Annotated in this window: 55 protein-coding genes, 1 tRNA gene and 2 pseudogenes (2 of these 58 running past the window's edge); 28 read left to right on the top strand and 30 right to left on the bottom strand. The window is 68.7% G+C overall.

Annotated features, from left to right (window positions below; translation table 11 throughout):
* On the top strand, positions 1-85 hold the 3' end of the coding sequence (gene fabG / locus IFU11_RS00820) for a 3-oxoacyl-ACP reductase FabG (protein ID WP_079705970.1). The gene continues 626 nt to the left of window position 1, outside the view; only the last 85 of its 711 coding nucleotides appear in the window; the start codon falls outside the window, past its left edge; its stop codon occupies positions 83-85.
* 58 nt (positions 86-143) lie between these two features.
* Here the strand turns inward: fabG and serB are convergent, their stop codons facing one another.
* Positions 144-839, bottom strand: a complete 696-nt coding sequence (serB, locus tag IFU11_RS00815; protein WP_192017927.1) for a phosphoserine phosphatase SerB — start codon at positions 837-839, stop codon at positions 144-146.
* On the bottom strand, positions 836-2,080 hold the full coding sequence (locus IFU11_RS00810) for a glucose-1-phosphate adenylyltransferase (RefSeq protein WP_064296946.1): 1,245 nt from the start codon (positions 2,078-2,080) through the stop codon (positions 836-838). The genes serB and IFU11_RS00810 overlap by 4 nt, the downstream gene beginning before the upstream one ends.
* Positions 2,081-2,125: 45 nt before the next feature.
* Between IFU11_RS00810 and glgA the strand changes: the two genes are divergently transcribed.
* From glgA to IFU11_RS00795, 3 genes are all read left to right on the top strand, one after another.
* Positions 2,126-3,307: a glycogen synthase gene (gene glgA, locus IFU11_RS00805; RefSeq protein WP_192017926.1), complete on the top strand. Its 1,182-nt coding sequence runs from the start codon at positions 2,126-2,128 to the stop codon at positions 3,305-3,307.
* 63 nt (positions 3,308-3,370) lie between these two features.
* The gene (locus tag IFU11_RS00800) at positions 3,371-4,183 is read left to right on the top strand and encodes an ABC transporter ATP-binding protein (protein ID WP_159878845.1); all 813 of its coding nucleotides are present in this window, start codon (positions 3,371-3,373) and stop codon (positions 4,181-4,183) included.
* 156 nt (positions 4,184-4,339) lie between these two features.
* On the top strand, positions 4,340-4,588 hold the full coding sequence (locus tag IFU11_RS00795; protein ID WP_056005588.1) for a type B 50S ribosomal protein L31: 249 nt from the start codon (positions 4,340-4,342) through the stop codon (positions 4,586-4,588).
* A gap of 72 nt (positions 4,589-4,660) precedes the next feature.
* Here IFU11_RS00795 and IFU11_RS00790 read toward each other — a convergent pair whose 3' ends face one another.
* Positions 4,661-5,434 (bottom strand): 3'-5' exonuclease, encoded by a 774-nt coding sequence (locus IFU11_RS00790; RefSeq protein ID WP_137241651.1) that lies wholly within the window; start codon positions 5,432-5,434, stop codon positions 4,661-4,663.
* A 104-nt stretch (positions 5,435-5,538) separates the two neighbouring features.
* Here IFU11_RS00790 and IFU11_RS00785 point away from each other — a divergent pair, with 104 nt between their 5' ends.
* Positions 5,539-6,441 carry an alpha/beta fold hydrolase gene (locus IFU11_RS00785; protein ID WP_137241650.1) on the top strand — a complete coding sequence of 301 codons (903 nt, stop codon included), beginning with the start codon at positions 5,539-5,541 and terminating at the stop codon, positions 6,439-6,441.
* A 4-nt stretch (positions 6,442-6,445) separates the two neighbouring features.
* Here the strand turns inward: IFU11_RS00785 and IFU11_RS00780 are convergent, their stop codons facing one another.
* Positions 6,446-7,348, bottom strand: a complete 903-nt coding sequence (locus tag IFU11_RS00780; RefSeq protein WP_085510927.1) for a Sir2 family NAD-dependent protein deacetylase — start codon at positions 7,346-7,348, stop codon at positions 6,446-6,448.
* Positions 7,349-7,486: 138 nt separating this feature from the next.
* Between IFU11_RS00780 and IFU11_RS00775 the strand changes: the two genes are divergently transcribed.
* Together IFU11_RS00775 and IFU11_RS00770 are read left to right on the top strand one after the other, a co-directional pair.
* Complete coding sequence (locus IFU11_RS00775; protein WP_137241649.1) at positions 7,487-8,290, top strand: TrmH family RNA methyltransferase; 804 nt, start codon at positions 7,487-7,489, stop codon at positions 8,288-8,290.
* 85 nt (positions 8,291-8,375) lie between these two features.
* A complete protein-coding gene (locus IFU11_RS00770; protein WP_192017925.1) occupies positions 8,376-9,620 on the top strand; it encodes a D-alanyl-D-alanine carboxypeptidase family protein in 1,245 nt (414 codons plus the stop codon).
* A gap of 39 nt (positions 9,621-9,659) precedes the next feature.
* On the opposite strand, the gene IFU11_RS00765 is transcribed toward IFU11_RS00770, so the two are convergent.
* Positions 9,660-10,469, bottom strand: a complete 810-nt coding sequence (locus IFU11_RS00765) for an SGNH/GDSL hydrolase family protein (protein WP_079705978.1) — start codon at positions 10,467-10,469, stop codon at positions 9,660-9,662.
* A 148-nt stretch (positions 10,470-10,617) separates the two neighbouring features.
* Between IFU11_RS00765 and IFU11_RS00760 the strand changes: the two genes are divergently transcribed.
* A complete protein-coding gene (locus IFU11_RS00760) occupies positions 10,618-12,435 on the top strand; it encodes a DEAD/DEAH box helicase (protein ID WP_240043850.1) in 1,818 nt (605 codons plus the stop codon).
* Positions 12,436-12,663: 228 nt separating this feature from the next.
* On the opposite strand, the gene IFU11_RS00755 is transcribed toward IFU11_RS00760, so the two are convergent.
* Positions 12,664-12,747, bottom strand: a tRNA-Leu gene (locus IFU11_RS00755).
* A gap of 175 nt (positions 12,748-12,922) precedes the next feature.
* Between IFU11_RS00755 and IFU11_RS00750 the strand changes: the two genes are divergently transcribed.
* The 3 genes from IFU11_RS00750 to mshC all read left to right on the top strand — a co-directional run bounded on the left by IFU11_RS00750 (position 12,923) and on the right by mshC (position 16,416).
* Entirely contained in the window at positions 12,923-14,242 is a 1,320-nt protein-coding gene (locus tag IFU11_RS00750; RefSeq protein WP_124769377.1) for a M20/M25/M40 family metallo-hydrolase, read from the top strand.
* Positions 14,243-14,356: 114 nt separating this feature from the next.
* On the top strand, positions 14,357-15,181 hold the full coding sequence (locus tag IFU11_RS00745; RefSeq protein ID WP_079705981.1) for an undecaprenyl-diphosphate phosphatase: 825 nt from the start codon (positions 14,357-14,359) through the stop codon (positions 15,179-15,181).
* A complete protein-coding gene (gene mshC, locus IFU11_RS00740; protein WP_192017924.1) occupies positions 15,178-16,416 on the top strand; it encodes a cysteine--1-D-myo-inosityl 2-amino-2-deoxy-alpha-D-glucopyranoside ligase in 1,239 nt (412 codons plus the stop codon). Before IFU11_RS00745 ends, mshC begins: the two co-directional genes overlap by 4 nt.
* A 46-nt stretch (positions 16,417-16,462) precedes the next feature.
* On the opposite strand, the gene IFU11_RS00735 is transcribed toward mshC, so the two are convergent.
* On the bottom strand, positions 16,463-17,389 hold the full coding sequence (locus tag IFU11_RS00735) for a PAC2 family protein (protein ID WP_064296958.1): 927 nt from the start codon (positions 17,387-17,389) through the stop codon (positions 16,463-16,465).
* A gap of 81 nt (positions 17,390-17,470) precedes the next feature.
* On the opposite strand from IFU11_RS00735, the gene IFU11_RS00730 reads away from it, so the two are divergent.
* The 9 genes from IFU11_RS00730 (at position 17,471) to lnt (ending at position 27,634) form a co-directional block, all read left to right on the top strand.
* A complete protein-coding gene (locus IFU11_RS00730) occupies positions 17,471-18,175 on the top strand; it encodes an HAD family hydrolase (RefSeq protein WP_274499963.1) in 705 nt (234 codons plus the stop codon).
* Entirely contained in the window at positions 18,172-19,236 is a 1,065-nt protein-coding gene (locus IFU11_RS00725) for a tRNA (adenine-N1)-methyltransferase (RefSeq protein WP_192017923.1), read from the top strand. The genes IFU11_RS00730 and IFU11_RS00725 overlap by 4 nt, the downstream gene beginning before the upstream one ends.
* Positions 19,237-19,307: 71 nt before the next feature.
* Positions 19,308-20,264 carry an FKBP-type peptidyl-prolyl cis-trans isomerase gene (locus tag IFU11_RS00720; RefSeq protein ID WP_192017922.1) on the top strand — a complete coding sequence of 319 codons (957 nt, stop codon included), beginning with the start codon at positions 19,308-19,310 and terminating at the stop codon, positions 20,262-20,264.
* Between the two features lie 78 nt (positions 20,265-20,342).
* The gene (locus IFU11_RS00715; RefSeq protein WP_192017921.1) at positions 20,343-21,383 is read left to right on the top strand and encodes a helix-turn-helix transcriptional regulator; all 1,041 of its coding nucleotides are present in this window, start codon (positions 20,343-20,345) and stop codon (positions 21,381-21,383) included.
* On the top strand, positions 21,376-22,386 hold the full coding sequence (locus IFU11_RS00710; protein WP_192004881.1) for a WYL domain-containing protein: 1,011 nt from the start codon (positions 21,376-21,378) through the stop codon (positions 22,384-22,386). Before IFU11_RS00715 ends, IFU11_RS00710 begins: the two co-directional genes overlap by 8 nt.
* 81 nt (positions 22,387-22,467) lie before the next feature.
* A complete protein-coding gene (gene tatA / locus IFU11_RS00705; protein WP_079705987.1) occupies positions 22,468-22,737 on the top strand; it encodes a Sec-independent protein translocase subunit TatA in 270 nt (89 codons plus the stop codon).
* A gap of 138 nt (positions 22,738-22,875) precedes the next feature.
* Positions 22,876-23,637, top strand: a complete 762-nt coding sequence (gene tatC, locus IFU11_RS00700; RefSeq protein ID WP_071260381.1) for a twin-arginine translocase subunit TatC — start codon at positions 22,876-22,878, stop codon at positions 23,635-23,637.
* Positions 23,634-26,054, top strand: a complete 2,421-nt coding sequence (locus IFU11_RS00695) for a DEAD/DEAH box helicase (protein ID WP_079705988.1) — start codon at positions 23,634-23,636, stop codon at positions 26,052-26,054. The genes tatC and IFU11_RS00695 overlap by 4 nt, the downstream gene beginning before the upstream one ends.
* A complete protein-coding gene (gene lnt, locus IFU11_RS00690; protein WP_371742678.1) occupies positions 26,051-27,634 on the top strand; it encodes an apolipoprotein N-acyltransferase in 1,584 nt (527 codons plus the stop codon). The genes IFU11_RS00695 and lnt overlap by 4 nt, the downstream gene beginning before the upstream one ends.
* Positions 27,635-27,694: 60 nt before the next feature.
* Here the strand turns inward: lnt and IFU11_RS00685 are convergent, their stop codons facing one another.
* The 4 genes from IFU11_RS00685 to IFU11_RS00670 all read right to left on the bottom strand — a co-directional run bounded on the left by IFU11_RS00685 (position 27,695) and on the right by IFU11_RS00670 (position 30,482).
* Positions 27,695-28,057: an RNA polymerase-binding protein RbpA gene (locus tag IFU11_RS00685; RefSeq protein WP_064296965.1), complete on the bottom strand. Its 363-nt coding sequence runs from the start codon at positions 28,055-28,057 to the stop codon at positions 27,695-27,697.
* A 127-nt stretch (positions 28,058-28,184) separates the two neighbouring features.
* Positions 28,185-28,961, bottom strand: coding sequence for a glycerophosphodiester phosphodiesterase family protein (locus tag IFU11_RS00680; protein ID WP_370582628.1), 777 nt, complete (start codon positions 28,959-28,961; stop codon positions 28,185-28,187).
* 7 nt (positions 28,962-28,968) lie between these two features.
* Positions 28,969-29,988 carry an SPFH domain-containing protein gene (locus tag IFU11_RS00675; protein ID WP_192017920.1) on the bottom strand — a complete coding sequence of 340 codons (1,020 nt, stop codon included), beginning with the start codon at positions 29,986-29,988 and terminating at the stop codon, positions 28,969-28,971.
* A gap of 2 nt (positions 29,989-29,990) precedes the next feature.
* The gene (locus IFU11_RS00670; RefSeq protein WP_192017919.1) at positions 29,991-30,482 is read right to left on the bottom strand and encodes an NfeD family protein; all 492 of its coding nucleotides are present in this window, start codon (positions 30,480-30,482) and stop codon (positions 29,991-29,993) included.
* Positions 30,483-30,676: 194 nt separating this feature from the next.
* On the opposite strand from IFU11_RS00670, the gene IFU11_RS00665 reads away from it, so the two are divergent.
* Positions 30,677-31,441, top strand: coding sequence for an SDR family oxidoreductase (locus IFU11_RS00665; protein ID WP_138947113.1), 765 nt, complete (start codon positions 30,677-30,679; stop codon positions 31,439-31,441).
* A 69-nt stretch (positions 31,442-31,510) separates the two neighbouring features.
* Here IFU11_RS00665 and IFU11_RS00660 read toward each other — a convergent pair whose 3' ends face one another.
* Positions 31,511-32,104, bottom strand: a complete 594-nt coding sequence (locus IFU11_RS00660; RefSeq protein WP_192017918.1) for an HdeD family acid-resistance protein — start codon at positions 32,102-32,104, stop codon at positions 31,511-31,513.
* Between the two features lie 167 nt (positions 32,105-32,271).
* Between IFU11_RS00660 and IFU11_RS00655 the strand changes: the two genes are divergently transcribed.
* Complete coding sequence (locus IFU11_RS00655) at positions 32,272-34,644, top strand: ATP-binding cassette domain-containing protein (protein ID WP_192017917.1); 2,373 nt, start codon at positions 32,272-32,274, stop codon at positions 34,642-34,644.
* A 120-nt stretch (positions 34,645-34,764) separates the two neighbouring features.
* Here IFU11_RS00655 and IFU11_RS00650 read toward each other — a convergent pair whose 3' ends face one another.
* The 4 genes from IFU11_RS00650 to IFU11_RS00635 all read right to left on the bottom strand — a co-directional run bounded on the left by IFU11_RS00650 (position 34,765) and on the right by IFU11_RS00635 (position 38,488).
* On the bottom strand, positions 34,765-35,460 hold the full coding sequence (locus IFU11_RS00650; RefSeq protein WP_229938910.1) for a response regulator transcription factor: 696 nt from the start codon (positions 35,458-35,460) through the stop codon (positions 34,765-34,767).
* Positions 35,457-36,668, bottom strand: coding sequence for a sensor histidine kinase (locus IFU11_RS00645; protein ID WP_192017916.1), 1,212 nt, complete (start codon positions 36,666-36,668; stop codon positions 35,457-35,459). Before IFU11_RS00645 ends, IFU11_RS00650 begins: the two co-directional genes overlap by 4 nt.
* A gap of 63 nt (positions 36,669-36,731) precedes the next feature.
* Complete coding sequence (locus IFU11_RS00640; RefSeq protein ID WP_191941126.1) at positions 36,732-37,553, bottom strand: ABC transporter permease; 822 nt, start codon at positions 37,551-37,553, stop codon at positions 36,732-36,734.
* A 32-nt stretch (positions 37,554-37,585) separates the two neighbouring features.
* A complete protein-coding gene (locus tag IFU11_RS00635) occupies positions 37,586-38,488 on the bottom strand; it encodes an ABC transporter ATP-binding protein (RefSeq protein ID WP_192018336.1) in 903 nt (300 codons plus the stop codon).
* A gap of 262 nt (positions 38,489-38,750) precedes the next feature.
* Between IFU11_RS00635 and IFU11_RS19975 the strand changes: the two genes are divergently transcribed.
* Entirely contained in the window at positions 38,751-39,329 is a 579-nt protein-coding gene (locus IFU11_RS19975; RefSeq protein WP_198425042.1) for a TetR/AcrR family transcriptional regulator, read from the top strand.
* Positions 39,330-39,349: 20 nt separating this feature from the next.
* Here IFU11_RS19975 and IFU11_RS00625 read toward each other — a convergent pair whose 3' ends face one another.
* The 5 genes from IFU11_RS00625 to trpD form a co-directional block, all read right to left on the bottom strand.
* A complete protein-coding gene (locus IFU11_RS00625) occupies positions 39,350-39,574 on the bottom strand; it encodes a hypothetical protein (protein WP_133059937.1) in 225 nt (74 codons plus the stop codon).
* Between the two features lie 84 nt (positions 39,575-39,658).
* Entirely contained in the window at positions 39,659-40,369 is a 711-nt protein-coding gene (dhaM, locus tag IFU11_RS00620; protein ID WP_192017915.1) for a dihydroxyacetone kinase phosphoryl donor subunit DhaM, read from the bottom strand.
* Positions 40,366-41,013, bottom strand: coding sequence for a dihydroxyacetone kinase subunit DhaL (gene dhaL / locus IFU11_RS00615; RefSeq protein ID WP_192017914.1), 648 nt, complete (start codon positions 41,011-41,013; stop codon positions 40,366-40,368). Before dhaL ends, dhaM begins: the two co-directional genes overlap by 4 nt.
* A gap of 4 nt (positions 41,014-41,017) precedes the next feature.
* A complete protein-coding gene (gene dhaK / locus IFU11_RS00610; RefSeq protein WP_192017913.1) occupies positions 41,018-42,019 on the bottom strand; it encodes a dihydroxyacetone kinase subunit DhaK in 1,002 nt (333 codons plus the stop codon).
* A gap of 116 nt (positions 42,020-42,135) precedes the next feature.
* The gene (trpD, locus tag IFU11_RS00605; protein WP_192017912.1) at positions 42,136-43,197 is read right to left on the bottom strand and encodes an anthranilate phosphoribosyltransferase; all 1,062 of its coding nucleotides are present in this window, start codon (positions 43,195-43,197) and stop codon (positions 42,136-42,138) included.
* Between the two features lie 183 nt (positions 43,198-43,380).
* Between trpD and ctaE the strand changes: the two genes are divergently transcribed.
* The 4 genes and pseudogenes from ctaE to qcrB all read left to right on the top strand — a co-directional run.
* A complete protein-coding gene (gene ctaE, locus IFU11_RS00600) occupies positions 43,381-44,010 on the top strand; it encodes an aa3-type cytochrome oxidase subunit III (RefSeq protein WP_428844491.1) in 630 nt (209 codons plus the stop codon).
* An 18-nt stretch (positions 44,011-44,028) separates the two neighbouring features.
* Entirely contained in the window at positions 44,029-44,874 is an 846-nt protein-coding gene (qcrC, locus tag IFU11_RS00595; RefSeq protein WP_064296976.1) for a cytochrome bc1 complex diheme cytochrome c subunit, read from the top strand.
* A 35-nt stretch (positions 44,875-44,909) separates the two neighbouring features.
* Complete coding sequence (gene qcrA, locus IFU11_RS00590) at positions 44,910-45,995, top strand: cytochrome bc1 complex Rieske iron-sulfur subunit (RefSeq protein WP_085510950.1); 1,086 nt, start codon at positions 44,910-44,912, stop codon at positions 45,993-45,995.
* Positions 45,992-47,622, top strand: a pseudogene (gene qcrB / locus IFU11_RS00585) (cytochrome bc1 complex cytochrome b subunit); the annotation flags it as partial. The gene qcrA and the pseudogene qcrB, both read left to right, overlap by 4 nt.
* A 670-nt stretch (positions 47,623-48,292) precedes the next feature.
* On the opposite strand, the gene IFU11_RS00580 reads toward qcrB, so the two are convergent.
* The 6 genes from IFU11_RS00580 to IFU11_RS00555 form a co-directional block, all read right to left on the bottom strand.
* Complete coding sequence (locus tag IFU11_RS00580) at positions 48,293-48,745, bottom strand: GNAT family N-acetyltransferase (protein ID WP_192017911.1); 453 nt, start codon at positions 48,743-48,745, stop codon at positions 48,293-48,295.
* Entirely contained in the window at positions 48,745-49,167 is a 423-nt protein-coding gene (locus IFU11_RS00575) for a cytochrome c oxidase subunit 4 (RefSeq protein ID WP_064296980.1), read from the bottom strand. Before IFU11_RS00575 ends, IFU11_RS00580 begins: the two co-directional genes overlap by 1 nt.
* Positions 49,168-49,172: 5 nt before the next feature.
* Complete coding sequence (gene ctaD, locus IFU11_RS00570) at positions 49,173-50,900, bottom strand: aa3-type cytochrome oxidase subunit I (RefSeq protein ID WP_085510953.1); 1,728 nt, start codon at positions 50,898-50,900, stop codon at positions 49,173-49,175.
* Positions 50,897-51,799 carry an aa3-type cytochrome oxidase subunit II gene (gene ctaC, locus IFU11_RS00565; RefSeq protein WP_079706003.1) on the bottom strand — a complete coding sequence of 301 codons (903 nt, stop codon included), beginning with the start codon at positions 51,797-51,799 and terminating at the stop codon, positions 50,897-50,899. Before ctaC ends, ctaD begins: the two co-directional genes overlap by 4 nt.
* 162 nt (positions 51,800-51,961) lie before the next feature.
* Positions 51,962-52,327 (bottom strand): iron-sulfur cluster insertion protein ErpA, encoded by a 366-nt coding sequence (gene erpA, locus IFU11_RS00560; RefSeq protein ID WP_064296983.1) that lies wholly within the window; start codon positions 52,325-52,327, stop codon positions 51,962-51,964.
* A 106-nt stretch (positions 52,328-52,433) separates the two neighbouring features.
* The gene (locus IFU11_RS00555; protein WP_079706004.1) at positions 52,434-53,879 is read right to left on the bottom strand and encodes a dipeptidase; all 1,446 of its coding nucleotides are present in this window, start codon (positions 53,877-53,879) and stop codon (positions 52,434-52,436) included.
* On the opposite strand from IFU11_RS00555, the pseudogene IFU11_RS00550 reads away from it, so the two are divergent.
* Positions 53,878-54,501 (top strand): annotated as a pseudogene (locus IFU11_RS00550) (DUF3043 domain-containing protein); the annotation flags it as partial. The gene IFU11_RS00555 and the pseudogene IFU11_RS00550 overlap by 2 nt on opposite strands.
* Before the next feature lie 20 nt (positions 54,502-54,521).
* Here IFU11_RS00550 and IFU11_RS00545 read toward each other — a convergent pair.
* The 3 genes in view from IFU11_RS00545 to hisD are tightly spaced (at most 3 nt apart) and all read right to left on the bottom strand, a layout consistent with a single transcriptional unit that may run on beyond the window.
* Positions 54,522-55,559: a quinone-dependent dihydroorotate dehydrogenase gene (locus IFU11_RS00545; protein ID WP_192017910.1), complete on the bottom strand. Its 1,038-nt coding sequence runs from the start codon at positions 55,557-55,559 to the stop codon at positions 54,522-54,524.
* A 3-nt stretch (positions 55,560-55,562) separates the two neighbouring features.
* A complete protein-coding gene (nrdR, locus tag IFU11_RS00540; protein WP_064296987.1) occupies positions 55,563-56,045 on the bottom strand; it encodes a transcriptional regulator NrdR in 483 nt (160 codons plus the stop codon).
* Positions 56,045-56,153 carry the 3' end of a histidinol dehydrogenase gene (gene hisD / locus IFU11_RS00535; RefSeq protein ID WP_192017909.1) on the bottom strand. The gene runs 1,262 nt beyond the window's last position, so 109 of the gene's 1,371 nt are visible here — the last part of the coding sequence; its start codon lies beyond the right edge, outside the window; its stop codon occupies positions 56,045-56,047. The genes nrdR and hisD overlap by 1 nt, the downstream gene beginning before the upstream one ends.

The following is a 56,153-nucleotide window of genomic DNA, read 5'->3' as shown; positions in this document are numbered from 1 at the left end:
CGTCACGTGGATCGCCGGTGACGACGCGGGCTACATCTCCGGCGCCGTGATCCCGGTCGACGGCGGCCTCGGCATGGGTCACTGACCCGGGCAGCACCCCACAGAGCAGAACCCGACCTCGGGCGCTGACCCCGACGCGCGGATCAGAGCCCGAGGAGCGGGAGGACGCCGGCGAGGTCGACCCGCCCGGCGACGAGGTCGGCCTGGCGGCGGACGATCGGCTTCGCGTTGAACGCGACCGAGAGCCCGGCGACGGCCATCATCTCGAGGTCGTTGGCTCCGTCGCCGATCGCGATCGTCCGTGCCAACGGCACGCCGTCCTCGTCGGCCCACTCCTGCAGTGCGGCCGCCTTCGCCGCCGCGTCGATGATGGGACCGCTGAGGCCTCCCGTCAACCGACCGTCGGCGGTCTCGAGGCGGTTCGCCCGCACATGGTCGAGGCCGAGTGCCTCGGCGAGCGGGTCGAGTAGTTCATGGAACCCGCCCGACACGACACCGATCCGCGACCCGTGCGCATGCAGCCGGCCGATCAGCGTCTCCAGGCCGGCCGTCGTCCGGATCCGTTCGGCGATCACCGGGATCCGGTCGACGGGCAGGCCCGCGAGCGTCGCGACCCGGGCCCGGAGGCTGTCGGCGAAGTCGAGGTCACCGCGCATGGCGCGCTCGGTGATGGCGGCGACCTCCGGGAGGCTGCCGACCTCCTCGGCGAGCAGCTCGATCACCTCGTTCTCGATGAGCGTCGAGTCGGCGTCGAGGACCGCGAGGAACCGGACGCCTCGTCCGGCCTGTGGGGGGAGTGCTGCTTCGGGATCCGCCACTGCCGAACGCTCGGTACTCATGGAACGACGCGTACTCCCTTGCCAACCACGGTGAGACCGGATTCGGTGACGGTGAAGCCGCGAGCGCGGTCACGGTCGTGGTCGACACCGACGCTCGCGCCGGAGGTGACCACCACATCCTTGTCCAGGATAGCCCGCTTGACGACGGCGTCCGGTTCGATGTGGACCTTGTCGAACACGACCGAGTCGGAGACGTGGGCGCCGGATTCCACGAGCGCCCACGGCCCGAGGACACTGCGCTCGATGTGGGCACCGGACAGCAGCGAACCGAGCGAGACGATCGAGTCGATGGTCTGGCCGAGGTTGCCCTTCGCGTCCCGCACGAACTTCGCCGGCGGCGAGTTCAGCTGAGAACTGAAGATCGGCCAGTCGCGGTTGTACAGGTTGAAGATCGGGAGCGTCGAGATGAGGTCCTGGTGGGCCTCATAGAACGACTCGATCGTCCCCACGTCGCGCCAGTAGTAGCGATCGCGATCCGTCGATCCGGGTACATCGTTCCGCTGGAGGTCGTAGACGCCGGCCTCGCCGCGATCGACGAAGTACGGGACGATGTCGCCACCCATGTCATGGTTCGAGCTCGTCACCTCGCCGTCGTCGATGACCGCCTGCATGAGTGCGTCGGCGTCGAAGACGTAGTTGCCCATCGAGGCGAGCACTTCACCGGGGGAGTCGGGCAGGCCCGGCGCGTCGAGCGGCTTCTCGAGGAAGCGGGCGATGGTCGTCGGGTCGTCCGCGTCGACGTCGATGACGCCGAACTGGTCGGCGAGGGAGATGGGCTGACGGATCGCGGCGACCGTCGCCTTCTTGCCCGAGGCGATGTGCGCCTCGATCATCTGCGCGAAGTCCATGCGGTAGACGTGGTCGGCGCCGACGACCACGACGATGTCGGGCTTCTCGTCGCGGATCAGGTTGAGGCTCTGCAGGATCGCGTCGGCGGATCCGCTGAACCAGCGCTTCCCGAGACGCTGCTGCGCCGGCACGGACGCGACATAGGAGTCGAGCAGGCCGGACAACCGCCAGGTCTGCGAGACGTGGCGGTCGAGGCTGTGGGACTTGTACTGGGTGAGGACGACGATCTGGGTGAGTCCGGAGTTGATGAGGTTCGACAGCGCGAAATCGATCAGGCGGTACTGCCCGCCGAACGGTACGGCCGGTTTCGCGCGGTCTGCGGTCAGCGGCATCAACCGCTTCCCTTCCCCACCAGCGAGGACGATTCCGAAGATCTTCTTTGAGGCGGCCATGGCTTCACAATAGATGCCGGACGAGACCTGTACTAGCGTCTAGACATGCGAGTTGATCTTGTGACAAAGGAGTACCCGCCGGAGATCTACGGCGGCGCAGGCGTCCACGTGTCGGAGCTGGTGAAATCCCTCCGCAGCGACATCGACGTGACCGTGCGCTGCTTCGGCGCGCCACGCGACGAGGCCGACACCGTCGCGTACGGTGTCCCGGCCGAGCTCCAGGGGGCGAACGGCGCCCTCACGACACTCGGGACGGACCTCCTGATCGCCCAGGACGTCGCCGGGGCCGACCTCGTGCACTCGCACACCTGGTACGCGAACGGCGCCGGTCACCTCGCGTCACTGCTGCACGGCATCCCGCACGTCGTGACCGCGCACAGTCTGGAACCGCTCCGCCCGTGGAAGGCCGAGCAGCTGGGCGGTGGGTACCGCGTGTCCAGCTGGATCGAGCAGTCCGCCTACGAAGGCGCCGCGGCCGTCGTGGCGGTCAGCGACGGCATGCGTCGCGACATCCTGCGGTCGTACCCGAGCCTCGACCCGGCCAAGGTGCAGGTCATCTATAACGGCATCGACCTGACCGACTGGCAACCACGCGTGGACGACGAGCTGCTGCGGTCCCTCGGTATCGACCCGTCCCGTCCCTCCGTCGTCTTCGTCGGTCGGATCACCCGTCAGAAGGGGCTGCCGTACCTGCTCCGCGCGGCCCGATTGCTGCCACCCGACGTGCAGCTCATCCTGTGCGCCGGCGCTCCCGACACCCCCGAGATCCTCGCCGAGGTCAAGGGGCTCGTCGAGGAGCTGCAGCGCGAGCGCACCGGGGTCGTGTGGATCGAACGACTCCTCCCGCGTCACGAGCTGTGCACCGTCCTCACCGCCGCCACGACCTTCGTGTGCCCATCGATCTACGAGCCGCTCGGCATCGTCAACCTCGAGGCGATGGCCTGCGGTGCCGCCGTGGTCGGGACGGGTACCGGCGGCATCCCGGAGGTCGTGCAGGACGCTGTGACCGGCAGGATCGTCCCGCTCGCGCAGGCGTCCGACGGCACCGGCACCCCGCTCGACCCGGAGCGTTTCGTCGCCGACCTCGCCGCCACCCTCACCGAGGTCGTCCAGGATCCCGCCCAGGCGAGGGCCTACGGGGCCGCTGGTCGCCGACGCGCGGAGTCCGACTTCAGCTGGTCGCGCATCGCCACCCAGACGGCGGAGCTCTACCGCAGCCTGGTCTGAACCACCTGCGGACACCTCGGAGGACGGCGACGCGCGACGAGTCTTGGCGGATAGGCTAGGACCATGCCGAGCGTGTTGCAGTTCTCCGATGTGTCCGTCGTCCGTAATCTCAACCCCATCCTCGATGGCGTCGACTGGACGGTGACGGGCGACCAGCGATGGATCGTCCTCGGCCCGAACGGCGCCGGCAAGACGACGCTCCTGCAGCTCGCGGCCACGCTCATCCACCCCTCGAAGGGCACGGTCTCCGTGCTCGACGAGACGCTCGGCCGGGTCGACGTCTTCGAACTGCGCCCACGCATCGGCTTCGCGTCCTCCGCCCTCGCGAAGCGGGTGCCGCCGGAGGAGACCGTCCTGGACGTCGTGCTCACGGCGGCCTACTCGGTCACCGGGCGCTGGGTCGAGCAGTACGAGGACATCGACGTGAAGCGCGCGTCGCGGGTCCTCGCCGAATGGAAGCTCGACCACCTCGCCGACCGCCGCTTCGGCACACTGAGCGACGGCGAGCAGAAGCGCGTGCAGATCGCGCGGGCCATCATGACCGACCCCGAACTCCTCCTGCTCGACGAGCCGGCCGCGAGCCTCGACCTCGGCACACGCGAGGAGCTCGTCGAGCTGCTCGGCGGCTACGCGAGCGCCGACGACTCACCGGCGATCATCATGGTGACCCACCACGTCGAGGAGATCCCCGTCGGCTTCACCCACGTCCTGCTCGTTCGCGACGGCGGCATCGTCGCCGCCGGCCCGATCGCCGAGACACTCACGGCCGAGCACCTCAGCGAGACCTTCGACCTCCCGATCGAACTGACCGAGGAGGACGGCCGGTTCCACGCCCGCTCGGCCCGCGCCGGACGCTCGGCCGTCGCTCCCTCCTGACCGCCATGCTCGGCGAGTCGTCCTCGGCTGGCGAGCAGACGCGCGCCGAGTCTGGTAAAGTCGACCTTTGGCTCGCGGAGCCAAGAGCTTTCTGCCTCGTGCCTGGAGTTCCGAGCGCGGGTACTACCCACACCATCCACTCAACAAGGACTGCTGATGAAATCTGACATCCACCCCACGTACGAAGCCGTCGTCTTCCGCGACCTCGCCTCCGGCGCGACGTTCCTCACGCGCTCGACGGTCTCGTCGGGCAAGACGATCGACCTCGACGGCGTCACCTACCCGGTGATCGACGTGGAGATCTCGTCCGAGTCGCACCCGTTCTACACGGGCAAGCAGCGCATCATGGACTCCGCCGGTCGCGTCGAGAAGTTCAACCAGCGCTTCAAGGGCTTCGGCAAGTAGTCCTTCAGCTGGAATACACGAACGCCCCGATCCTCGGATCGGGGCGTTCGTCGTCGTGCCGAGCCGTACAGCTCAGATGCCGATGGGCAGCTGGTCCGCTGGGACGATGATCGGCGCCTCGGGTCGGGCGGCAGGGCGTCCGGTGCGGATGGGCCAAGCACCGTCGGCGACGAACTCGGGATCGCGCACGCGGCGCATGTAGGACTGGAAGCTCTCCGCCTGCTCGAGCGACCAGGTCCGCTGGGCCTCGTGCAACTCGTCGACGCTCGTCGGCAGGGCGTCGGCATGAAGCCGACCGATGGCTTGAGCGACGCGTCCGGCGGCGACGGCGTCCACCCCCGCGTCATGCGCACCCTCGAGCGGAACGCCGTGTAGGGCGGCGACGACCTCGAGCGTCCGCTTGCCGCGCCGGAAGGTGTCGAGCCGCCGGTCGAGGATCAGCGGGTCGACGACGGGGGACGGGTCGGTGATCGACGTCACCCCGTGTCGCTCCGCCTCGAAGTGCAGGAGGGAGAAATCGTACGGAGCGTTGTAGGCGACCACCGGGGTCCGCGCGGCGAACAGCTCGGTGAGGACGGCGACGATCTCTCCGACGACGGCCGGCGCCGGACGCCCCTCCGCCCGGGCCCGCTCCGTCGTGACGCCGTGGATCTCGGCGGCGCGAGCGGGGATCTCGACCCCGGGATCGGCCATCCACGACCACGAACGTTCGACCGAACCGTCCGCGGTGATGACACCGACGAAGGCGGTCACGATGCGACTCGTCTCCACCTCGATGCCCGTCGTCTCGAGATCGAAGACCGCCAGGCGGTCCGTCCAGTGGGGATTCGCATCGACCGTGTTCACGCCTTCACCCTATGACGCACCTCCGACAGGGTCCTGTGCCACGCCGGGGCGGCACGGTCCGCGTCGTCGGGTGAACGCGGAGCCGGACTGCCTAGACTGAGTGGATGCCCGTCGAATCACCGTACGCCGACCAGCTCGACCGCATCCCCGTCCGGGAGCGCTCGCTCATCGTGGACGGAGCCGAGACCCGGTTCTGGGACTACGGCGACCACGAGGCGTCGACGACGATCGTCATGGTGCACGGGTTCCGGGGCGACCACCACGGCCTCGAACCGGTCGTCGCGCAGCTCTCCGGGTTCCGGATCATCGCTCCGGACCTCCCCGGCTTCGGCAGCTCGGCTCCCTTCCCCGAGGCCACCCACTCCGTCGAGGGGTACGCCGCCTGGCTGGGACGGTTCATCGAGGAACTGCACCTGACCGGCCGTGTCGTCCTGCTCGGGCACTCGTTCGGCTCGATCGTGTCGAGCGCCGCCGTCGCCGGGGGACTCCGACCGGACGACCTCATCCTCGTGAACCCGATCGCCGCCCCGGCGCTCCAGGGCCCTCGAGGTGTCCTGACGAGGCTCGCGGTCTTCTACTACTGGTCGTCCGCGAAGCTCCCGAAACGCCTGGGATTCGCCTTCCTCCGGAACAAGGGTGTCGTGCGCATCATGAGCGTCGCGATGTCGAAGACGAAGGACCCGACGCTCCGTCGGTGGATCCACGCCCAGCACGACCAGTACTTCAGCGCCTTCGCCGACCGGGAGGTCGTCCTCGAGTCATTCACTGCCTCGGTCAGCCACGACGTCAGCGAGTACGCCGACCGGATCCCGAGCCGCACGCTGCTCATCGCCGCCGAGCGTGACGACATCACGCCCGTGGCCGCGCAGTACGCGCTCGCGAAGCGGTTCGCCGACGCGCAGCTGCACGTCATCCCGGGCGTCGGACACCTCATCCACTACGAGGAGCCGCACGACGCGGCGCAGCGCCTCACCGCGTTCCTCGCGGACGACCGCACCGACGCCTGAGGCGTCAGGCGTCGGTCGCCTCCTGCGAGACGACGCTCGTGAAGGCGGACGGGACCAGGCGAGCGGCGATCCCGGTGAGCGTCTCACTGGCACCAGCGTCGAGCTTCACGTCCGCGCGGCCGTCCGCCTTCGTGACGCCGCGGTTGATGACGACGATCGGCAACCGCTTCCGGCGGGCGAGTTCGAGGAGCCGGATCCCCGAGTTGACCACGAGGGAGGAGCCGGCGATCACGAGTGCGTCGGCGCCGCGCACGAGTGCTGCCGCCTCGGCGTACTTCTCCGTCGGGATGAATTCGCCGAAGAAGACCACGTCCGGCTTCAACATGCCACCGCAGACCGTGCACACGGGGACGACGATCTCGTCGACCCGTCCGACCTCGGCATCGCCGTCCGGGTTGATCGTGACGTCCGTCTCGGTGTCGAGCCAGGGGTTCAGGGCCGTCATGCGCTCCGCGATGCTCGACCTGGCGTAACTCTGCCCGCAGGAGAGACAGCTGACGCGGTCCATCGACCCGTGCAGGTCGACGACGCGGCGCGAGCCGGCCCTGACGTGGAGGCCGTCGACGTTCTGCGTGATGACGCCGTCGGCGATGCCGGCCTCTTCGAGGAGTGCGATCGCCCGGTGGCCGGCGTTCGGGCGAGCGCCGTCGAACCGCTTCCACCCGAGGTGACTGCCGGCCCAGTAGCGTTTGCGCGCGGCGTCGTCGTTGGACAGGAACTGGTCGACCGTCATGGGGGTCCGCACCGGAGCGCCCTGGCCCCGGTAGTCGGGGATGCCGGAGTCCGTGCTCACGCCGGCCCCGGTGAGGAAGGCGACACGGCGATCCGCGAGCAGCTCGATCGCCCGTTCGAGCCCGGCCTCGGCCGTCTCGTCAGCGGGATCCCCTGCTGCGATCAGCGTGCTCATGCCTGCTCCGTCCATCCGTCCGCGATGACCGGAGTGCTCCGGGCCATCACTTCCCCTGAGTCTAAACGGCCTCGTTTTCGATCGTGTTCCCACTCTGGCAAGGTGGAGGTCGAACATCGCGTCGAGAGGACGTCTCACATGCAGGTCATCCGGATCACCGATCTCGACGACGGACGACTCGACGACTACGCGCGACTGACGGACGTCGCCCTCCGCCGGGTGTCCGAACCCGCCGGTGGCCTGTACATCGCCGAGTCCACGAAGGTCATGGAACGTGCGCTGCGCGCCGGGCACCGACCGCGATCGGTCCTGCTGCAGGAGAAGTGGCTCGAGGACGTCTCGCCACTCCTCGAGGACCACGACGTCCCGGTCTTCGTCGGCGAGCCCGCACTCCTCGAGCAGCTGACGGGCTTCCACCTGCACCGGGGAGCCCTCGCGGCGATGCACCGCCCACCGCTCGCCGACCCCGCCGAACTCCTCGCCGACGCCCGCCGGGTGGTCATCCTCGAGGACATCGTCGACCACACCAACGTCGGCGCCATCTTCCGCTCCGTCGCCGGCCTCGGTGCCGACGCGGTCCTCATCACCCCGCGCTGCGCCGACCCGCTATACCGCCGAAGCGTCCGCGTCAGCATGGGCACGGTCCTGCAGGTGCCGTGGACCCGCCTGCCGGAATGGGACGTCGCTTCCGGCGTCCTGTGGGATGCCGGCTTCGAGACGGCCGCCTTGGCCTTGGCCGACGATGCCGTGGACCTCGACACCTATGCTCGGACCGCGCCGGAACGACTCGCCATCGTGCTCGGCGCCGAGGGTGACGGTCTGAGCGCCTCGGCCCTCGCCGCCGCCGACACGATCGTGACCATCCCGATGCTCCACGGCGTCGACTCGCTGAACGTCGCGTCGGCCAGTGCCGTCGCCCTCTGGGAGCTCCGGGTCCGCTGACCACGGTCCCACGCTGCCCGAGGACCACCCGGTCGGCGGCACGTCGCGACAGGGTACGCGCAGGAGCGCCGGGTAGCATGACCGGGTGCCACTCACGAGACGACAGATCTACCGCCGCCGCCGTCTCGCCGTCTTCGGTGTCCTCGCCCTCCTCATCGGGGTGTTCGGGTACAGCGCAGGCGCGCTGCTCCGACCGGTGCCGGCCGCGGCTGCGACGCTCGATTCCAGCGACACCCTCACGACCTCGCTCGTCCAGCAGACGACACCGGTCGCCTGGCCCGGATTCGGGCGAGGGGCCATCGGTGCCGTCGGGTTCGACGGCGTCCTGAGTTCGAGTGGCGAGCAGACGCCGTTCCCCATCGCGAGCATCACGAAGACGATCACCTCCCTCGTCGTGCTGGAGGCCAAGCCGCTCGCCGCGGGGGATCAGGGCCCGTCCATCACGCTGACCGACGCCGACGTCGGGTTCTACTACGACACCATCGCGGAGAACGGTTCAGCGGCACCCGTCGTCGCCGGGTCGGTGTTCACCCAGCGGCAGATGCTCGAAGCACTGCTCCTCCCGTCGGCGAACAACTACAGCATCTCCCTCGCCGTCTGGGCCTTCGGTTCGGTCGACGCGTACCTCGACGCGGCGCGCGCCTGGCTCGATGCACGTGGGCTGACGGGCACGACCGTCACGAACACGAGCGGCCTGGGCGAGACGAACGTCAGCACCCCGAGCGACCTCGTGACCATCGGCAAGCTCGTGCTCGCCGACCCGGTGCTCTCGTCGATCGTCAAGGAGCCCACGGCGGTGCTGCCCGCCATCGGCGAGGTCGAGAACACGAACGCCCTCCTCGGCCAGTACGGGGTGACCGGCATGAAGACGGGGACCGACGACGCCTCGGGCGCCTGCCTGCTGTTCTCCGCCGACCTCCAGGTGGCGGGGCGGACGGTGACCGTCGTCGGCGTCATCCTCGGTGCCGACGACCACACCGTGCTCAACGAGGCCGTGGTCTCCCTGTTGCAGAGCGTGCCGGCCGGATTCCACCAGGTCCAGCTCGCCACCGCCGGGCAGTCGGTCGGCTCCTACTCGACCGCGTGGGACCAGGCCGCGAAGGTCGTCGTGGCCTCCGACGCCTCCGTGCTCGTCTGGCAGGACACCCCGATCACGGTCGAGAGCCGCGCCAGAGCCATCGACGCGGGTGCCGCCGGTTCGACGGTCGGGAAGCTCAGCTACACCGTGGGGGCGGGCGCGGAGGGCGGCGCGGCGACGATCGACGTCCCGCTGGCCCTCGACGCGGACGTCGCGCCGGTCACGCCCTGGTGGCGCCTGACCAACCCGTGACCGCAGCAGACGCCGGAGCCCGGGTGATCGGCCGGACGGTCAGACGTCGAGTTCCTGGTCCTGCGCTGCGACCGTGAGGAACGGGCCGGCGAGCGGTCGCTTGGCGGTGATGTGGTCGCCGGACGACTGGTGCCGCACCCGACGGAGCACCCACGGCACGAGGTACTCGCGCGCCCAGGCGAAGTCCTCGGTCCGGGCCTGACGCCAACGCCTGACGGGGAGCGGCTCCGGCTGCAGCGGCTTGAGGTCGTTCTCGACGTTCAGCGCGTGCAGGACGAGGCGGGCGACCTCGTGGTGGCCGAGCGCGTTCAGGTGTAGGCGGTCCGGTGCCCACATCCGCGGATCCTGGATCGCCTGGAGGGCCCACTGGTCGGCGATGATGCAGTCGTGTCGGGCGGCGATGGCCCGCAGGTTCTCGTTGTAGATCGCGACCTTGCCGCGGATGCTCCGGAAGACGGGGGAGAAGCCGACGTCCACGCCGGTGAACAGCACGACCGTCGCTCCGTCGCTCCGGAGTCGGATGATCGCCTGCTCGAGTCGTCTGGCGATGTCGTCGGGGTCGGTGCCGGGCCGGATCACGTCGTTGCCGCCCGCCGAGATCGTGATGAGGTCCGGGTGCAGCTCCAGGGCCGGCTCCACCTGGTCGTCGAGGATCTGCTGAGCGAGCTTGCCGCGCACCGCGAGGTTGGCGTAGGCGAAGTCCGAGTTCTGCGCGGCCAGCACCTCGGCGACGCGATCGGCCCATCCGCGGTGCCCGCCCGGCGCCCCCGGCTCAGGATCGCCGATCCCCTCCGTGAACGAGTCGCCGATGGCGACGTACCGCGACCAGGGATGGTGCTGTTCGGTCATGGGTGGTTCCTCCTGCTGTGCATCCGGAACCTCCAGCGTACGCCCGCCCCTCGGCTGGCGGATCAGTCGCGAGTCGGACATCCGGATGGGTGTCGGGGACGCACACGATGGTCGGCGGTGTCGGTGCGGCCGGGTACAGTGGTCTCCAGTGAACGCGGAAATCTCTTCGACCCAGCACCTGGGCGGGTCCGCAGCCGAACACCTCTCACCGGCCTTCCCGGAACGCGCAGCGTGGGGCACGGCGAGCAAACTTCGAGCCTGGCAGGCCGAGGCGCTCGAGCAGTACTTCACGACCGAACCCCGTGACTTCCTCGCGGCGGCGACACCGGGCGCAGGCAAGACGACGTTCGCGCTGCGGCTCGCCTCCGAACTCCTCCATCGCGGAACGATCGACCGCATCACGGTCGTCGCCCCGACCGATCATCTGAAGCGCCAGTGGGCCGAGGCCGCGAGCCGGGTCGGCATCCGCCTCGACCCGAACTTCGCGAACCGCGATCAGGTCTTCGGCCGCCACTACCACGGTGTCGCGGTCACCTACGCCCAGGTCGCGGCGAACCCGCCCGTGCATCAGCGCACGACCGATTCGGGTCGCACCCTCGTCATCCTCGACGAGGTCCACCACGGCGGCGACGCCCTGAGCTGGGGCGACGGCATCCACGAGGCCTTCTCGCGGGCGACTCGTCGCCTGTCCCTGACCGGGACCCCGTTCCGGTCAGACACGGCACCGATCCCGTTCGTGGTCTACCAGCCGGATCACCAGGGCATCCGGACCTCCGTCACCGACTACAACTACGGGTACGGTCGAGCACTCCAGGACGGGGTCGTCCGTCCGGTGCTCTTCATGGTCTACGCCGGCCACATGCGCTGGCGGACCAAGGCCGGCGACGAGATGGAGGCCCGCCTCGGCGAGGGCAACACGAAGGACATCACCTCCGCGGCCTGGCGCACCGCCCTCGACCCCCAGGGTGACTGGATCCCGGCGGTCCTGAAGTCCGCCGACCTCCGGCTGTCCGAGGTCCGTCAAGCGGTCCCCGACGCCGGCGGACTCGTGATCGCCACCGACCAGACGACCGCGCGAGCCTACGCCGCCATCCTGCACGAGCTGACGGGGGAGCAGCCCACGATCGTCCTCTCCGATGAGAAGGAGGCCAGCGACCGGATCGCCGACTTCTCGGGGAACACCAAGCGCTGGATGGTCGCGGTCCGCATGGTGTCGGAAGGCGTGGACGTCCCACGACTCGCCGTCGGCGTCTACGCGACGTCGTCCGCCACGCCGCTGTTCTTCGCGCAGGCGATCGGGCGATTCGTCCGGGCACGTCGACGCGGCGAGATCGCGAGCATCTTCCTCCCGAACGTGCCGAACCTGATGGCCCTCGCTGAGAAACTCGAGCTCGAACGCGACCACGCACTCGACCGCCCGAGCGACCCGGACGCGGAGGGCGACCTCTTCAACCCGGAGGACGCGATGATGGCGGCCGCGGAGCGCGAGGACAAGGCTTCCGACTCACTCCTCGAGGAGTTCACCTGGCAGGCCGTCTCCTCGGACGCGCACTTCGACCGGGTGGTGTTCGACGGCGACGAGTTCGGCGAGCTCGCCCAGCCGGGCACCGAGGAGGAGTTCGACTTCATCGGGTTCCCCGGGCTCCTCGAGCCTGAACAGGTGCACGAGCTGCTCGTGCAGCGCCAGAGCCGCCAGGCCAAGCGCGGGGCGTTCGTCGACAAGAACGCCGCCTCGCCGAGTCCGCAGGCGGACATCCCCGCTCCGCTCTACCGCACCCTCAAGGAGCAGCGCCAGGTGCTCAACACCCTGGTCGGCCTCTACGCCAAGCACACGAAGGAGCCGCACGGACTCGTGCACGCCGAACTGCGACGCGTCTGCGGCGGCCCCGCCGTGGCACAGGCGAGCGTGACGCAGCTGCAGTCGCGCATCGACCTGCTCCGTCGGCGCCTGGGCCACGGGCACTGAGGACAGCGCTTCTTCTCGCGCGCGCGTTCTCCTGCATCGCGGTCAGCCCGCCGGAGCTGCCCTTCGACAGGCTCAGGGACCGGCGGTGCAGGCTCAGGGACCGGGGGAGGTGCGCCGCTTCTCGCTCTGGCCGAAGAGGATCTCGGGTGTCGGCGTCTCGTGGAGTCCGGCGGGAAAACAAGAACGGCCGGAGCTTTCGCTCCGGCCGTTCGCCGTCTCAACACGGTGTGCGCGAAGGGGGACTTGAACCCCCACGCCCGTAAGGGCACTAGCACCTCAAGCTAGCGCGTCTGCCATTTCCGCCACCCGCGCGTGTTGTGATCGTGTCCGGCTTTCGCTGGGCACGAGAAGAAACTCTAGCACGGATTTCGACAGCCGTTCACCACCTCGTACCGTCAGAGGAACTTCCCGCTGCCCTCCGGCCGTGCGTCGACCGTGCAATCGGGGGAGAGGTGCAGCGGTCAGGGCCGACGGGTACCGTGGAGCCATGACCTCCGGCTCAGACGCATCCGACCTCACGCTCGACGAGACCACGCGGATCGCGCGGGACCTCATCCGCATGGACACGACGAACTACGGTGAGGGCCGCTCCAACGGCGAGACGGAGGCGGCCGAGTACGTCGAGGCGTACCTCCGCGACCTCGGACTGGAGCCGGAGCTGATCGACGCCGCTCCGGGCCGGACGAGCGTGGTCGCACGGGTCACCGGCGCGAACCCCGAGAAGCCTGCGCTCGTCGTGCACGGGCACCTCGACGTGGTGCCCGCCGACCCCGCGAACTGGTCGGTGGACCCCTTCGGCGGCGAGATCAAGGACGGCCTGCTGTGGGGACGCGGGGCCGTCGACATGAAGAACATGGACGCGATGATCCTCGCGTCGCTCCGCGAGATCCTCGGCAGCGGCCGTCGCCCGGAACGCGACCTCGTGATCGCGATGTTCTCGGACGAGGAGAACGGCGGCGTGTTCGGCTCGCACCACCTCGTGACGGAACGACCGGAGCTCTTCGCCGGCGCGACCGAGGCGATCAGCGAGGTCGGCGGGTACTCGATCACGTTCGGCGGACGCCGCTCCTACCTCCTCCAGACCTCGGAGAAGGCCCTCGTCTGGATCAAACTGGTCGCGACCGGACGAGCGGCCCACGGATCCCGCTACGTGCAGGACAACGCCGTCACCCGCCTCGCGGAAGCGGTCGCGGCCATCGGACGCACCGAGTGGCCCGTCCGACTCACCGACACCACCGAGCAGCTGCTCCGGGAGATCGCCACCATCCTCGGGACCACGCCCGAACGGCTCGGCCCGGACGAGCTCGCCCTCGCGACGGGTACCGCCTCCGGCTTCATCCAGGCCTCGCTCCGCACGACAAGCAACCCGACCCTGCTGCAGGCCGGATACAAGCACAACGTGATCCCCGATCGCGCCGAGGCGCTCGTCGACATCCGCACCCTGCCCGGCGAGGAGGACGCCGTGCTCGCGCGCGTCGCCGAGATCGTCGGTGAGGACATCGAGATCGTCGTCATGCACCGCGACATCGGCCTCGAGACACCGTTCTCGGGTCCGCTCGTCGACGCGGTCGTCGAGACCCTCGGGCGCCATGACCCCGGCGCCCCGGTGCTCCCGTACATGCTCTCCGGTGGTACCGACAACAAGGCGCTGTCGCTCCTCGGCATCACCGGGTACGGCTTCGCTCCGCTGCGCCTGCCGGAACACCTGGACTTCCCCGCGATGTTCCACGGAGTCGACGAGCGCGTGCCGCTCGACGCGCTAGGGTTTGGCAGGCAGGTCCTCACGGACCTCCTCCTCGACTACTGACTTCCCACGGTCCGTCTCCGCGCCCTCCGAGCCGCGAGACGCTCCAGGAGCCGCCCCGCCGACGACTGCCGGATCCGGCCGAACACCAGCCATCCGGCTGCAGAAAGGTGCCCTGTGGACCTCATCAACGCCATCATCCTCGGACTCGTCCAGGGACTCACCGAGTTCCTGCCGATCTCGTCGAGCGCACACCTGCGCATCCTCGGCGAGTTCCTCCCGGGGGCGAAGGACCCTGGCGCGGCGTTCACCGCGATCACCCAGATCGGTACCGAGGCCGCCGTCGTGGTGTTCTTCTGGCGCGACATCGTCCGCATCATCTCCTCCTGGTGCAAGGCCCTCGTCGGCAAGATCCCGAGGGATGACGCCGACGCCCGGATGGGGTGGCTGATCATCATCGGCAGCGTCCCCATCGTCGTGCTCGGCCTGTTGTTCCAGGACGAGATCGAGACGACCTTCCGCTCACTGTGGATCGTCGCGATCATGCTCATCGTGTTCGGCATCCTGCTCGGTGTCGCCGACGCCGTCGGAGCGAAGAAGCGACGACTGAAGAGCCTGACCTACCGCGACGGCGCGATCTTCGGAGGCGCCCAGGCCCTCGCCCTCATCCCCGGTGTCTCCCGCTCCGGTGGCACGATCACGGCGGGACTGTTCATGGGCTACGAGCGCCGTGCTGCGGCGCGGTACGCCTTCCTGCTCGCGATCCCCGCGGTGTTCGGCAGCGGCTTCTACCAGGTCTTCAAGAGCATCGGCGAGCCGAGCCCGTACGGACCGGTCGAGACGCTCGTGGCCACCGTCATCGCCTTCGTCGTCGGCCTCGCGGTCATCGCCTTCTTCATGAGCTACATCTCGAAGCGCAGCTTCTTGCCCTTCGTCGTCTATCGCATCGTGCTCGGCGTCGTCCTGCTGGTGCTGCTCGGCACGGGCGTGATCAACGCGTGAGGGCCTGGTCCGCCCCGGTCGTCCCGCAGCTGCCCGGCTCCGGCACGGCCCCGTGTCTCTGGGACACCCCGAGCGCCGGGCTCATCGAGGCCTCCGCCGAACGCACGGCGCGGTTGTACGTCTGCGGCATCACGCCGTACGACGCGACCCACCTCGGCCACGCGTCGAGCTACCTCGCCTACGACACCCTGCAGCGCGTCTGGCTGGACGCCGGCTACGAGGTGCACTACGCCCAGAACGTCACCGATGTGGACGACCCGCTGCTCGAGCGGGCCACCGCGACCGGCGTCGACTGGGTCGAACTCGCAGCGAGCCAGGTCGAACTCTTCCGGAGCGACATGGAACGCCTCAGCATCCTTCCCCCCGAGGACTACGTCGCGGTCACCGAGGTCATCGGACCGATCGCCGACGCCGTCGCGCTACTCATCGAGCGCGGTGTCGCCTACACGGTCGCCACCCCGGACAGTGCCGCCGGAGACGACGTCTACTTCGACGTGCGCGCCGCGGCCGACGACGTCTGGCACCTCGGTGCGGAGAGCGGGCTCGACGAGGCGACGATGGCCGCGTTCTTCGCCGAGCGCGGGGGAGACCCCGACCGCGCCGGGAAACGCGACGCCTTCGATCCACTGCTCTGGCGGGCGGCGCGCGACGGCGAGCCGAGCTGGGAGTCACCCGTCGGCCAAGGACGCCCCGGTTGGCACATCGAGTGCTCGGTCATCGCCCTCCAGCACCTCGGATCCGACTTCACGGTCCAGGGTGGCGGCTCCGACCTCGTCTTCCCGCACCACGATCTGAGTGCCGGGCACGCCGCAGCGCTGTCCGGTCGCCCGCTCGCCAAGGTGTTCAGCCACGCCGGCATGGTCGCCTACGAGGGCACGAAGATGTCGAAGTCCCTCGGCAACCTCGTCCTCGTCTCACGCTTGGCCGCCGACGGAGCAGACCCCTCGGCCATCCGACTCGCGATCCTCGCGAACCACTACCGCAACGACTGGGAGTGGCACGACGAGCACCTCGTCCTGGCCGATCGTCGGCTCGGGACCTGGCGTTCGGCCTTCGCGACGGACGCCGCGAGTGGAGCGTCCGCCGTCGAGCTGCTGCAGGCGATGCGGGTCCGACTGGCGGACGACCTCGACACCCCTGGTGCCATCGCACTCGTCGACGCCGCAGCGACGACCGGCGTCGACGACGCCGACCTCGCGCGGTCGGCCGTCGACGCGCTCCTCGGCGTTCGCTGAGCAGGACGGCGGCTCACCGGAGTCGCGCGACAGCGAAGGGACCGGGTTACTCGCGGTCCTTCCGCCAGGGCTCGTCGCCCTTGCCCTCGTCCCGACGGAGGTACCGCTCGAACTCCTTGGCGATGGCCTCGCCGCTCGCCTCGGGCGACTCGACGGTGTCGCGCGCCTGCTCCAGCTGCTGGATGTAGGCGGCCATGTCCTCGTCTTCGGCGGCGAGCGTGTCGATCCCGCTCTGCCACTCGCCGGACTCCTCGACGAGGGCTCCGCGGGGGATGACGACGTCGATGAGCTCCTCGAGCTTGTCGATCAGCGCCAGGACGGCTTTCGGGGAGGGCGCGCTGTGCACGTAGTGGGGGACCGAGGCCCAGACCGACAGACTCTGGACGCCCTGCCGCTCGGCGGCGTCGGCCAGCACACTGAGGATGCCGACCGGCCCCTCGTAGGTGCTGCGCTCGAGCTGCAGGGCCTGCCGCAACTCCGCGTTCTCGCTCGACGCGAAGACCGAGATGGGTCGCGTATGCGGCACGTCGGCGAGCATCGCACCGAGCATCACCATGCCGGTGATGCGCTGCTCGGTGATCACGGCGAGGATCTCGTCGACGAATGCCTTCCAGCCGCGTGAGGGCTCGGCACCGAGCAACACGTAGACGTTGTCGCCGCCGCCCTCGCTGACCCGGAGCGCGGCGTCCTCCGCCAGGGGGGTCGCAGGCTTCGCCGCTTCGGGGTCGGGCCCCGAGATCGTGGTACCGGGCCAGGTCAGGGACCGTTTGCCGTCCTCGTCGACGCCGACCGTCGGCCGGTTGAACTGGTAGTCGTAGTAGGGCTCCGGGTCGATCTCGAGCAGCGGGCGGAGGGCGAGCGAGTCGCGAAGCACGCGCACCGCGCCGCTCGCCGCCTCGCCGGCATCGTTCCAACCCTCGAACGCCACGACGAGCAGGCGACCGCCCAGCGGCTCCTTGGTGTCTTCCGTCACGTCTCACTCCTCGGTGCACGGGGACCTTCCGCGACCATCCATCCAGGATAGGCGCTTCACCACCCGGTAGCATGGCACCCCGTGACCACTCTCCTCCCTGCCGCAGTCCTCTGGGACATGGACGGCACCGTCGTCGACACCGAGCCCTACTGGATGGAGGCCGAGACCGAGCTGGTCGCGGCCCACGGTGGCACCTGGACCCATGAGGACGGCCTCCTGCTCGTCGGGAACGGCCTCTGGGACTCGGCCGCAGTGCTCCAAGGCCGCGGGGTCGCGCTGGACGCGGACACGATCGTCGCCCACCTCACGGACCACGTGCGGCGCCTCATCCAGGAACGCGGCGTCCCGTTCCGTCCCGGCGCCCAGGAGCTGCTCCACGAGCTCCGGGAGGCCGGCGTGCCGACCGCACTCGTCACCATGTCGATCCGGTCCATGGCCGAGGACATCGCGAGCGGCATCCCGTTCGACGCGTTCGACCTCATCGTCGCCGGCGACGAGGTCGAGCAGCCCAAGCCCCACCCGGACCCCTACCTGAGGGCCGCCGAGGCACTCGGTGTCGACCCGCGCGAGTGCATCGCGATCGAGGACTCCGCCACCGGTCTCGCGTCCGCGCTCGCGGCTGGGACCATCGCCGTGTCGGTCCCGCACATCGTGCCGATCCCCGAGGGCCCGCACCACACCACCTGGGACACCCTCGCCGGGCGCTCCGTCGCCGACCTCGCCGAGCTGCGCTCGACCGCGAGCGGCTCCACCCACCACCCCGAGACAGAGGCAGCACAGCGATGAGCGCGAACCACCAGCCGGCGAACAGCGGGCCCTTCCGCGAGGGCGACCGCGTCCAGCTGACCGGACCGAAGGGGCGGAAGAACACCATCACGCTGGAGGCCGGTAAGGTCTTCCACACCCACCGCGGGATGATCGAGCACACCACGATCATCGGCCTGCCGGACGGCAGCGTCGTCGCCAACACCGAGGGCATCGAGCACCTCGCACTCCGGCCGCTGCTGGTCGACTTCGTGATGTCGATGCCTCGCGGTGCCGCCATCATCTACCCGAAGGACGCGGCCGAGATCATCGGCCAGGCGGACATCTTCCCCGGCGCGACGGTCGTCGAGGCCGGTGTCGGTTCCGGCGCGCTCTCCCTCTGGCTCCTCCGGGCCATCGGACCGTCGGGCAGGTTGGCCTCCTTCGAGCGTCGGGACGAGTTCGCCGACGTCGCCCGCGGCAACGTCGCGACCTTCTTCGGCTACGACCCGCAGAACTGGTCGGTCACGGTCGGCGACCTCCAGGAGACCCTGCCCGACACGATGCCCGCCGAATCCGTCGACCGCGTGGTGCTCGACATGCTCGCACCGTGGGAGTGCCTCGACGTCGCCTGGGAGGCGCTGAAGCCCGGCGGCGTGATCCTCTGCTACGTCGCCACCGTCACCCAGCTGTCCCGGGTCGCCGAGGCGATCCGAGGGACGGGCGGCTTCACGAACCCGCAGTCGAACGAGACGATGATGCGCGGGTGGCACGTCGAGGGGCTCGCCGTGCGACCGGACCACCGGATGATCGGACACACGGGCTTCCTCATCACCGCACGGAAGCTCGCGCCCGGTACGGTCCTGCCCGAGCTGAAGCGACGCGCCTCGAAGAGCGACTTCAGCGCCGAGGACGTCGAGCTGTGGACGCCGGGCGCCCTCGGGGAACGCTCCGCGAGCGCGAAGATCCTGCGGAAGCGCGCCAGGAGCGCCGGGGCGAGCGCCGAGCTCTCCCGGGCGCGGGGCCTCGACGGCGAGAATGCGGGGCCCGACGAGTCGATCGAACCGTCCGCCGCTGAGCCGCCTCTCGGCGACGATCGTTGACCCCGGTCCACGTCGACTAAACTGTGCGACGGCGACCTGCCGTCCCACCCGTACCACCGAAACGAGGATCCGTGCGCACTGCACCAGCTCTCATCGCCGCAGCAGGCCTCCTGCTCGTCTCCCTCACCGGGTGCACCGCGCCGGGCTCGTCCTCGTGCGACACCGCGGCGTCCGCCGGCGACGCGACGAAGCTCATCAGCGTGTCGGGTGACTTCGGCGCCACCCCGAAGGTGGAGCTCCCGAAGCCGCTGTACACGAAGACGACGGAGCGCCAGGTCGTGATCCAGGGCGACGGTCAGCAGGTCTCGGCCGACGGCACCGTCAACCTCAACCTGATGCTCCTCAACGGACGCACGGGCGACGTCCTGCAGCAGACGGACTTCAACGGGCCCGCGAGCACCCTCATCGCCCTGTCCGGAAGCCTCCCCGGCTTCGCGAAGGCGTTCGCCTGCACGACGGTCGGATCCCGTGTCGTCGCGGCGATCTCACCCGAGGACGCGTTCGGCCCGAGCGGTGGCAGCGAGGCGAACGGCATCAAGAAGGACGACGCGATCATCCTCGTCGCCGACATCCAGGGTGCGGCGCTGCCCAAGGCCGACGGTGCCGAGCGCCCGATCCCGTCAGGGTTCCCCTCCGTCGTGACCGCTCCGAGTGGTCAGCCCGGCATCACCATCCCGGCGGCCCCAGCACCGACCGAGACGAAGCACACCCTGTCCCGCGTCGGCGACGGTGCCACGGTCAAGGCCGGCGACCAGGTCATCGTCAACTACACCGGCGTGCTGTGGGATCAGAAGAGCGTCTTCGACAGCAGCTGGGAGAAGGGCCAGCCCCTCGTCTTCCAGGCCGACGGCGGTCAGATGATCAAGGCCTTCAACGACGCGGTCGTCGGCCAGCAGGTCGGCTCGCAGATCATCCTCGTGGTGGCGCCGAAGGATGGCTACGGCGAGCAGGGTTCGGGCAGCGTCCCGGCCGGCGCCACGCTCGTGTTCGTCATCGACGTGCTCGGCACGCAGCGCGCGGCGCAGTAACCGACACGCCTCGGATACGGCCCGTCCCACGCCCGCGTCGCGGGTGGGGGACGGGCTGTCCGTCGGTAGACTGGACCGGTGTCCTCAGCCCGCGAGTCCCCGAAGCCGGTCCCGGTGGAGGAGCGACTGTTCAGCCTCGTGCTCGCTCTCCTCGCCACGCAGACCGGCCTGACGAAGAACGAGATCCTGTCGACCGTCCAGGGGTACCGCCAGCAGTATTCGAGTGGCGGTGGCAACGCCAGCCTCGAGCGACAGTTCGAGCGCGACAAGGACAACATCCGCGAACTGGGCGTCCCGCTCGAGACGATCGAGCAGCCGGGTGAACCCGGCAACAACCAGTCGATGCGCTATCGGATCCCGAAAGGCGCCTACGAGCTCCCCACCGACGTCCGGTTCACCCCGGCCGAGCTGTCGCTGCTGTCGCTCGCAGCCACCGTGTGGCGTGAGGGGTCGCTCTCCGGCCAGTCGCAGCGCGCGATGACGAAGTTGCGGTCGCTCGGCATCGAGCCCGACGAACCGATCATCGGATACGCGCCGAGACTCCGCACCCGGGAGGCCTCGTTCGAACCGCTCGACGCGGCGCTCGAACGTCGGTCCGTGGTCGCCTTCCCCTACCTGAAGCCCGGCGAGGCGCGGCCACGCGTCCGCACCGTCGCACCCTTGGCGCTCGTCCAGCACGAGGGTCGCTGGCACCTCTACGCGACCGACCGGACGGTGGACGAGCCCCGGACGTTCCTCCTGTCGCGGATCGTCGGTCCGGTCAAGCCGACGGGGGAGTCGTTCCCCGCCGACGACCGCGACCACGCCGCCGACGCGATCGACGGCCTGCGCCGCGTGTCCTCGTCGCAACGCGCCCTCGTCCGTGTCCGGCCCGGGACCGACGCCGCGGCCCGCCTCGGCAACCGCTACGGCGTCAGCGACACGGAGCGCACGGAACTCACCATCCCGTACCTCGACCACCACATCCTCGCCGACGAGCTCGCCGGGTTCGGCCCGGAGGTCGTCGTCCTCGACCCTCCGGCGCTCGTCGAGGCCGTGGCGTCCAGACTCGAGCTGGTCGTCGCCCGCCACCGCGCGACCGACGACGCACCCCGCCCCGAGGAGACCGCCCGTGGCTAAGCGACCGGCGGCGCCCCGCGCCCAGGACAAGCTGATCTTCCTGCTCTCGCTCGTGCCGTACCTCATCGACCGCGAGCGGGTCACGGTCGACGAGGCCGCGCGGCACTTCGGTCTGTCCCCGCGCCAGATCCGAGAAGCGGTCGAGCTCTTGACGGTGTCCGGCGTGCCGGGCGACACCCGGCAGTACCTCGCCGGCGACCTCTTCGACATCGACTGGGGCAGCTTCGAGGAGGACGACGAGATCGTCCTCACCCACCGGGTCGCCCTCGACGACAGTCCTCGCTTCTCAGCCCGCGAGGCCTCGGCCCTCATCGCCGGCTTGCAGTCGCTCCAGCGCCTTCCCGAGTTCGTCGACAGCGACGTCATCGGCGGCGTGATGGCGAAGCTCGCCCGCGGGGCGTCGTCCGCACCAGGCCAGCTCGCGGTCACCGAGTCCTACTCAGCACACGCGGTCGGCATCATCCGGTCGGCTCTGGCCGCCGGCCACAGCGTCGCGTTCGACTACGTCGACGCGAGTGGGGCGACCGAGGCGAGACTGGTGGACCCGCTGCGTCTCGAGTCCCAGGATCAGGACTGGTATCTCTACGGGTGGTGCCACCTGCGCGAGGCGACGCGTCGCTTCCGTCTCGATCGGATGACCGAGCTGCGGGAGACCGACGCCGAGGTCGTGTTCCGCGAAGCGGACGTCGTCGTCCCGACCGCGTTGTTCGAGCCGAGCGACTCCGACCGCAATGTCACCGTGCTCGTCCGACGCTCGGTCCTGCCGCTCATCGACGACTACGTGGTCGCCGTCGACAGCGCGCCAGGCAGCTCCGCAGCCCGCGAGGACAGCGACGCCGAGGTGACCGCGACCCTACGCCTCGCGCACCATCACGGCCTCAAACGACTGGTCGCCGCACACCCCGGGCTCATCACCGTGCTCGGCCCGGCGGACGCGCGCGACGCGGTCGCCGATTGGGCGGCCGCCGGTCTCGCGCAGTACCGCACGACATCCGCGAGCTGACTCCCGAGACTCCCGGCAGCAGAGCGGGAGATGCAGGGTAGAGTGAGTGGACCTCGACCTCGAAGATCAGGAACGAAGACTATGTTCGGCAACGCATTCACCGGGTGGCACCTCGTCATCATCCTCCTCATCGTCCTGCTGCTGTTCGGAGCACCGAAGCTCCCGGGTCTCGCCCGCAGCGTCGGCCAGTCGATGCGGATCTTCAAGAGCGAGGTCAAGAGCATGCGCGACGACGAGCCCGCCTCGCCCGACGCGACGGGCACGGTTCCGCCCGCGAGTACGACGCCCGCCGACCCGACTCCGGCCGCGACGGCCCCGCAGAAGCCGACCGACCCGCCGGTCAAGCCGTAACCCTGAGGACCACCCGAGCCCGATGACGCCAGCACCTGGCCCCCGACGAGTGCGCCTCGAACACGCTGCTCAGGAACGGACGATGTCGCCGTGGCCCTGACCGAGAAGCGTCCCAAGAAACAGAACCGCGAAGGGCGGATGTCGCTCGGCGAGCACCTCGTCGAGTTGCGGAAGCGGCTGTTCTACTCCGCCATCGGCATCATCGTCGGCATGGTCGCGGGTTTCATCGCCTCCGAGTGGATCATCGAGGCGATGAGCGCCCCCATCCTCGTCATCGCCGACGATCGCGGGCAGGCGTTCCTGAACTTCACCAACGTCACGAGCGCGTTCGACCTGCGGATGAAGATCGCCCTCACCGCCGGCGTCGTCCTGTCCAGCCCGGTGTGGCTCTACCAGATCTGGGCGTTCCTCGTGCCCGGCCTGACGCGCAAGGAGCTGAAGTACGCGATCGGGTTCTTCGCGACCGCCGTGCCGCTGTTCCTCGCGGGCTGCTACGCGGGCTGGTTCGTGTTGCCGCACATCGTCGAGCTCATGCTCGGCTTCACCCCGACGGCGGCGGCCAACTTCCTCGACGCCACCACCTATTACGACTTCGTCCTGAAGCTGGTGCTCGCGGTCGGTGTCGCCTTCGTCCTGCCCGTGTTCCTCGTCCTGTTGAACTTCGTCGGCGTGCTCTCCGCAGCGGCGATCATCAAGGCGTGGCGGGTCGCGATCCTCGTCATCGTGCTCTTCACGGCCATCGCCACGCCTGCCGCCGACATCGTGTCGATGTTCGTCCTGGCGATCCCGATGGTCCTGTTGTACTTCGCGGCCTACGGCGTCGCCGTCCTCCACGACCGCAGTGCGGCCAAGCGGCAGCGACGCATCGACGCCGAACTCGGTAGCGCGGGGCTCGCATGAGCGACACCGCTTCCCCTGCCGAGCGGTATCGGGCAGCAGCGGTCCGGAACGCGACACCGAGGCTCCAGGAGTTCCGCGCGAGGCAGCGTTTCGACCTCGACGCGTTCCAACTCGAGGCGTGCGAGCGGATCGAGAACGGCAGCAGTGTCCTCGTCGCAGCACCGACGGGTGCCGGCAAGACCATCGTCGCCGAGTTCGCGATCGCGCTGGCCATGCACGGCGACCGCGGCAAGGTCTTTTACACCACGCCGATGAAGGCGCTCAGCAACCAGAAGTTCCAGGAGCTCACCGCCGAGTACGGGTCCGAGCACGTCGGCCTGCTCACGGGCGACACGAACGTGAACGGCAACGCCCGCATCGTCGTCATGACGACCGAGGTCCTCCGCAACATGCTGTACGCGGACTCCGACGCGCTGACCGACCTCGCCTTCGTGATCATGGACGAGGTGCACTACCTGGCGGACCGGTTCCGCGGAGCGGTGTGGGAGGAGGTCATCATCCACCTCCCGCAGGCCGTCCGGATGGTGTCGCTGAGCGCGACCGTGTCGAATGCCGAAGAGTTCGGTGACTGGCTGCAGGCCGTCCGCGGCGACACCGCCGTGATCGTGTCCGAGGAGCGCCCGGTGCCCCTCACCCAGCACGTGCTGATGCGCAACAAACTCATCGACCTGTTCGCCGCGCCGAGCCTCGCCGACACCCATCAGGTCAACCCGGAGCTCGTCCGCATGGCGCAGTTCGGCGGCCGTGCGCCGAACAGCCGTCAATACAAGGACGTCAGCCGCTACAACCAGCGCCGAGCCCCGCATCGGGCCGAGAAGCTCGACCGTGGGCATTTCGTCCAGATGCTCGACGACCACCACCTGCTCCCTGCGATCTTCTTCGTCTTCAGCCGTGTCGGGTGCGACCAGGCCGTCAAGCAGGTCCTCCGTTCCGGCATCAGGCTGACCGAGGCGCACGAACGCGACGAGATCCGCCAGATCGTCGACGAGCACTGCCGGACCCTGCTCGACGAGGACCTCGCCGTCCTCGGCTACTGGGAGTGGCTCGACGGTCTGGAGCGGGGCGTCGCCGCCCACCACGCCGGTCTCCTGCCGGCGTTCAAGGAGGTCGTCGAGGAGCTCTTCCGGCGGAAGCTCGTGAAGGTCGTCTTCGCGACCGAGACCCTCGCGCTCGGCATCAACATGCCGGCCAGGACGGTCGTCCTCGAGAAGCTCGAGAAGTTCAACGGTGAGGCACGCGTCCCGATCACCCCGGGGGAGTACACCCAGATCACCGGGCGTGCCGGACGCCGCGGCATCGACGTCGAGGGCCACGCCGTGATCCAGTGGACCGAGGGGCTGCACCCGCAGTCCGTCGCCTCGCTGGCCTCCCGACGCACCTACCCGCTCAACTCCAGCTTCCGCCCGACCTACAACATGGCGGTCAACCTGATCGACCAGTTCGGCCGTCAACGCACCCGTCAGATCCTCGAGTCGTCCTTCGCGCAGTTCCAGGCGGACCGAGCCGTCGTCGGGATCGCCCGGAAGGTACGCGAGCAGGAGTCGTCGCTCGCCGGCTACGAGAAGTCCATGGCCTGCCACCTCGGGAACTTCGTCGAGTACGCGGGCATTCGCCGTGAGCTCACGGACCTCGAACGCAAGGGCGAACCGAACGGCTCGCGCGCGTCGAAGGACCGTCGCCAACGCAAGCTCGCCGAACTCCGCAAGCGGATGCGGGCTCATGCCTGCCACGTCTGCCCGCACCGCGAGGACCACGCTCGCTGGGCGGAACGATGGTTCAAGCTCAAGAAGCAGACCGACCAGCTGCGGCAGCAGATCCAGACGCGGACGGGCGCGGTCGCGCGCGTGTTCGACCGGGTCGTCGACGTGCTGCTCGAGTACGAGTACCTGGCACGCGACGAGCACGGCGCGGTCGTCGTCGCGGCTCCCGGACGCACCTTGAAGCGCATCTACGGAGAACGGGACCTCCTCGTGGCGGAATGCCTGCGAACCGGTGCCTGGAACGACCTCGATGCCGCATCCCTCGCGGCGATGGCCGCCGCGATCGTGTACGAACCACGGCGTGAGGAGCAGAACACTCCGGAGCGTTTCCTGCCCCGCGGCCCGTTCCGCTCCGCGCTCGAACGGACGCAGGACCTCTGGAGCCGGCTCGACGACAGCGAGCGGGAGCACCGCCTCCCGGGGAGCAACCCGATCTCGACCGGCCTCTCCCTCGCGATGCACCAGTGGGCCAAGGGTGCGAACCTCGACACCGTGCTCATCGAGGCGGAACTCGCCGCCGGCGACTTCGTACGGTGGTGCAAGCAGACCATCGACCTGCTCGATCAGCTCCGCGTCGTCGACGGACCGGTGGGTCGTCATTCGCGTGAGGCGCTGGACTCGATCCGACGCGGCATCGTCGCGTACAGCTCGCTGTGAGGTCCCTGCATCATCGGAGCGGCCGGCTCCGACCGGTCGACGCGCTGGTCGACCGTCGTCCGCCGCTCCCGCTCTGGCTCGCGGCCGTCGTGGCCATCGCCGCCGGCCCGGTCCTCGACGCCGGCTTCCCGGACCGCGGGGTCTGGCCCCTGACGTTCGTCGGCATCGCCCTCGTCCTCCTCACCCTCATGGGGCGCAGCATCGGCGGTGCACTCCTCGTCGGCTTCCTGGCGGGGGAGTCGTTCTACCTGATCCACATCGAGTGGGCGACCGCCTACCTGGGTCCCGTCCCGTGGGCGGCACTGTCGACGCTCGAGGCCATCTTCTTCGCGCTCGGAGCCGTGCTCATCACCCTGGCGTACCGCTGGGTGCCGCGTGCCTTCCCCGGAATCGGGGGACACGTCTGGTTGACCGCCGCGGTCGTCGCCGCCCTGTGGACCGCCCGCGAGACGCTCGTGAGCACCTGGCCCTACGGCGGATTCCCGTGGGCGAGGATGGCGCTCAGCCAGTCCGAGAGCCCGTTCGCACCGCTCGTCGCCTGGGTCGGGTTCTCGGGGCTGTCGTTCCTCATGGTGCTGCTCGTGGCACTCGCCCTGCAGCTCGCGGCGACCGCCGAGCTCCCGACGGTCAGCAGGGTCGGGACCGCGGTCCTCGCGGTCATCGCGGTGCTCGTCGTGCCGGCATGGCCGACGGCGACGACCGGGAGCATGCGGGTGGCTGCCATCCAGGGCAACGGCCCCGCCGGCTACTTCGACGCCGCAGCACCCGGCACCGTCATGCAGACCCAGATCGACGAGACGCTGCAGGTGCTCGACGCGGACGTCGACGTCGTGGTCTGGCCCGAGGGCAGCGCAGACCTCGACCCGCAGCGGGTTCCTCAATCGGCTGCAGCCCTCGACGCGTTGAGCCGTCGCATGGACGCACCGTTCGTCGTCGGTGCGATCTCCCAACGCGGCGACCGCTACTACAACTCGTCACTCCTCTGGGACGCCTCGGATGGCGTCCGCGACGTCTACGACAAGAAGCACCCGGTCCCGTTCGGTGAATACGTCCCGGACCGGAAGTTCTGGGAGCCGTTCGCACCCGACCTCATCGGCCTCATCCAGCGCGAGTACACCCCGGGCACGAAGGACAACGTCTTCGACATCGACGGCGTGCTCGCAGGGATCAGCATCTGCTTCGACATCGCCGACGACCAGCTCACCCGCGACGCGGTGGCGGGCGGCGCGCGGATCGTGTTCGCCCAGACCAACAACGCGGACTTCGGGCAGACGGACGAGAATCAACAGCAGCTGGCGATCGCACGGCTCCGGGCGATCGAATCGGCTCGGTCCGTGGTGAACATCTCCACGGTGGGGACCAGCCAGATCATCGGGCCCGACGGCTCGACGATCGACAGCATCCCGGCCTTCCGCCCCGGCTCGATGGTCTCCGAGGTGCCGCTGACGGACACGGTCACGCCGTCGATGGCCTTCGGTCACCAGCTCGAGATGTTCATCGGTGGCATGGGACTCGCCTCGCTGGTCCTCGCCGGTTTCGCTGGCAGGCCCCGGCGCGTCCCGAACCGGCCCCGGACATGACGATCGGCTGATCCGGTACCGGATCAGCCGATCGAGGGGAGGCCTGTCAGGGGCTCGGTGTCACGCGCTCTTCTGCTGGCCGCGACGGGCCCGGAGATACGAGAGGCGCTCTTCGAGCAGCTCCTCGAGCTCATCGCGCGAGCGGCGCTCGAGCAGCATGTCCCAGTGGCTGCGGGGCGTCTTCACATCACCGCGGTCGACGACGACGGGCTTCGAGTCGACGAGGAGAACGGCCTCCGCACCGCAGTGCCGGCACTCCCACAGTTCGGGGACTTCCGCATCGGCGGCGAAGGTCATGGTGGTCTCGCGCTCGCAACTCTGACACCGGTAGATGTGGTTGCTCCGCGCCGAGAATATGACGCCCTCTTCCGTTTGTAGACTCTGGGCGCCCAGGCGCATTCCGCGCAAACTGCGATCTGCCATTGTGTGGTCTCCTCTCGCTCGGCATCCACAGTTATAAACCCACAAGCTGGGTAAACTGTTCCGTTCACCCATCTGGCTATCAGCTCATGCCCAGCTGCAGCCACGCCGGATGCGGAGAGCTGAGCCGTCAGCGCGAGCGGACCACGTCGAGCGCGAGATCACAGCGGTCGGTGACGAGGCCGTCGACACCGAGATCCAGCAGTCGTCGCATGTCGTCGGGGTCGTTGACCGTCCACACGTGCACTTCCACACCGAGCGCGTGCATCTGTGCGAGGAGGCGCTTCGTCACGACGGGTACGCCGCGGAACCGTTCGGGCACCTGGAGCGCCTGGACACCGGTGAGCGACCGACGGAGTGCTCCACGGAGCCCGAGGGCGGCTGCGGGGAGGACGCGGAGCAGGATCCGGGCCGACGCGGATGAGACCACGGAGTCGGCACCGGCCTCCAGCCCCACGGCCTGCACGATCGCGGAACGTCTGCCCTCGTCGAAGGAAGTGACGAGCACCCGATCGGCGGCACCTGCGCCGATGATCGCGGCAGCCGCCGGTGCAGCCGCGGCCGCGGCCTTGATGTCGAGGTTGAAGCGTGCCCCGGGGAGCTCGGCCAGCGCCTCCGACAGCGTCGGGATGCGATCGCCGCCGAGGTCGATCCGCTGGAGTTCCGCGAGTTCGAGGTCGGCGATCGGTCTCGGATCGCCGGTGATGCGTCGCAGGGACGGGTCATGGAAGAGGACGGCGTGTCCGTCGCGCGTGCAGTGCGCGTCGGTCTCGACGTACTCGGCGCCGGCCGCCAGGGCACGGCGGAAGGACGACAGCGTGTTCTCGGGGACCCCCGGCCCGGCCAGCCCTCGATGGGCGAGGACCCGAGGGCGGGCCGGACGGAAGTAGGGGAGGACCACTGTCACCGCGTGCTCAGCCCTCGGGCTGGACGGGAGTCGTCGGCGCCGGTGGCGTCTGGGGTGACGCGGCCGGCGCTGTGGTGAAGGAGGGCGTCTGCGCAGCTGCGGCCGCCGCCCGTGCCGTGGCCGCAGGGTCGCGGGTGTTGCCCGGCCCGAAGGCGGAGCCGATGCCCTTGAGCGCCTCGGTCAGTTCGCTCGGGATGACCCAGAGCTTGTTCGCCTGGCCTTCCGCGAGCTTCGGGAGCATCTGCAGGTACTGGTAGCCCAGGAGCTTCTCGTCGGGGTCGCCGTCGTGGATGGCCTTGAACACCGTCTGGATGGCGGACGCCTCACCCTGAGCACGGAGCACGGCTGCCTGGGCATCACCCTCGGCGCGGAGGATCTCCGCCTGCCGCGCACCCTCGGCTGTCAGGATCGCCGACTGCTTGGTTCCCTCAGCGGTGAGGATGAGGGCTCGACGGTCGCGCTCGGCCCGCATCTGCTTCTCCATGGAGTCCTGGATGGAGAGCGGCGGGTCGATCGCCTTGAGCTCGACGCGTCCGACGCGGATGCCCCACTTACCGGTCGCCTCGTCGAGCACGATGCGGAGCTTGCTGTTGATCTCGTCGCGGCTCGTCAGCGCCTCCTCGAGGTTCAGCCCACCGACGACGTTTCGGAGCGTCGTCGTGGTCAGCTGCTCGACGGCACCCAGGTAGTTCGCGATCTCATACGTCGCGGCTCGGGCGTCGGTCACCTGGAAGTAGACGACCGTGTCGATCGAGACGACGAGGTTGTCCTCGGTGATCACCGGCTGCGGCGGGAAGGAGACGACGGTCTCGCGCAGATCGATGAGCGGCCGCAACCGGTCGATGAAGGGGATGAGCAGGTTCAGACCCGGCAAGAGGGTCTTGTGGTACTTGCCGAGCCGCTCGACCACGCCGGCGCTCGCCTGCGGGATGATGCGGATGGATCGGAACAGCACCACCAGCACGAAGATGACGACGATGGCCGCGATCACCCAGCCGATGATCGCTCCTGATGAGACGTCGTTCACGACTACTCCTTCTGCTCGCCCAGCGGTGCCGGGTGGGTTGGGACGGGGACGACGACGGCGGTGGCACCGTCGACGACGGACAGGACGATGCGCGTGCCGGGCTCGAGGGACGACGAGGGGGAGTCGTGCGGGGTCCTGGCGGTCCAGACCTCGCCGTTGCCGAGCTTCACCTGGCCACCGTGCGGGGTCACCGTCGAGAGCACGAGCCCCGGCATGCCGAGGAGCGCGTCGACGTTGCTCTTCGCCGGGTCCGCGCCGCGTTGCAACGCTCGGAGCAGCGGCGGCCTGACGGCCAACAGGAGCAGGAGGGCGGCAGCGGCTGCGATGAGCAGCTGGAGCCACCACGGAGCGCCGAGGAGGCCGGAGAGCAGCCCGACGGTGCCGCCGAGCGCGAGCATGAGGAAGGTGAACTCGAGCGACAGGATCTCGATGATGACGAACACGAGGATCAGGACCAACCAGGCGATCCAGGCGTACTCGGTGATGACGTCCATGGTGCGGATTCCTCCCGGATCGGCTCTCGCGTCTGCCGCCTCGCAGTCCGGGGGAGCGCGAGACGGTGCGCCGGTCGGGTTCAACGCTATCAGCTGGGCGGACCACCGAACCGGATCCGTCTGCCGGTTGTTGGTAAGGTCGTTGGCTGGAACCAGCCGCCGATGAGCGGCCCCAGATCTGAAGGAGCCCTCACGTGACGAACCCCCTGGCCGCCGGATCCCTCTCCGGGAAGAACGTCCTCGTGACGGGCTCGTCCCGCGGCATCGGTGCCGACACCATCCGGTACTTCGCCGGTGCCGGCGCCAACGTCGTGATCAACTACCGGAACAAGGAGGCTCGCGCCGTCAAGCTCGCCGACGAGGTGCGAGCCCTCGGCGTGCAGGCCCTGGTGGTCGGAGCCGACCTCACCGACCCCGCCTCGGTCGCCGCGATGTTCGCGACGACGAAGGCCGAACTCGGCGACCTCGACGTCCTGGTGCTGAACGCCTCCGGAGGGATGGAGAGCGGCATGGCCGAGGACTACGCCATGCAGCTCAACCGGGACGCACAGGTGAGCGTCGTCGAACACGCCCTCCCCTTGCTCCGCCCCGGCTCGCGGATCGTGTTCGTCACGAGCCACCAGGCGCACTTCATCCGGACCACGCCGACGATGCCCGAGTACGTGCCGGTCGCGACCTCCAAGCGCGCGGGCGAGGATGCGCTCCGCGCCAAGCAGGACCAGTTCGACGCCGCCGGTGTCGAGTTCGTGGTCGTCTCGGGCGACATGATCGAGGGGACCATCACCGCGACCCTCCTCGAACGCGCCAACCCCGGTGCGATCAGCTCCCGCAAGGAGTCGGCCGGTCGTCTCTACAACGTGGGCGAGTTCGCGGCCGAGGTCGCCTCGGCCGCCGTGGACCCGATCCCCGAGGACCACACCCGCTACGTGGGGGACACGAGCGACTTCATCGCCGAGTAGTCGACGATCCTGACACGACGAACGCCCGGTCCCTCGAGGGGCCGGGCGTTCGTCGTCCTGCCACCCGGGTCAGCCGGCGAGACCGGCCCGCTTGACCTGCTTGCCGAAGGTGATCGCCTGGATGATCTCGACGACGCCGGCTGCGATGAGGAAGAACGCGGTGACGAGCAGGAGGGTCACGGCGGCGAGCAGCGGGTTCGCGAGGACGAACACGCCGGCGACGACGCTGATGACGCCGTAGAGGATCGTGATCCACCGCGACACGTCCGGTGCCGAGTCGAACAGCGAGGCCACGCCCTCGACGATCCAGGAGACACCGATCACGAAGACGAGTGCGCCGATGCCGAGCAGCGGATCGATGAAGATGTAGACGCCGGCGGCGAGCAGCAGCACACCGAACACGATCGTGAGGACCCGCCAGAGTCCGCCGTGCTCCCGGGCCACGACGCCACGCGCGATGCGGGCGATCCCGGCGATCAGGAAGTAGACGGCGAAGATCCACGCGACGGCGACCAGTGAGGCCTTCGGCGCGACCAGCAGGAAGACACCCAAAAGGATCGTGAGGATCCCTCCGACGGCGAAGGCCCATCGGACACCGGAGATCTGGCTCGCGGTCAGCTTGGCGGAGTTCAGCGTGTAGGTGGTGGTGGATGATTCGGACATGGTCGGCTCCTGACGGTGGACAGTGCGGCGCTCCCGAGCAGACCGGGTGCGTTCCACCAGTGTGACGCATTCACACAGGTGTTTCACAGCATGACCTTCCATGTCGCGCGGGCCCGGTGCCGATCCAGGCGAGACGCCAGCCGATGACGACGGATACGCTGATCGCCATGACCGAGACGCCGATGCACACCAGGGCCGCCGACAGCCACGACGTCATCCGGGTCAGGGGTGCCCGCGAGCACAATCTGCGCGACGTCGACGTCGACCTCCCGAAGCGCCGCCTCACCGTGTTCACGGGTGTGTCCGGCTCGGGGAAGAGCTCACTCGTCTTCGGGACGATCGCAGCCGAGTCGCAGCGGATGATCAACGAGACCTACAGCGCGTTCGTCCAGGGCTTCATGCCGTCGCAGGCGCGGCCCGACGTCGACGTGCTCGAGGGACTCACCACGGCGATCATCGTCGACCAGGAGCGGATGGGCGCGAACTCGCGTTCGACGGTGGGTACGGCGACGGACGCGAACACCATGTTGCGCATCCTCTTCAGTCGGATCGGAGACCCGTCCATCGGGTCTCCGCAGGCCTTCTCCTTCAACGTCGCCTCGATCAGCGGCGCCGGAGCGGTGACCATCGAGCGCGGGGGACAGAGCACGAAGGAACGGCGGAGCTTCTCGATCACCGGCGGCATGTGCCCGCGGTGTGAGGGGATGGGGACCGTGAACGACATCGACCGTTCCCAGCTCTACGACGCCACGAAGTCGCTCAACCAGGGCGCGCTCACGATCCCCGGCTACACACCCGACGGCTGGGGTGTGCGGATCTTCACCGGATCCGGATTCCTCGACGCGGACAAGCCCATCCAGGACTACACGGAGCGGGAGCTCCACGACTTCCTCCACAAGGAGCCGGTGAAGGTCAAGGTCGGCGACATCAACATGACCTACGAGGGCCTGATCCCGAAGGTGCAGAAGTCGTTCCTCTCGAAGGACCGTGAGGCGATGCAGCCGCACATCCGCGCATTCGTCGACCGCGCCGTCACCTTCACCACGTGTCCGGCGTGTGAGGGGACCCGCCTGAGCGAGGGCGCACGGAGTTCGCGCATCGCCGGTCGGAACATCGCCGAACTGTGCGCGATGCAGATCAGCGACCTCGCGGCGTGGACCCGGGCGCTCGACGAACCGTCGGTGCGCCCGCTCCTGACGGTCCTGCAGGAGACGCTCGACTCCTTCGTCGCCATCGGGCTGGGATACCTCTCACTCGACCGCACGACGGGCACCCTCTCGGGCGGGGAGGCGCAGCGGACGAAGATGATCCGCCATCTGGGGTCGTCGCTCACCGACGTGACCTACGTGTTCGACGAGCCGACCGTCGGACTGCACCCCCATGACATCCAGCGGATGAACGAACTGCTCCTGCGGCTCCGCGACAAGGGGAACACCGTCCTCGTCGTGGAACACAAGCCGGAGACGATCACGATCGCCGACCACGTCGTCGACCTCGGCCCCGGAGCCGGGACCGGCGGGGGACAGGTGACGTTCCAGGGGAGTGTGGAGGGCCTCCGAGCGAGCGACACGCTCACCGGACGCCACTTCGACGACCGCGCCGCGCTCAAGCCGGCGTTGCGTCGGCCGACCGGTGTCATCGAGATCCGCGGCGCCGACCGGCACAACCTGCAGGGCGTCGACGTCGACGTGCCGCTCGGCGTCCTCGTGGTCGTCACGGGTGTGGCCGGCTCGGGCAAGAGCTCGCTCATCCACGGCTCGGTCGCCGGGCGTCCCGGTGTGGTGACGGTCGACCAGAGCCCGATCCGCGGCTCGCGTCGCAGCAACCCGGCGACGTACACGGGTCTGCTCGAGCCCATCCGCAAGGCGTTCGCGAAGGCCAACGGGGTCAAGCCGGCGCTGTTCAGCTCGAACTCGGCGGGAGCCTGCCCGAACTGCAACGGCGCCGGGGTCGTCTTCACCGATCTCGGCGTCATGGCGAGCGTCTCGACCGTCTGCGAGGTGTGCGAGGGCCGCCGGTTCGATGCTTCCGTTCTGGAATATCAGCTGGGGGAGCGGGACATCAGCGAGGTGCTCGCCATGTCGGTGACGGAGGCCGAGGCCTTCTTCGCCGACGGGCCGGCCCGGACGCCCGCAGCGCACGTCATCCTGGCGCGACTCGCCGACGTCGGGCTCGGCTACGTCAGCCTCGGACAGCCGTTGACGACCCTGTCAGGAGGTGAACGACAGCGACTCAAGCTGGCGACACAGATGGCCGATTCGGGCGAGGTCTACATCCTGGACGAGCCGACGACGGGCCTGCACCTCGCCGATGTGGAGAATCTGCTCGGGCTCCTGGACCGGTTGGTGGACTCCGGCAAGTCGGTCATCGTCATCGAGCATCATCAGGCGGTCATGGCGCATGCGGACTGGATCGTCGACCTCGGACCCGGCGCAGGTCATGACGGCGGACGCCTGGTGTTCACCGGGACGCCCGCAGCGCTCGTCGCCGATCGCTCGACGCTGACCGGAGAACATCTCGCTCGGTACATCGGCTCCTGACGCGCCCCGGTCGTCGTCGCGATCCTCAGGTCGGTGATGCAGGCCGACGTGACCCGATCCGACCCCGCTCGCGGCGGGCTTTAAAGAGCTGATAATGCACATTATGTCAACTCACCCGAATCAGCCCCGCCCCGCGGCTCGGGTTCGGATGTCCTGTCCCAGGATCACCGCGTGGACCCGGTCGCGGAGGTGCAACTTGGCGAAGATCCGGTTGACGTGCGTTTTGACCGTGGACGGCGACAGGTGGAGTGCGTCGGAGATCTCACGATTCGACAGCCCGACGACGATGCATCCGAACACGTCGAGCTCGCGCGGGCTGAGCGGGTCCAGCGGGTGGGCTGTCCCACCTGCTCCCCCGTGCTCGCGCGACCGTCCACCGGAGGCATAGTGCTCGATGAGTCGCTTCGTGATCCTGGGTTCGACGACGGCATCGCCGGCATGGATCGTCCGAACAGCCTCCTGCAATTGGTCTGGTGGGGTGCTCTTCAGCAGGAAGGCGCTGGCGCCGGCGTGGAGGCCTCCGAACGCGTACTCGTCGATGTCGAAGGTGGTGAGGATGAGGACGCGTGTGGCCGGGTGGACCGTGGTGATGATCCTGGTCGCTTCGACGCCGCCCATGCCGGGCATCCGCACATCCATGAGGACGACGTCCGGTCGCAGTTCCCGTGCACGCCGAATCGCCTCCTCACCTGTCGCCGCCTCCCCCACGACCTCGATGTCGGGCGCGGAATCCAGGGTCAGCGCGCTGCCCACCCGGACGAGTTCCTGGTCGTCCACCACCAGCACGCTGATGATCGAGGGACTGGTCGTGCTCACGTCGCTGCTCCTCGGTCGATGTGCAGCGTCACGCTCGTCGACCAGCCCCCGCCCGCGCACGGACCTGCTTCGCTCGTGCCGCCGTACGCCGCGGCTCGAGCGGCGATACCCGGGAGCCCCTGCCCACTCCCCTGGCTCGGAGCGCGAGTTCGGTGGGTGTCGATGCGGCCGTCGTCGGTGACCCGCACCGCGACGGTGCCGGGCGCCACGTCGATGCCGACCTCGACTCGCGTGGGGCCGACGGCGTACCGCAACACGTTGGTGAGCGACTCCTGGACGATCCGGTAGACCGTCGTCACCAGAGCGGGCTGCTCCGGCATGGCCCCGCCGGAGCGTGTGAGCGTGACGGGCATGCCGGTGCTGCGGAAGATTTCGACGACCTCCTCCACGTCGGAGACGTTGTGTCCCGACCGATGCAGGCGCTGATCCAGCACCGCATCGCCCTCTCGGAGTACCTGCAGGACGCGGTTCATCTCGCCCAGCGCGCTGCGCCCGACACCACCCAGCTGCTCAAGCGCTCGGGCCGACCGCCCGGGGTGCCGTTCCCAGCCGCTGGACGCCCCGTCCGCGAGGGAGATCATCGTCGACAGCGAGTGGGCGACGACATCGTGCATCTCCGCGGCGATCCGCTGCCGCTCCACCACCCGCGCCGTGGTGAGTCGTTGGTTCACGAGTTGCGTGAGGGCCGCTCGGCGCTGCGTCACACCGCGGGCGGCGACACCTGCGGCAAGAGCGAGCAGCGCCAGCGGTTCCAGCAACGACGGGGCCTGGGTCGACCCCGTCATGAGCAGACGGACGAGCAGTCCCGAAGCGGGGAGCCCCACGAGGACCACGTAGCCCGACAGCGCGGCTCTGGTGGGCAGCATGGCGGCTACCGTATACAGCGCGACGGCGGCGGGCAGCGTCACCGGTGCGACGGGGGCGGGCAAGAGCACACCCGCCGTGTTCGCGAGCGCGACGGCGACGAGGATCGCCCGCGGATACCGACGCCGCCACAACAGGAGCACGCTCGAGAGGATCACCAACGGCAACCCCGGCCAGAGCGATTGCGCACCCGGCAGGACCAGCCCGAGCGCCTGGACCAGGAGACAGGTCCCAGCGACCAGTGCGTCGACCACACGCCGGTGGGCGCTGAACCAGCGCAGCATGCGTGTGCCGAGGACACGGTCGACCTCCGCGGCGTCCACGATCGGCTGGATCGCACTCATACCCTTGCCACCTCCACGCTGAGCTCGGCTCTCATTCTCCCTCGCGCACCTCGTGGGCACCGTTCAGGCGTCCCGGCGAAGGAACGTGATCGCTGCGACGACGAACGACGCCAGCGTCCAGATCAGCAGAACGGCATACCCGGTCCACGGTCCCATCGGGTCCGTACCGGTCGGGGCGAGGAGCAGGGAGCCGGCCTGGATCGGGAAGAAGCGGGTGATCTCGGTGCCGTATTCGGAGAACATCTGCGGGATCACCGGCACGATGAGGAGGAACACGATCGTCGCGAGCACCGCGGCGACGACGTTGCGGATGATGGTGCCGAGTGCGATTCCGAGGATGCTGATGGTGGCCAGATAGAGCCCGGATCCGAGCACCAACCGCGCCAGGTCGGGTGTCTCCAGCACATAGCCGTACCCGCCCCCTGCCAGGATGATGGGCGCGAGCGCGAACCCGACGGCTGCGCTGACGACACCGATGAGGAACGAGACACCCGCGATGATCGAGGCCTTCGCGACGAGCACCGCCGTCCGGCGCGGAACCGCGAGCAGCGTCGTGCCGATCTGAGCGGACCGGTACTCGTTCGTGATCATCAGGACGGCGAGCACCGCGAGGACGATGCCGACGTAGCCGGTCTTGTCGACGATCATCTCGGGGTAGGCGTCGTAGTCCGCCTTCGGTGACTCGCGGTCGCGGAAGACGTACGCCCAGGGCATCGCGATCCCGTTCGCGGTCAGCAGCAGGAACGCGAATCCTGCGAGGACGTGGTTCGAGGCGAGTCCACGGAACTTGATCCATTCGGAGACGATGGTGCCGCCGAGGCTGACATCGCTTGCGGAGAAGCGCCGCACGACGGGTGCTGCGGCCATGCCGGTGGTGGTGCTCATGAGGATGGTGTCCTTTCGAGGGGGACGCGACGTCAGGCGGAGACGAATTCCTGCGCGTCGCGGGTGAGTCGGTTGTAGGCCTCTTCGAGGGTCTGGCGCAGGGGCGTCAGCTCAGTGATCAGCACTCCCGCCTCGTGCGCGGCACGGGCGATCTGCTCCGCGGAGAGGCCCTCCACGTCCAGCACGCCCGGCTCGCTCGACGCGACGGTCGCCCCCGCTGAGGTGATCCGGCGAGTGAGTGCAGGCGCATCGAGGGCGCGAACACGGACACGACCGTCTCCCTGCTCGGTGAGCGAACCGATGGGAGCGTCCGCGATGATCTCGCCGCGACCGATGATGATCACGTGGTCCGCGATGAGCGCGAGCTCGTTCAGGAGGTGCGAGGACAGGAACACCGTCCGCCCCTCGGCCGCCAGCCGGGCCAGGAGCTCCCGGACCCAGGTCACGCCCTCGGGGTCCAGGCCGTTGACCGGCTCGTCGAGGATGAGCGTGCCCGGATCGCCCAGCAGTGCCGCGGCGATCCCCAAGCGCTGACCCATCCCCAGGGAGAACCCGCCGACCTTCTTCCTGGCGACCGCGCTGAGACCCGTCGCCTCGAGCACCTCGTCGACGCGCGAGCGCGGAATGCGGTGCGTCGCCGCGATCGAGGCGAGGTGGTTCAGCGCCGAGCGCGACCGGTGCGCCGCCCTCGCGTCCAGCAGAGCACCGACCTCGCGCAGCGGCGCGGCGAACGCTCGGTACTCAGAGCCGTCGATACGTGCACGACCAGCGGTGGGACGGTCGAGCCCGACGATCGAACGCATCGTCGTGGACTTGCCGGCGCCGTTCGGCCCCAGGAACCCGGTGACCGTGCCCGATTGGACGCTGAAACTCACATCGCGCACCGCGTACGTGCCTCGGTATGCCTTGGTCAGCCCCTCCACGTCGATCGTCATGGCGTCTTCCTCCTGCTCGTAGCGGTTGCCTCGTGCCATCGACGCTACGGACGCGTGTGCGTCGGCGACTGCCAACCAGGGGTTGATCGTCATCGTCGGACTCAGCGGCGAACTGACCGCCGAGCGTCCGACCGTGAGGGAGCACCGCCTTGCGCTCCGGGCTGCGCGACATGATCGCTCAGCCGGGAAGTCGCCTCTGACCTGGACCGAATTGATAGAGTGCGTGCTCTAGAGTGAGTGCTCTAGGAATACGGGAGCAGTCATGCCGAGAATCGTCGACCCACAGCGGTTCACCGCGCGCCAGACCGCGATCCTCGCTGCGGCCTACCGCTGCTTCGCCACCGAGGGGTATGAGACCACCTCGACGGCGGACATCTGCCGGGCGGCGGACATCTCCTCGGGGACCCTGTTCCACTACTTCCCCACCAAGCTCGACATCCTGGTCACGCTGCTGCGGGTGAGCGCCGCCTGGACCGAGGATCAACTGCACCTCGCCACGCGAGCCGGGCCTGGGCGCCCTGCGTTGACCACCTATCTCGGCGCACTCGACCGCCAACGGGCCGCCGACCAGACGGTCGGTTTCGCTCGCGCGGTCCAAGGGATGGCGCATCTCCACGCCGTGGCGGCCGTCCTCGAGGTCGAGCGGGACATGGTGGACCGCTTCTTCCTCGACCACATCACCGAGGCGGTTCGCACCAGCGCTGCCCGCTCCGACGCCACGCCGGAGCAGCTCGTCCGATGGGTGCGCTGGCTCGTCGACGGCAGCGCACTGCACGAGACGCCGGCATCGAGCACAACGGGTGTCAGCGTCGCCGTCCGGTCGTTGCTCCTCCTCGGATGACGGCGTAGGCCACCGGGTCGTCAGGCCGACGGAGCAGGTCGATCGGGGTCCTGGTCCCAGAGCGGCATCCCGAACTCGTTGACCGGGACGGCGGACTGCGCCGGGTCCGGAAGCCGCTCCCCCGTCGGGCAGGTCATGAAGTGATCGTGCCCGGAGGAACGGTCGAAGGTGTGCTCGGCGAGCGGATGGCCACAGACCGTGCACTGGCGGTCTTCGGTGTCCGACGTCTTCGTCTGCTCGTTCATGCGGGTCATGCTACGCCGACCGGCAGCGTCGACCACCCCGTTGCGCACGGGGCGCCGACCTGCTTCCGCCCCGAGCGCGACCCGTCAGACCTCTCCGAAGCCGGATTCGATGAGCGACGCCAGTGCCCCGATGGCATCCTCCGCGTCCGGACCGTCCGCCTGCAGCTCCACGACCGCCCCCTTGACGAGGCCCAGTGACATGATCCCGAGCAGGCTCTTGGCGTCCTTCCCGTTCACGACCACCTTGGCCGCGAACGTGCTCGCCAGCTTCACGAACTCCGCAGCGGGTCGAGCGTGGAGCCCGTCCTTGTTCCGCAGGGTCACGGAGGCTGCGGCGTGGGGCGCTGCCGGGTCGTCGGACCCACCAGCCCGAGTCGCCTCGTCGGCGCCGTGCTGGGCAGGGTCACCGCCGGCTGCAGACCGCGCGGCGTCCACGACCTCGTCGAGCGACGCGCCGGTCTGCGCGGCCACCGCTGCGGCGACCCCGCCTTCGACGAGCGGGGCGTCGACGATGCGTACCCGGCCTCGGACGTCGTCGTCGAGGAAGTCGAGTGCCGTCTCAGCGGTCAGGATCGCCGATCCCAGATCGCACAACACCACCACCCCGGCCCCGGAGTCCACGGCGGCGATTCCGGCGGAGACCAGCTCGAAGCTCGTGCCGATCCCTCCCTCATCGGTACCGCCGGCTGCGGCGAGGGCCGCGTCGGGCGCCATCTGCCGCGCCAGGGCGATGAGCCCCTCCGCGATCAGCGCGCTGTGCGAGACGAAGACGAGGCCGACGGCTCCCCCGCTCATGCAGCACCCTCCCCAGCGGCGGCGGCGGCCGCCGCTTGCAGGAGATAGGAGGTGGACTGCGCCCCAGGGTCGCGGTGCCCGATGGCCCGTTCTCCGAGGTAGCTGGCGCGCCCCTTGCGGGCGACGAGCGGTTCGGTCGCGGCGGCGCCACCCCACGCGGCGTCCGCGGCTGCGGCCAGCACCCGTGCCGGCGACTCCCCCGCCACCGCCGCCGCGGATGCAGCGTCCACGGCGGGTGTCCACGCGTCCACCATGGTCTTGTCGCCGACCTCGGCCTTGCCACGGAGCACGATCCCGTCGCGTGCCGCCGTCAGCAGGGCGACGACGGCATCGGCGTCGAGGTCCTCCTGGCCGGCCACGGCGATCGACGCCTTGAGCAGCGCGGTGCCGTACAGCGGGCCGCTCGCGCCTCCGACGGTCGAGATGAGCGTCGTCGCGGCGATCTTGAGGATGTCGGCGGGCGTCGCATCAGCAGGCTGCTCGTCGAGCTTCGGCAGGATGGCGGAGAACCCGCGGTCGAGGTTCTCGCCATGGTCGCCGTCCCCGATGTCGCGGTCGAGCGTGATCAGCTCCACCCGATGCTCTGCGACGACCGCCGCACTCCCCCGCATCCAGGCGATCGCCCAGGCTCCGTTCAATCCCATCCGTCTACCGTCCCCACCGGAGCGCCGCGGTCTGCACCGGGGCGTCCCACAATTCGATCAGTTCGTCGTCGAGTTTCAGGAGGGTGATCGACACACCCTGCATCTCGAGGCTGGTCGTGTAGTTCCCCACGAGCGACCGTGCCACCTCGATCCCGCGCTCCGCGAGCGCCTCGGCCACGCGGCGGAAGACGACGAAGAGCTCCACCTGCGGCGTCCCGCCCATCCCGTTCACCAGGACGAGGGCCCGCTCGCCCGGCGCGTACGGAAGGTCCTCGAGGATGGCGGCGAGCAGCCGGTCGACGATCCGGTCGGCGGGCTCCAGCGGGATGCGTTTACGGCCGGGCTCACCGTGGATCCCGATGCCGATCTCGATCTCGTCGTCGGCCAGGGTGAAACTCGGCTCGCCCGCGTGCGGGACGACGCACGGGGTGAGTGCCACGCCCATCGTTCGGGTGCGCTCGTTGACCTTCGTCGCGAGGTCGGCGACCTCGTCGAGTCCTCCCCCGGCCTCGGCACGTGCCCCGGCGAGCTTCTCCACGAGGACGGTGCCGGCGACACCCCGTCGCCCCGCCGTGTAGAGCGAGTCCTTCACCGCGACGTCGTCGTCGACGATGACCGAGCGCACCTCGATGCCCTCGGCCAGCGCGAGGTCGGCCGCGGTCTCGAAGTTGAGGACGTCACCCGTGTAGTTCTTGACGATGTGCAGGACGCCGGCACCACCGTCCACCGCCTTCGTGGCGGCGAGGATGGGGTCCGGAGTGGGCGAGGTGAACACCGGGCCGGGCACGGCGGCGTCGAGCATCCCGAATCCGACGAACCCGCCGTGGAGGGGCTCGTGCCCGCTGCCGCCGCCGCTCACGATCCCCACCTTCCCGGCGACCGGGGCATCGGCTCGGGCGATGAACACCGGGTCGAGCGACACGGTGACGAGGTCGGAGTGCGCGGCGCCGAATCCGGCCACCGCCTCGACGACGACGTCTTTGGGATCATTGATGAGCTTCTTCATTGAATCCTCCTGCAAGATCGGTTCGGGTCCGCCGACCGGGTATGCCGGCATCGGGTCTCAACCTACGCGCTGCGGCCCACCGCCGGTAGGGCCGGAAGACCCGGCCACGGCGCGGATCAGCGCGAGCCGAGCGTGCGGGTGGCGTCCACCCAGGCGTCGAGGGTCGCGCCCGCCGCACCCGAGTCGATGACGGCCGCGGCGGACACGAGTGCGGCGGCGAACCGCTCGAGGATCGGCCGCTGGGCCTGCGTCGGATCCTCCGACAGTTCGAACGCCACGATCCCGGCCGCGGCGTTCAGCAGGACGATGTCGCGGACCGGACCCTCCTCGCCGGCGAGCGTGGCGCGCACGACACCGGCATTCTGCTGGGCGTCACCGCCGATGAGATCGTCGATCGACGCACGGCGGATGCCGAGCTCCCGGGGATCCAGGTCGTGCTCGGTGACGGCTCCGCGGGTGACCTCCCAGAGGTGGCTGTGCCCTGTCGTCGTCAGTTCGTCGAGTCCGTCGTCGCCCCGGAAGACGAGGGCGGTCGCTCCGCGCGTCTGGAAGACGCCCACGAACAGCGGGATGCGGTCGGCGTGCGCGACGCCGCCCCCCGACGCCTCCGGCCGGGCCGGGTTGACGAGCGGGCCCAGGAAGTTGAAGACCGTCGGCACGCCGAGCTCCGCACGGACCGGTCCAGCGTGGCCGAAACCGGGGTGGAACGCCGCCGCGTACGCGAAGGTGATGCCCGTCGACGCCAGCACCTCCCCCACCAGGTCCGTCGGCAGGGCGAGGTCGACGCCCAGCGCCGAGAGCACGTCGCTCGATCCCGAGGCGGAACTCGCCGCACGGTTGCCGTGCTTGATGACGGGGATGCCCGTCGCCGCGGCGACGATGGAGGCGGTCGTCGAGATGTTGACCGTGCCGAAGCGGTCGCCGCCGGTGCCGACGATGTCGAGGGCCCGGGACGGGGCGACGAGCGGCTTCGCGTGGTCGAGGATCGCGTCGCGGAACCCGACGATCTCGTCGACCGTCTCCCCCTTACGGCGCAACGCGATCAGGAAGCCGGCGAGCTGGGCGTCCGTCACCTGGCCGGTCATGATCCGTTCCATGGCCCACGTCGACTCGGACACACTGAGATCGGTTCCGGCGAGCAGGTCGCCGATGAGCGTCGGCCAGGTCGTGAGAGGCATGTCGACGATCTTACAAGTGCGACTCGCCGACGCCTCGAGCGGCCTGTGGAGGCGAAGATCACATGAATCCCGCAGCAGAACCGAAGATTCCGGTCAGGAAATAAGGCTAGCCTTACTGAACCGAGCGTCCTCGCCGCCCCCGAAATGCGAAAAACCGCTCCGGCTTTCGGCCATAATGGAGGGGTGACGAGCACCTCAATCAACCTTGCGCCGAGCGCGCCCCGGATCAACCGACCGAACACGGTCGCGGTTGGAACGATCGTCTGGCTGGGCAGCGAGGTCATGTTCTTCGCCGGCCTCTTCGCGATCTACTTCACGCTGCGATCGATGGCCCCCGAGCTGTGGGCGGCCGAAGCCGGTCGCCTGAACGTCCCGTACTCGACGATCAACACGATCATCCTCGTGTCCTCGTCGTTCACGTGCCAGTTCGGCGTCTTCGCAGCGGAGCGCATGCAGCCCCGCATGACGGGCTGGAGCCCGCGCAAGTGGGGCATGGTCGAGTGGTTCTTCCTCACCTACGCCCTGGGCGCCGTGTTCGTCTCCGGCCAGATCCTCGAGTACGCGACGCTCGTCAGCGAGGGCATCTCCCTCAGCTCGAACGCGTACGGCTCGGCGTTCTACCTCACGACCGGCTTCCACGGCCTGCACGTGACCGGTGGCCTCATCGCCTTCCTCCTCGTGATCGGCCGTGCCTACGCCGTCAAACGATTCGGCCACAAGGAGGCGACGAGCGCCATCGTCGTCTCGTACTACTGGCACTTCGTCGACGTCGTGTGGATCGGCCTCTACTTCGTCATCTACATCCTGCGCTGACCCGGAATGACTGACTCCATGAAGACTGACCCCACCCAGACGACGACCACCAAGGCGTCCAAGAAGGCCGCCCGCGCCACGCGCAAGAGCGGCCGCCGCAGCCCGTTCGCCTCGGCGGCGCTGCTCGCGATCGGCCTCCTCGTGACCGGTGGCGCCTACGCAGCCGTCAGCGTCAGCACGGCCAGCGCCGAGCCCGTCGCCGCTGCCAAGTCACAGGCCTCCGTCGACGAGGGCGAGAAGCTCTTCTCCGCGAACTGCGCCACCTGCCACGGCCTCGACATGCAGGGCACGACCGCCGGACCGAGCCTCCTCGGCGTCGGTGCCGCCGCCGTCGACTTCCAGGTCGGCACCGGCCGGATGCCGCTGCAGAACCAGGGCCCGCAGGCCCCGGAGAAGCCCGTGCAGTTCACCGAGGAGCAGATCTCCTCCCTCGCGGCCTACGTCGCCTCGGTCGCACCCGGTCCGGAGATCCCCGAGGAGCAGTACCTCGACGGTGAGGGCGACGCCTCGAACGGCGCACAGCTCTTCCGCATCAACTGCGCGATGTGCCACAACGTCGCAGCCGCCGGTGGCGCCCTGACCGAGGGCAAGTACGCTCCCTCGCTCGTCGGCGTCAGCGCCGCCCACATCTACGAGGCCATGATCACCGGCCCGCAGAACATGCCCGTCTTCAACGACATGAACCTCTCCCCCGAGGACAAGCGCGACATCATCACCGCGCTCAAGTTCATGGAGAAGAACCCGTCACCGGGCGGCAACGACCTCGGCTCGCTCGGCCCCGTCTCCGAGGGCCTGTTCCTCTGGATCTTCGGCCTCGGCTCGATCGTGGCCCTCACCGTCTGGATCACCGCGAAGTCGAACTGACCGACGCGGATCGACAACACGTAAGAAGGAGCACCATGGCTCACGACAACTCGAGCGGCTCGGGTCACCCAGCCGCCGACTCGTCTGCCGATCCGTCCGCCCACGGGCAGGAGCTGCAGGTCGCGACCGGTACCGGGGTCATCTCCCGCGACGCCGTCGTCGACCCCGGCCTGCCTCCGCACCGGAAGCGCGTCACGGACCTCGACCCCAAGAAGGACAAGCGGGCCGAGCGCGCCGTCTACACCCTCTTCTACCTGTCGATCGCCGGCAGCGTCTGGGCGGTCGCCGCCTACATGGCGTTCCCGATCGAGCCCGAGGACATCGCCTCGGTGCGCCTGAACAACCTGTTCATCGGTCTCGGCATGGCGTTGGCCCTGCTCGCGATCGGTATCGGCGCCGTGCACTGGGGCAAGGCCCTCATGCACGACGAAGAGGGCATCGACTACCGTCACAAGGTCGGCGGCAACCAGGCCAGCCGCGATCGCGCGGTGGAGATCATGCACCAGGCGAACGTCGAGTCCGGCATCGGACGACGCGCGCTCATCCGCAACAGCCTCATCGGCTCCCTCATCGTCTTCCCGCTCCCGGGCATCGCGTTGTTCCGCGGTCTCGCGCCGTACGACGAAGACCCCGTCGAGCTCATGCAGCACACGATGTGGAAGGAAGGCACCCGCCTCGCCCGTGACCCTTCCGGTACGCCCATCAAGGCGTCCGACGTGACCCTCGGCAGTGCGTTCCACGTGATCCCCGAGAACCTCCACGAGGCCGATCACGTCCTCAACGAGAAGGCGAAGGCGATCGTGCTGCTCATGCGACTGAAGCCCGAAGACCTCGTCGAGGAGGAGTCGAAGAAGGACTGGTCCTACGACGGCATCGTCGCCTACTCCAAGGTGTGCACGCACGTCGGTTGCCCGGTCGCGCTCTACGAGCAGCAGACGCACCACCTCCTCTGCCCCTGCCACCAGTCGCAGTTCGATGTCACGAACCACTGCGCGGTCATCTTCGGACCGGCCGCCCGGCCGCTTCCGCAGCTGCCGATCACCGTCGACGACGAGGGCTACCTCGTCGCGCGGAGCGACTTCCACGAACCTGTCGGCCCGAGCTTCTGGGAGCGTCATTGAGCACCTCGACCGCAACACGCGCCCCTGAGCAGGCCAAGGCCGCTCCGGCGAAGAGCTCCGGTGGATTCACCGGCGCCGCAGCGAACTACCTCGAAGAGCGGACGTCCATCTCGGTCGCCGTCAAGGAGTTCGGCCGCAAGATCTTCCCCGACCACTGGTCGTTCCTCCTCGGCGAGGTGGCGCTCTACAGCTTCGTCATCATCCTGCTGTCGGGCTCCTTCCTCACCTTCTTCTTCCAGGCATCGATGGCGGAGGTCCACTACGACGGGTCCTTCGTCCCGCTGAAGAACATCGAGATGTCCGTCGCCATGGCGTCGACGCTCGACATCTCCTTCGACATCCGCGGCGGCCTCCTGATGCGTCAGGTGCACCACTGGGCGGCCCTGCTGTTCGTGGCGTCCATCGGCCTCCACATGCTGCGCATCTTCTTCACCGGTGCGTTCCGCAAGCCGCGTGAGCTGAACTGGGTGATCGGTTTCGTCCTGTTCATCCTGGCCATGGCCGAGGGCTTCACCGGGTACTCGCTGCCCGACGACCTGCTCTCCGGTAACGGTCTGCGGATCATCGACGGCATGGTCAAGGGTCTGCCCATCATCGGCACGTGGACGACCTTCCTGCTCTTCGGCGGGGAGTTCCCGGGCACCGACATCGTCGGCCGCCTCTACACGCTCCACATCCTGCTCCTGCCGGCGCTGGTGCTGCTCTTCATCGCCCTGCACCTGGTGTTCGTCGTCGTGCACAAGCACACGCAGTTCCCGGGCGCCGGTCGCACCGAGCAGAACGTGGTCGGATTCCCCGTCCTCCCCGTCTACGCGGCGAAGGCCGGTGGCTTCTTCTTCATCGTCTTCGGTGTCGTGATGCTCATCGCCTCGCTGTTCACGATCAACCCGATCTGGAACTACGGACCGTACGACCCCTCCCCGGTCTCGGCGGGTACGCAGCCTGACTGGTACATCGGGTTCGCCGACGGCGCGCTCCGACTGGTTCCGCCGCACCTCGAGTTCGTCCTCTGGGATCACACGTTCTCGTTCAACATCATCCTTCCCGTCCTCGTCCTGGGTCTGTTCATCGTCACGGTGTTCATCTACCCGTTCGTCGAGGCGTGGATCACGGGTGACAAGCGTGAGCACCACATCCTCGACCGTCCGCGCAACGCGCCGACCCGCACCGCCATCGGTGCTGCCGGTGTCACCTTCTACGCCGCCCTCTGGGCTGCTGCGAGCTCGGACATCATCGCCACCCACTTCAAGGTGACGATGGAGGGCGTGATCCACACGCTGCAGGCGATCCTCATCCTCGGACCGTTCATCGCCTACTTCATCGCGAAGCGCACCTGCCTGGCGCTGCAGAAGAAGGACCGCGAGATCCTCCTCCACGGCTACGAGACCGGGCGCATCGTCCGCCTCCCCGGGGGCGAGTTCATCGAGGTCCACGAGCCCGTCGACGAGTACGAGCGCTGGCGCCTCGCGAGCTACGACGACCACAAGCCGTTGATGATCCGTCCGAACGCCAAGGGCAAGATCACCGGCGTCCAGAAGGCTCGCGCCGCGATGTCCCGCTGGTTCTTCGAGGATCGGATCGCTCCGGTCACGAACACGGAGATCGAACGTTCCCACGGCGACCACCANCGTTGCGGGCGGGGATCGCCGAACTGCGCCGCGGCAAGACGCGTGCGACAGCGGAGGTCCGTGCACCCTCTCCCCCGTTCTCCGGGCGCCGAAGGCCGCTGCGGATGAGGTGAAGCCCTTCGACACGCTCAGGGACCCGCGTTCGCTCACCGCGGTTGCCGCATTCCTGTGCGACAGCAGACGATGGGAGCCGATCGACCGGCCCCGGCGGCGACGTTCCCGACCCAGGGTGATCGGGGCCGTACTGAGGAGACACCGGACTACTGCTGCCCTTCGACGGGCTCAGGGACCGGACTGCCTGCGCCAGGTCTCTTCGTACGCACCCTGGGTCGTTTGCAGAAGCGTGTGCCACCGGACAGGCTCAGCGCCAGGTTCCCCCTCTGCGCCAGGTCTCGTTGATACACACCCTGAATCCTCTGCGAGCGGCGTGTGCCCCTCGACAGCCTCAGGGACCGGCGGGCGCTCCCCCGGTCTATCAGGCATGAGGAGGCGTCACCAGTACGGCTGCCCACCGGGAGCAGCCTCGCCGGACGGAAGGGTGACGATCACGACCTTCGGGGGCGGGTGCGCGCACCAATCCGACTGCTTGTTCTCCACGTCCAGGCGAGCACCAGAACACGAAAGAGCCCCCGAGCATGGCTCGGGGGCTCTTCGATGACAGCTTGGGGATCAGCCCAGCGGGAGGATCTTCTTGTAGAACTCCGCCGTCACGTTGTAACCGAGACGACGATAGAAGTCGCCGGCTCGAGAGGTGGACATCGTCAGCTGGCGCGCACCGCGCTCGACGGCGTAGTGCTCGTTCGCCTCGACGAGGGCCGATCCGATGCCGGCGCCGCGGGCGGTCTCGTCGACGACGAGCTCCTGCAGGTGGGCGGTCAGGCCGGCCGCGTGCAGCAGCCGCGACACCGTCATCAGGGTGTATCCGACAACGCGGTTCGCTTCGTCGACCGCAACGTACAGCACGTTGGTCTCGTCTTCACGAGGGCGCATGACGTTGTTGTACGCCGCCATGAAGTCGTCCGCAACAGGCGGGATGGACCCGGTGATCAGCTGGCCGGCCAGCGCGAAGACGGCTGAACGGTCGTCGGGCTGACCACGACGGATGCTGAACGAGGCGACCATCAGCGTGCGAAGTATCCGCGGTAGTACTCGTAGTTCCAACCGACGACCGCGATGACGACCAGCGGGATGCCGATGATCGCGATCCAGAACCCGACCGCCAGACCGAGTACGAGCAGACCGCACGCACCGGCGAGGATGATGGGCCACCAGCTCCACGGGCTGAAGTGCCCGATCTCCGGGTCGCCGTCGTCGATGTTGGCCGTCAGCGTGTCCTCGGGGAGCTCTGCGCCCTGGCTCTTGTGCACCCGACTGAGATAGAAGCCGAGGAAGGCGCTCAGGATCGCGGCGAGAGCCAGGGTGACCGTGCCGACCCATTCGACCCGGCCGTGCAGCGGGTCGACGAGCGACCACACCGTGTAGACCGCGCAGAGGAGGGCGCAGAACACCGTCAGGATCGTGAAGAGGATGATATTGGCGCGCATGGCGGCTACTTCACCTTTCCGGCGTCGAGGTCGAGCGTGGGTGCGTCAGGCGCGTCCTTCGCGGGACCGACGCCGACCGGGATACCGACCTCGGGGTGGTGGAGGTCGAAGGCCGGGCGCTCCGAGCGGATGCGCGGGATGGAGACGAAGTTGTGACGAGGCGGGGGCGAGCTGGTCGCCCACTCGAGCGATCCACCGTAACCCCACGGGTCGTCCTCAGTGACTCGAGGAGCCTTCCGGATCGTGATGTACACGTTCAGGAAGAAGGGCAGCAGCGAGATGGCGAGGATGAACGAGCCCACGGTCGACAGCTGGTTCATCCAGGTGAAGCCGTCCTCAGGCGAGTACGTCGCGTAGCGGCGCGGGAACCCGATGACGCCCAACCAGTGCTGGATGAGGAACGTCGTGTGGAAGCCGATGAAGAGCAGCCAGAAGTGCCAGTAGCCGAGCTTCTCGTTGAGCATCTTGCCCGTCCACTTCGGCCACCAGAAGTAGAAGCCGGCGAACATGGCGAACACGACCGTGCCAAACACGACGTAGTGGAAGTGCGCCACGACGAAGTAGGAGTCGGAGACGTGGAAGTCGAGCGGCGGCGAAGCGAGGATGACACCGGTGAGTCCACCGAAGACGAAGGTGATCAGGAAGCCGATCGACCAGAGCATCGGGGTCTCGAAGGTGACCGAACCGCGCCACATCGTGCCCAGCCAGTTGAAGATCTTCACGCCGGTCGGAACCGCGATGAGCATCGTCATGAGGGCGAAGAACGGCAGGAGCACCGATCCGGTGACGTACATGTGGTGTGCCCACACCGTCACGGAGAGGGCCGCGATCGCGATCGTCGCGTAGATCAGGGTCTTGTAGCCGAAGATCGGCTTGCGGCTGAACACCGGGAAGATCTCGGACACGATGCCGAAGAACGGCAGCGCGATGATGTAGACCTCGGGGTGCCCGAAGAACCAGAACAGGTGCTGCCACAGGATGACGCCGCCGTTGGCCGCGTCGTAGATGTGGGCGTCGAACACGCGGTCCGCGGCAAGGCCGAAGAGGGCCGCTGCGAGCACCGGGAACGCCATCAGGACGAGGATGGACGTCACGAGGACGTTCCACGTGAAGATCGGCATGCGGAACATCGTCATGCCGGGAGCGCGCATCGTGATGATCGTGGTGATGAAGTTGACGCCACCGAGGATGGTGCCGAAGCCGCTGAGCGCCAGGCCGAGGACCCAGAGATTGCCTCCGAGCCCTGGCGAGAACGTCGTACTCGACAGTGGCGCATAGGCGAACCAGCCGAAGGCGGCGGCACCCTGCGGGGTGAGGAAGCCACCGACGGCGATGAGGCTACCGAAGGCGTAGAGCCAGAACGCGAAGGCGTTCAGTCGCGGGAAGGCGACGTCCGGTGCGCCGATCTGCAGCGGCATGAGCGCGTTCGCGAACCCGGCGAAGAGCGGCGTCGCGAACATGAGGAGCATGATCGTGCCGTGCATCGTGAAGAGCTGGTTGTACTGCTCCTTCGTCTCCACGATCGTGCCGCCGGGCTCGAAGAGCTGGGCGCGGATGATGAGCGCCATCACACCGCCGAGGCAGAAGAAGATGAACGAGGCGATCAGGTACATGTACCCGATGGTCTTGTGGTCGGTGGAGGTGATCCACTTGACCAGGATGTTGCCCTTGCGCTCGACCGAGGTGCGTCCGACGACGCTCGCCTGGCCTGCGGGAAGCGTGGTGGAGGTCATTCCCCGTCTCCGTGCTCTTCGAGACCTGCCGGCGCCTTGGTGCCGGGGAGGTTGCTGTTGCGATCGTATTCCGTGCCGTAGTCGCCGATGTTGCCCGACTCGGCCAGGTCTTCGAGGTGCTTGTCGTACTCGGCCTGCGAGACGACCTTCACGTTGAAGAGCATGAGCGAGTGGTACTCGCCGCAGAGCTCGGCACACTTGCCGGCGTACGTGCCCTCGCGCTCGGGGGTGAAGGACATGTAGTTCGTCTTGCCCGGGATCATGTCCTTCTTGTAGAGGAAGTCGATGACCCAGAAGGAGTGGATGACGTCGCGCGACTGCAGCGCGATCTTCACCGTCTTGCCGACGGGCAGGTAGAGCGTGGGGAGTGCGTCCTGGTCGATGACGCCACCGGGCTTCTCATCGGCCTGCACGCCTGCGGTCCAGACGTCCTGGCCGTTGACGGCCTCGTCGTACACGAAGTCCCACGCCCACTGCTTGGCGAAGACCTCGATGGCCACGTCGGGATCCTCGTACTGGGTCTCGATCGCGTTCTGGTCGCGTGCCGTGAAGGCGAAGAAGCCGAGCACCAGGATGAGCGGGACGATCGTGTAGAAGATCTCGATCGGCATGTTGTACCGCAGCTGGACCGGGAGACCGGTCTGTCCCTTGCGGCGTCGGTACACGATGACGGCCCAGATGATGAGCCCCCACGTGATGACACCGACTGCGAGCAGCACCAGCCATGCCGTCACCCACAGGCCCGCGATGCGGTCCGTGTGGTTCGTGACGGGAGATTCGCCCTCGACGAATCCCGGCAGGTAACCATGCAGTTCCGCCTGCGTACAACCCGCCAGGACTATGGCGAGTGTGGCTGCGACCGGAATGGCAGCCCATCTGAGACGACGAGTCGAGCGCACCTCTGAAACCTTTCGAATACACACCTGTGGATCGCCCCCCAGTCTAGTGGGGATGGGCGGTGAACGCCGGACCATTCGCGTCCGCGGTGCGGGATCGTGACCGGAATGACGAAGGGGAAACCACCCGCGACCGGGTAATTTCCCCTTCAGGAAGAATCTGGCTCAGTGGAAGCTGTCGCCGCAGGCGCAGCTGCCCTCGGCATTGGGGTTGTCGATGGTGAACCCCTGCTTCTGGATGGTGTCCTCGAAGTCGATCTTGGCGCCGTCGAGGTAGGGGACGCTCATCTTGTCGACGATGACCTCGACGCCGTCGAAGTCGACCGTGGCGTCGCCGTCGAGCATGCGCTCGTCGAAGTACAGCTGGTAGATGAGGCCCGAGCACCCACCCGGCTGGACGGCCACGCGGAGACGGAGGTCGTCGCGACCCTCCTGCTCGAGGAGGCTCTTGACCTTCTGCGCCGCCGTGTCGGACAGGCCGACGCCGTGAGCCGCGTCGATCTTGGTCTCGGTCAGGATGGTGTCGCTCATGATGCTCCTCGCGAGGTCTGGCGGCGCCGGGTCGACGCCTGTGTGAGATTCTACCGCCTGCCGCGCCGGACGCACCCCGTGGTTCCGGCGGCGCGTCCGGCGCCGACTACGCGTCGGAGGACGGGCGGGGTGCGGCCGCCAGGCGGGCGAGGAGCACCGCCTCCGTGAGGATCGCCTTCTGGAAGACGCCGAGGTGCAGCGACTCGTTCGGGCTGTGGGCGCGCGAGTGCGGGTCCTCGACACCGGTGACGAGGATCTGGGCGTCCGGGAAGACCCGGACGAGGTCGGCGATGAACGGGATCGATCCGCCGACACCCGTCTCCACGGGCTCGACCTCCCAGGCGTCGGCCATGGCGCGCTTCGCCTCGGCGACGGCCCAACCGCTCGTGTCCACGAGGAACGGGCTCCCCTGGTCGACCTCGTCGATCGTCAGCTGTGCGCCGAACGGGCTGTTGGCGAGGAGGTGGGCCTCGAGTGCACGGTAGGCCTCGGCCGGATCCTGCCCGGGGGCGATCCGCGCACTGATGCGCACCGACACCTCCGGGATGAGCGTGTTCGAGGCGTTGGCCACCGACGGTGCGTCGATGCCCGTGACGGTGATCGCGGGCTGCGACCAGATCCGGCTGAGGATGGAGCCGCGGCCGATGGGCGAGACCCCCTCGGACAGACCTGACTCGGCGCGGAGCTGCGCCTCGTCGAACTCCGGGGTGACGGCGTCGTGCGAGGTGAGTCCGTCGACCGCCACCGAACCGTCCGCGTCCCACAGGGTCGCGAGCAGGGTGACCGTGGCCAGCATCGCGTCCGGCACCGCTCCCCCGAGCATCCCGGAGTGGGAGGCGTGGTCGAGGGTCTTCACGCGCAGCCGGAACGTGACGTTGCCGCGCAGACCGATCGTCAGCGCCGGCGTCCGCTCGTCCCAGTTGTCGCTGTCGGCGACGACGATCACGTCCGCAGCGAGGGTGTCGCGGTGCTCCTCCAGGAAGGAACCGAAGGACCGCGAGCCGAACTCCTCCTCGCCCTCGATGAACAGCACGATACCGAGGTCGAGGTCGGAGCCGAGGACCTCGGTGACGGCTCGGATCGCGGCGATGTGGGACATGACGCCGGCCTTGTCGTCAGCCGCGCCCCGTCCGTAGATGCGGCCGTCGCGGACGGTCGGCTCGAACGGCGGCGAGTCCCATTTGTCGTCGCTTCCGGGGGGCTGGACATCGTGATGCGCGTAGAGCAGCACGGTCGGTCGGCCGTTCCGTGGTTCGCGGCGGGCCAGCACGGCGGGCTGTCCGAGCTCCGCGCCGCCGTCGATGGCGGACCGGCGCACCGAGACCTCGTCGAAGACACCGAGACCGCGGGCGAGCTCCGCGACCGCCTCGGCACTCCGCGCCACCTCGGCCGCGTCGAACGCCGACCACGAGACCGAGGGGATGCGGACGAGCGCCGACAGATCGGCGATCGACGACGGCAACGCACCGGCGACGGATTCGCGCAGCCGATCGAGGACTTCCTGGTCGTTGCGTGGGTCTTGGGTCGATTCCGTCGTGGTACCTGTCGTCATGCGAGTAATCTTAAGGGAATCCCCGAATCAAGGACGTTCCATCGTGGCCAAACAGCAGAGCACCCCGGCATCAGAGCCGATCGTCGAGACCGCAGCGCAGACGGCTGAGCGCCTCGCCCGCGGAGCCAAGGAGGCGAAGGGTCGACCCACCCCCTCACGGGCGGAACGCGAGGCGCAGAACAAGCGTCCGCTCGTCCCCTCCGACCGCAAGGAGGCCTCGAAGGCGGCGAAGGCGCAGCAGGCCGAGGCACGGCGGCGGGCGCAGGCCGGCATGGCCGCCGGCGACGACAAGTTCCTCCCGGCACGCGAGCGCGGTCCGCAGAAGAAGTTCGTCCGCGACTACGTCGACGCCCGGTTCAACATCGGCGAGTTCATGATCCCGGTGATGTTCCTCGTGATCATCCTCACCTTCATGCCGGTGCCCGAGATCCAGGTCTACGGCATGCTCACCCTCTGGGTGTTCTTCATCATCGCGATCGCCGACTGCTTCTTCCTCGGCTTCCGCGTCCGGAAGGCGCTGCGGGCGAAGTTCGGGCAGGACGAGCGCGGCGTGCGCTGGTACGCCGCCATGCGAGCGCTGCAGCTGCGCCCGCTCCGCCTGCCCAAGCCGCAGGTCAAGCGCNCGATGACGCGTGGTGCCGCTCAGCGGCCGGTTCGAGCCAGCCGGTCGAGCCCGCGGTTGATGTGCCTCGCCCAGAGCGGCCCGCGGTAGAGGAACGCCGTGTAGCCCTGCACGAGGGTTGCTCCTGCGTCCAAGCGCTCCTGGACGTCTTCGGCGGTGTCGACGCCCCCGACCGAGATGACGCACAACTCCGGGGGCACGATGGCCCGGATGCGCCGCAGGACGACGAGCGAGCGGGCGGCCAGCGGTGCACCGGACAGTCCGCCGGCCCCGGCCGCCTCGATGATGGCGGGATCGGTGGTCAGTCCGTCGCGCGAGATGGTCGTGTTCGTCGCGATGACGCCGTCCAGGCCGAGTTCGACGACCAGCTCTGCGATGCGGTCGACCTCCGCATCGCTCAGGTCGGGCGCGATCTTGACGAGCAACGGCGTCGAACCGGCGGCGGCGCGGACGGCCTCGAGCAGCGGCGCGAGCTGGTCGAGCTCCTGGAGGCCGCGGAGCCCAGGGGTGTTCGGCGAGCTGACGTTGACCACGAGGTAGTCGGCCACGGGCGCGAGGAGCGTCGCGCTCCGGACGTAGTCGGCCGTGGCGTCGGCGACGTCCACGACACGGCTCTTGCCGATGTTCACGCCGAGGACGGGTCGGCGGCTCACCCGCGCGGTCCGTTCGAGCCGACGCCTGGCCTGGTCGGCTCCCCCGTTGTTGAAGCCCATGCGGTTGACGACCGCCCGATCGGCGATGAGTCGGAACAGCCGGGGCTTGGGGTTGCCCGGCTGCGGGATCGCCGTGATCGTGCCCACCTCGACATGGCCGAACCCGAGGAGTCCGAGGCCGAGGACGCCCTTGCCGTCCTTGTCGAAGCCGGCGGCGACACCGAACGGGGTCTCGAACCGCAGCCCCAGCGTCTCCACCGACTGGTCGAGTCGCGGCGCCGTCCAGCGCCTGATGACGGGGCCGAAGCCGGTCGCGGGAAGCGAGCGGATGACGTCGAAGGCCAGGTGGTGTGCGCGTTCGGGATCGAGCTTGGACAGCACCTGCGAGAAGAGGAAGCGGTACACGGCTCAGAGCTCCTCGGACGGCACGGGGGCGGCACCGGAAGCGTGCTCGACGCGGAGCAGCGCGATCGCGGACTCGAAGTCGTCGAGCGACTCGAAGGCCTGGTACACACTGGCGAAGCGGAGGTACGCGACCTCATCCAGCTCCCGCAACGGCGCGAGGATCGCCAGACCGATGTCGTTCGCGTCGATCTGCGACGCGCCGGTGGCGCGGATGGACTCCTCCACCCGCTGAGCCAGCACGGCGAGGTCGGAGTCCGTCACCGGGCGGCCCTGGCAGGCCTTGCGGACACCACTCACGACCTTCTCCCGGCTGAAGGGCTCCACCACGCCGGAACGCTTGATCACGCCGAGACTCGAGGTCTCCATGGTGCTGAAGCGCCTCCCGCACTCGGGGCACTGCCGGCGTCGGCGGATGGCGAGTCCGTCGTCGCTGGTGCGCGAGTCGATCACCCGGGAATCCGGATGGCGGCAGAACGGGCAGTACATCAGCGGGCTCCCTCGGGGGTGGTGGGGGCGGCGGTGTCGTCCGCCGCACGGATCTCGGCATCGACGAGCCCGAACCGGGCCGTCACCGCCTCACCGTGCGCCGGCAGG

The sequence above is a fragment of the Plantibacter sp. CFBP 8804 genome (assembly GCF_014841225.1).
In the GTDB taxonomy this organism is placed as follows: domain Bacteria; phylum Actinomycetota; class Actinomycetes; order Actinomycetales; family Microbacteriaceae; genus Plantibacter; species Plantibacter auratus.
The sequence above is the reverse complement of the archived record's forward strand: the minus strand, read 5'-3'. Positions and strand labels throughout refer to the sequence as shown.

What these genes read in the sequence shown, in the direction of transcription:
- IFU11_RS00765 (WP_079705978.1), bottom strand. Translation starts at nt 10,469, where the DNA reads ATGACCGAACAGCACCATCCCTGGTCGCGGTACGTCGCCATCGGCGAC.
- nrdR (WP_064296987.1), bottom strand. Translation starts at nt 56,045, where the DNA reads ATGTACTGCCCGTTCTGCCGCCATCCGGATTCCCGGGTGATCGACTCG.
- IFU11_RS00660 (WP_192017918.1), bottom strand. Translation starts at nt 32,104, where the DNA reads ATGTCCGAATCATCCACCACCACCTACACGCTGAACTCCGCCAAGCTG.
- IFU11_RS00640 (WP_191941126.1), bottom strand. Translation starts at nt 37,553, where the DNA reads ATGAGCACCACCACCGGCATGGCCGCAGCACCCGTCGTGCGGCGCTTC.
- IFU11_RS19975 (WP_198425042.1), top strand. Translation starts at nt 38,751, where the DNA reads ATGCCGAGAATCGTCGACCCACAGCGGTTCACCGCGCGCCAGACCGCG.
- IFU11_RS00670 (WP_192017919.1), bottom strand. Translation starts at nt 30,482, where the DNA reads ATGGACGTCATCACCGAGTACGCCTGGATCGCCTGGTTGGTCCTGATC.
- dhaL (WP_192017914.1), bottom strand. Translation starts at nt 41,013, where the DNA reads ATGGGATTGAACGGAGCCTGGGCGATCGCCTGGATGCGGGGGAGTGCG.
- IFU11_RS00645 (WP_192017916.1), bottom strand. Translation starts at nt 36,668, where the DNA reads ATGAGTGCGATCCAGCCGATCGTGGACGCCGCGGAGGTCGACCGTGTC.
- ctaD (WP_085510953.1), bottom strand. Translation starts at nt 50,900, where the DNA reads ATGACCTCCACCACGCTTCCCGCAGGCCAGGCGAGCGTCGTCGGACGC.
- qcrA (WP_085510950.1), top strand. Translation starts at nt 44,910, where the DNA reads ATGGCTCACGACAACTCGAGCGGCTCGGGTCACCCAGCCGCCGACTCG.
- IFU11_RS00750 (WP_124769377.1), top strand. Translation starts at nt 12,923, where the DNA reads ATGACCTCCGGCTCAGACGCATCCGACCTCACGCTCGACGAGACCACG.
- IFU11_RS00775 (WP_137241649.1), top strand. Translation starts at nt 7,487, where the DNA reads ATGCAGGTCATCCGGATCACCGATCTCGACGACGGACGACTCGACGAC.
- IFU11_RS00810 (WP_064296946.1), bottom strand. Translation starts at nt 2,080, where the DNA reads ATGGCCGCCTCAAAGAAGATCTTCGGAATCGTCCTCGCTGGTGGGGAA.
- glgA (WP_192017926.1), top strand. Translation starts at nt 2,126, where the DNA reads ATGCGAGTTGATCTTGTGACAAAGGAGTACCCGCCGGAGATCTACGGC.
- dhaM (WP_192017915.1), bottom strand. Translation starts at nt 40,369, where the DNA reads ATGAGCGGGGGAGCCGTCGGCCTCGTCTTCGTCTCGCACAGCGCGCTG.
- IFU11_RS00785 (WP_137241650.1), top strand. Translation starts at nt 5,539, where the DNA reads ATGCCCGTCGAATCACCGTACGCCGACCAGCTCGACCGCATCCCCGTC.
- IFU11_RS00635 (WP_192018336.1), bottom strand. Translation starts at nt 38,488, where the DNA reads ATGACGATCGACGTGGAGGGGCTGACCAAGGCATACCGAGGCACGTAC.
- IFU11_RS00795 (WP_056005588.1), top strand. Translation starts at nt 4,340, where the DNA reads ATGAAATCTGACATCCACCCCACGTACGAAGCCGTCGTCTTCCGCGAC.
- IFU11_RS00575 (WP_064296980.1), bottom strand. Translation starts at nt 49,167, where the DNA reads ATGCGCGCCAATATCATCCTCTTCACGATCCTGACGGTGTTCTGCGCC.
- IFU11_RS00555 (WP_079706004.1), bottom strand. Translation starts at nt 53,879, where the DNA reads ATGACGACAGGTACCACGACGGAATCGACCCAAGACCCACGCAACGAC.
- tatA (WP_079705987.1), top strand. Translation starts at nt 22,468, where the DNA reads ATGTTCGGCAACGCATTCACCGGGTGGCACCTCGTCATCATCCTCCTC.
- IFU11_RS00780 (WP_085510927.1), bottom strand. Translation starts at nt 7,348, where the DNA reads ATGAGCACGCTGATCGCAGCAGGGGATCCCGCTGACGAGACGGCCGAG.
- dhaK (WP_192017913.1), bottom strand. Translation starts at nt 42,019, where the DNA reads ATGAAGAAGCTCATCAATGATCCCAAAGACGTCGTCGTCGAGGCGGTG.
- IFU11_RS00655 (WP_192017917.1), top strand. Translation starts at nt 32,272, where the DNA reads ATGACCGAGACGCCGATGCACACCAGGGCCGCCGACAGCCACGACGTC.
- IFU11_RS00580 (WP_192017911.1), bottom strand. Translation starts at nt 48,745, where the DNA reads ATGGTCGCCTCGTTCAGCATCCGTCGTGGTCAGCCCGACGACCGTTCA.
- tatC (WP_071260381.1), top strand. Translation starts at nt 22,876, where the DNA reads ATGTCGCTCGGCGAGCACCTCGTCGAGTTGCGGAAGCGGCTGTTCTAC.
- IFU11_RS00625 (WP_133059937.1), bottom strand. Translation starts at nt 39,574, where the DNA reads ATGAACGAGCAGACGAAGACGTCGGACACCGAAGACCGCCAGTGCACG.
- IFU11_RS00685 (WP_064296965.1), bottom strand. Translation starts at nt 28,057, where the DNA reads ATGGCAGATCGCAGTTTGCGCGGAATGCGCCTGGGCGCCCAGAGTCTA.
- IFU11_RS00800 (WP_159878845.1), top strand. Translation starts at nt 3,371, where the DNA reads ATGCCGAGCGTGTTGCAGTTCTCCGATGTGTCCGTCGTCCGTAATCTC.
- serB (WP_192017927.1), bottom strand. Translation starts at nt 839, where the DNA reads ATGAGTACCGAGCGTTCGGCAGTGGCGGATCCCGAAGCAGCACTCCCC.
- trpD (WP_192017912.1), bottom strand. Translation starts at nt 43,197, where the DNA reads ATGCCTCTCACGACCTGGCCGACGCTCATCGGCGACCTGCTCGCCGGA.
- IFU11_RS00695 (WP_079705988.1), top strand. Translation starts at nt 23,634, where the DNA reads ATGAGCGACACCGCTTCCCCTGCCGAGCGGTATCGGGCAGCAGCGGTC.
- qcrC (WP_064296976.1), top strand. Translation starts at nt 44,029, where the DNA reads ATGAAGACTGACCCCACCCAGACGACGACCACCAAGGCGTCCAAGAAG.
- erpA (WP_064296983.1), bottom strand. Translation starts at nt 52,327, where the DNA reads ATGAGCGACACCATCCTGACCGAGACCAAGATCGACGCGGCTCACGGC.
- IFU11_RS00725 (WP_192017923.1), top strand. Translation starts at nt 18,172, where the DNA reads ATGAGCGCGAACCACCAGCCGGCGAACAGCGGGCCCTTCCGCGAGGGC.